Source organism: Bradyrhizobium sp. LjRoot220 (assembly GCF_964252915.1).
In the GTDB taxonomy this organism is placed as follows: domain Bacteria; phylum Pseudomonadota; class Alphaproteobacteria; order Rhizobiales; family Xanthobacteraceae; genus Bradyrhizobium.
Genome location: NZ_CAXUPS020000010.1, coordinates 110451 through 168121, shown reverse-complemented (window position 1 = coordinate 168121; position 57671 = coordinate 110451). Strand labels below are relative to the sequence as shown.

Sequence of the window (57671 nt, the reverse complement as noted above, 5' to 3'; positions counted from 1 at the left end):
CGTGACGCTCCTCGCATTGCGCGACGTAGGTCTTGGCGAATTCGAGATAATCGAGAATGCCGTCGGCGTCGGTCCACTGCTTGAACAGATAATTGTTCTTGAAGAAATGATTGTGGCCGAAGGCGGCGTGCGCGATCACCAGCGTCTGCATGGTCGCGGTGTTCTCCTCCATCAGATAGGAGATGCACGGCGAAGAGTTGATGACGATCTCATAGGCCAGGCCCATCAGGCCCTTGCGGTAGGAAGCCTGCTGATAGGCGAAGTGCTTGCCGAACGACCAATGCTTGTAGAACAAGGGCATGCCGACCGAGCAATAGGCGTCCAGCATCTGCTCTGCCGTGATCACCTCGATCTGGTTCGGATAGACATTGAGCCCGAGTTCGGTCTCCGCGATCTCCTCGCATGCGTCATGGACCCGCTGCAATGTCGGGAAATCCCAATCGGCGCCCTGAAACAGCCGTTCGCCCGTCATGGTGCCCTTTCCTGCCTAACACGGCGCTGGAAGAGATCGTGAAACACCGGGAAGATTTCGCTGCGCTCGCACACCTTGCGCATCGACAGTGGCGCACCGGCGAGGCGCAGGCGCTCATACAGCGTCCACAGCGACGAGTCGGGCATCTCGAACGTCAAGCCGGCATCCTGGCCGACCTCAAGATAGGCAAAAAACTGACTGACGGGGAGAATTTTCTCGGTCAGCAGCCGGCCCACCACTTCGCCGTCGGACGTGGAGTTGTCGCCATCGGAGGCCTGCGCGGCATAGATATTCCAGTCCGCCGGGCGGAACCGCGAACGCACGATTTCGTGCATTTCCTGCAGCGCACTCGACACCAGCGTGCCGCCGGATGCCGGGCCGTGGAAGAATGTATCCTCGTCCACCTCTTCGGCGCGGTCGGTATGGCGGATGAAGACGATCTCGACATGGCGATAACGCCGCTTCAGGAACACGTAGAGCAGCGTGTAGAAGCGCTTGGCGAGATCCTTCATATGCTCGGTCATCGAACCCGATACGTCCATCAGGCAGAACATGACGGCCTGGGCAATCGGTTTCGGTGTGGTCTCGAAGCGCCGGTACCGGATGTCGATCGGATCGATGAACGGGATCCGCTTGGCCTTGGCCTTGAGGGTCTCGATCTCGGCCCTCAGCTCGACGCGGCGCGCCTCGTCCTCGCAAATCAGCAGCTCGGCCTCGAGGGCGGCAATCTCTTCCGGCTTCGGCCGCCGCAACGCCACCCGCCGCGCCATCGCGCGGCTCACGGTGCGGGGAATGGAGATGTTCGCGGGCGAGCCGGAGGTCGCGTACCCGGCCCGGCGGATGCCTTCGCTCTCCACCTCGGCAAGCTTGCGCTTGGCGAGGTCAGGCAATTCGAGATCGTCGAGGAACAGATCGACGAATTCCTCGCGGCTCAGAACGAACCGGAAGGCATCCTCGCTGTCGCCCTCACCCGCACCGCCGGCTTTGCCGCCAGACCCGCCCGAGCGCGGCAGCATGTCGCCTTCGATGAACTTCTTGTTTCCGGGAAGCACCATGTCGCGGGTGCCGCCTTCACGGCGGAACCGCGGCTCGTCCATGCCGTCGAGGGGTATGCTGACCTCGCCGCCTTCCAGGACATCCTTGATGTCCCGGTCGTGCGAGGACTTCTTGACCGCCTGCTGAACCAGCGCCTTCGCCCGGCGCAGGAACCGCTGGCGATTCTCAAGACTCTTACTGCCCGGATTCAGCCGCCGGTCGACGATGTGAATAGCAACCACTTTCGCATCCGCCTCAGCCGGCTTGCTTCACGCGCATATACCATTCGACGAGCCGGCGGACCTGGCGTTCGGTGTAACCGCGGTCCACCATCCGCGCGACGAAATCGTCGTGCTTCTTCTCGGTATCCCCGTCCTTTTTCGAGCCGAACGAAATGACGGGCAGCAGATCTTCCACTTGCGAGAATATCCGCTTTTCGATCACCTCGCGAACCTTTTCATAGCTGGTCCATGCCGGATTTTTGCCACCGTTCTGCGCCCGCGACCGCAGCGAGAACTTGACCACCTCGTTGCGGAAATCCTTCGGGTTGGCGATCCCTGCCGGCTTCTCGATCTTGGTCAGTTCCTGATTGAGCAGTTCCCGGTCGAGCAGCTGTCCGGTGTCGGGATCCTTGAAGTCCTGATCCTCGATCCAGGCGTCGGCATAATCCACGTAACGGTCGAACAGGTTCTGACCATAATCCGAGTAGGATTCGAGATAGGCTTTCTGAATCTCGTTTCCGATGAACTCGGCGTAGCGCGGCACCAGTTCGGCCTTGATGAATTCGAGGTAACGCTTTTCGGTCTCATCAGGAAGCTGTTCGCGACGGATCGCCTGCTCCAGTGCGTACATCAGGTGAACAGCATCCGCGCCGACCTCCGACGTGTCGTGATTGTAGGTCGCGGCGAGAACCTTGAACGCGAAGCGGGTCGAGACCCCGTCCATGCCTTCGTCGACGCCGGCGGCATCCTTGTATTCCTGGACGCTGCGGGCCTTCGGGTCGGATTCCTTGAGGCTCTCGCCGTCATAAACCCGCATCTTCGCGAACACCGTCGAATTTTCGTGACGGCGCAGCCGCGACATCACCGAGAAGCGCGCCAGCGTCTCCAGCGTTGATGGTGCGCAGGGCGAGGCGGCGAGTTCAGAACCCTGGATCAGCTTCTCGTAGATCTTCTGTTCCTCGGTGACCCGCAGGCAATACGGCACCTTGATGACGCAGATGCGGTCGATGAAAGCTTCGTTGTTCTTGTTGGTCTTGAAGCTCTGCCATTCAGACTCGTTGGAGTGCGCGAGAATAACGCCGGTAAAGGGGATCGCACCGATGTTTTCGGTTCCGATATAGTTGCCTTCCTGCGTCGCCGTCAGCAGCGGATGCAGCATCTTGATCGGCGCCTTGAACATCTCGACGAATTCGAGGATGCCCTGGTTGGCGCGGTTCAGTCCGCCGGAATAGCTGTAGGCGTCGGGGTCGTTCTGGGCGAAGATTTCCAGCTTGCGGATATCGACCTTACCGACGAGCGAGGAAATGTCCTGGTTGTTTTCATCGCCCGGCTCGGTCTTGGCGACCGCAATCTGCCGCAGCCGCGACGGCTGGATTTTGGCGACGCGGAATTGCGAGATGTCGCCGCCGAACGCTTCGAGCCGCTTGTAGCACCACGGACTCATCAACCCGCTGAGGCGGCGGCGCGGAATGCCGTATTTTTCCTCGATCATCGGCCCCAGCGTTTCCGGATCGAACAGGCTGAGCGGACTTTCGAAGACGGGGCTGAGTTCGTCACCGGCTTTCAAAACATAAATGGGGTGGACTTCCATCAACGCCTTGAGGCGCTCGGCGAGCGACGACTTGCCGCCGCCGACGGGCCCGAGCAGATAGAGAATCTGCTTGCGCTCTTCGAGGCCTTGCGCGGCGTGCCGGAAGAACCCGACAATGCGCTCGATCGTTTCCTCCATGCCATAGAAGCCGGCAAAGGCCGGATAGGTGCGCATGGTGCGGTTCAAAAAAATTCGGCCAAGGCGAGGGTCCTTGGCCGTGTCGATCATCTGAGGTTCGCCGATCGCCGCCAGCAATCGCTCGGCCGCATTTGCATATTTCAGCGGATCGCTTCGACACGACTCCAGATAATCCGCCATCGAGATGTCGCTCTGACTTCGAGCTTCGAAGGAGCGAGCAAACGCGTTGAACAGAGAATCGTTGTACATAGATTCATCTCCTCATGGTTCAGCTATAACGTAGGATGCGCTGCACAAGTTCCAAGCCCCGGCAGCATCCTTCGTATCCGATCGCGAATCACCAACAGCAGATGTGCTTATCTGACACGCGAGTGACTCCATCACGCAATGCAATAGTCATGCTAAACGACTCGGCGCCTCAAAAATATCATGAAATCCACTGAATCTGTAACCGGACGGCAACATGCGACATCCGGAGAAGTACTGGTTTCTCAGGTAGATGAACGAACTTGCAGAAACCGCGCGTGCGCCGGCGCGCAACATCGACGCCTGTTGATCGATGTGACGAAAGTCGCGCTTGGCGATTGTTCAGCTCCCTTAATCGTCTATCCACGCAGACGATTGATCGGGAATTCAGATCACCCCAACCTGCGTCAGTCGGAAGATTCATTTCACTGCCCGGCGCCGTTCGGCGAGACCCAGTGCACGAATTCGATCTCTCCAGTTCACCACCTCTCATTACCACACCTGACGTTCGCGTGCTCGGTATCATGTCAACGACTTCGATCAAGGCATCGACCAGGCTTTGTACTCGGCGGACCATAACGTGCCCCGGCGCGGAGACTTCGCCGTGGTTCTTTGGTTCAATCCGGCGTGACCAATCGATCGGTACGACCCCCTTAATGACCGCGCGAACGCCAAAGCTTGCGTTGCTGCTGTCGCTCGCCGTACCAACCAACTTGGCTCAGCTCCGTTCATTCCTGAATTGGACACCCCATCTGCGTTTTTGTGCAAGGCACAATGGAGGCAGTTTGAGGGACACGAATGGGCGACTCGCCTAATTTTTAGGCAACTTTGACAAACTCAGACGGCTTTCGAGCGGGATTGGCCGGCCATCCCGTTGGCCCCAACTCCAGCGGAGAGAGGTCAGCGGGATTGAACGCGACTGCGGCCACGGGCGACCAATTCGATAGGCTTACCTCGCACGCTGTCCTGGCAGTGCGGCGGATGGTCGATAGATGGGTCAGGTATTTCCCGGGCGATCATGAAGCGTACACCTCCGCCGGTTGTCCTGGCGATCGCGGCTTCAGCCGCCATAGCCTTCCTCGCCGGCAACGGCCCCGGCCTCGCCCAGGAAGGCATCGACAAGACCAAGGCTGCCGCCTTCGACAACCAGCTGTTCGCCGGCCCGCTCGGTCAAAAGGCCTATGCCTGCTTCGTGCGCCGCTACGATGCCAACCATCTGGCGCAGCATCCCAAGCAAAAAGTCAGCGCGATGAAGCTGCTGGTCACGGCCGAAAATCCGCCGGAAGAGAAGATCACCAATTATTCCTTCCGCATCGGCGTCAAATATCGGCATCGGCCCGGCAATTTCGACTCCAGCGGCTATTGCAGCCATGTCGCCGAAGACAAAGGCAACGCGATCCGCTTCGGCTGCGGCGTCGATTGCGAGGGCGGCGGCATCGGTGTCGCCATGAAGGACGACAAATCGGCCGTCATCCGGCTGGCGCGGATCAGGATCTGGGAGCGCAACAAAGCCGACGACGATGCCAGCAAGGATTTGGTGGCAGGCGCCGACGATAGGGTTTTCCGTGTCGATCGCGCCGAATTGCGCGAATGTGCCGAACTCGTGACCGATCGCAAGGAACTCGCGGCGCTCCGGCGCAAGGGGCCGCTTCAAGGCAATTAAAGAGGACGCCATGCATCGACGCAGCATCTTGTGGGCCGCGGCTTCAGTACTCAGCGCAACCTTCGCCGCCTCCCGCGCCGGCGCGGCCACCGAGGCGCCAGCGACGAAAAAGCTGAAGGTGGTCTATCACCTCAACGACCTCGACAAGGTCAGCTTTGTCGTCGGCAACATCCAGAATCACCTCGACGGGGTCGGCGGGCCCGACAACGTCACCATCGCACTGGTCGTTCACGGCCAGGCGTTGCGCGCGTTCCACGCGTCCGCGGCCAACCCCGATCTGACACGGCATATCGGCCAATTCGCCAAGGCCGGCCTTGAACTCGCCGTCTGCGGCAACACCATGAAATCCCAGAAAGTCGGCCTCGGCGATCTGCTGCCGGGCTTCATTGCCGCCGACCAGGGCGGCGTGGTCCGCATCGCCGAGCTGCAATCGCAGGGATATCTCTATTTGCGACCCTGATCGCAATCCGCGATCGTGATCGCAATCCGCGATCGAGACCGTGGCGTCCGCTTTCCCGTCACAAAATTGTGCTGGATTTCAACAATTCCTTGGGCGTTCGCCCCGGGATCGAACCAACGTAAGCGGCGTTATCCTGCCGGGTGCACCGACCGGCAGCCATTCCTTCCAATTGCCTTCCACTTGCCCATCCAAATGTTGACATTCCCGCCTCGCACCCGAAAGCTGCCGGGGAACCCGAAAACCGACGACCAGACAGAACAGGCATCATGAATCCCGTCAAAGCACTCGAAAACCATGGTCAGGCCGTCTGGCTGGATTTCCTCGCCCGCGGCTTCGTCGCCAAGGGCGACCTCAAGAATTTGATCGACACCGACGGCGTCAAAGGCGTGACGTCGAACCCCTCGATCTTCGAAAAGGCGATCGGCAGTTCGGACGAATATGACGGCGCGATCGGCCAGGCGCTGAAAAAAGGCGATCGCCCGGTTGCCGACCTGTTCGAGCATCTCGCCGTCGAGGACATCCAGCACGCCGCCGACGTGTTGCGGCCGGTCTACGACCGGTTGAACGGCGATGACGGCTTTGTCAGCCTCGAGGTTTCGCCCTATCTGGCGATGGATACCAGGGCGACCATCGTCGAGGCCAAGCGGCTCTGGAAGGACGTTAAGCGCACGAATCTGATGGTGAAGGTGCCGGCAACCCCGGAGGGGCTGCCCGCGATCGAAAATCTGATCGGCGCAGGCATCAGCATCAACATCACGCTGTTGTTCTCGCAAAAGGTCTATCGCCAGGTGGCCGAAGCCTATCTCGACGGTTTGGAGAAATACGTCGCCAAGGGCGGCGATCCCTCGCATGTCGCAAGCGTCGCCAGCTTCTTCGTCAGCCGGATCGACAGCGCCGTCGACAAGCAACTCGACGAGAAGATCGCAAAGGCCAATGACCCCAGCGAAAAGGAACGCCTGAGCGCGCTAAAGGGCAAGATCGCGATCGCGAACGCCAAGATCGCCTATCAGGATTACAAGCGCCTGTTTTCAGGCGCACGCTGGGACAAGCTCAAGGCCAAGGGCGCCAAGCCGCAGCGGCTATTGTGGGCCTCGACCGGCACCAAGAACAAAGACTATAGCGACGTGCTCTATGTCGAGGAGCTGATCGGCCCCAACACCGTCAACACGGTGCCGCCGGCGACGCTGGACGCGTTCCGCGATCACGGCACGGCGCGCGACAGCCTCGAGGAAAATATCGACGGCGCGCGCCGGGTGCTTGAGGAACTCGAAAAATCCGGCATCTCGCTCGACGCGATCACCGCCGAACTGGTCAAGGACGGCGTCAAGCAGTTCGCCGACGCCGCCGACAAGCTCTACGGCGCGGTCGCGCACAAGCGCGCGGCCTCGCTCGGCGGCGGCATCGACCGCCAGCAACTGGCGCTCGGCGACGGCATCAAGAAGGCCGTTGAAAAGAGCACCGAGGATTGGCGCGCCTCGGCAAAAATCCGCCGCCTCTGGCACAAGGACAAATCGGTCTGGAGCAATGACGACGAGAATAAATGGCTGGGCTGGCTGAACAGCCCGGCTGCCGCAGATGTTGCCGACTATGAGGATTTTGCCAGGCGCGTGAAGGGGCAGAATTTCAGCGATGCCGTGGTGCTCGGCATGGGCGGTTCGAGCCTCGGTCCGGAAGTCCTGGGAGAAACATTCGCGAAGAAATCCGGCTTTCCAAGACTGCATGTGCTCGACTCCACCGACCCCGCCCAGGTGCGCGCGATGGAGAAGAAGGTCGATCTGGCAAAGACCCTCTTTATTGTTTCCAGCAAGTCCGGCGGCACCACCGAACCGAACGCGATGAAGGACTATTTCTTCGATCGCGTATCCAAGACCATCGGCGCTGACAAGGCGGGCCATCGTTTCATCGCGGTGACCGATCCCGGCTCGTCGCTGGAGAAGGTCGCGACCAAGCAGGGCTTTGCCCGCATCTTCTACGGCGATCCCACGATCGGCGGACGCTATTCGGTATTGTCGCCGTTCGGGCTGGTGCCGGCGGCTGCCGCCGGCATCGATGTCCGCAGCCTGATCAAGCACACGCTCGCCATGGTGCGCTCCTGCGGCGCCGACGTGCCACCGCATGAAAACCCCGGTGTGCAGCTCGGGCTCGCGCTCGGCCTCGCCGGGCTCGAAGGCCGCGACAAGGTGACGATATCAGCGTCGAAGAAAATCGCCGATTTCGGCGCCTGGGCCGCGCAATTGATCGCGGAGTCCACCGGCAAGGACGGCAAGGGTTTGATTCCGATCGACGGCGAACTGCTCGGCGAGCCTTCGCTCTACGGCAACGACCGCTTCTTCATCGACATCCGGACCGAAGGCGAGGACGACGCCGCGCATGACGACAAACTGGCGACCCTTGAGGCAGCCGGGCATCCCGTGGTCCGCATCGTGATGAAATCGATCGACCATATCGGCCAGGAGTTCTTCCGCTTCGAGATGGCGACCGCGGTCGCTGGCGCCATCCTCGGGATCAACCCGTTCAACCAGCCTGATGTGGAAGCGGCGAAGATCAAGACGGGCGAACTGACCGCTTCATTCGAGAAAACCGGCGCATTGCCGGCGGAGCAGCCGGTCGTCGCCACCGCCGAGGCCGAGATCTACACCGATGAAGCCAATGCCGCCGCGCTGCGCAAGGCCGGCGCCAATGGCAGCCTTGGCTCCTGGATCAAGGCGCATCTGTCGCGTCCCGGCAGCGGCGATTATTTTGCGCTGCTGGCCTATATTGCGCGCGACGGCGCTTCGATCGATACCCTGCAGAAGATGCGGCTGGCGGTGCGTGACAGCCGTCATGTCGCGACCTGCGCCGAATTCGGACCACGCTTCCTGCACTCGACCGGCCAGGCCTACAAGGGCGGTCCCGACAGCGGCGTGTTCCTGCAGATCACCGCCGACGACGCCAAGGACCTGGCCGTGCCCGGCCACAAAGCGAGTTTCGGCATCGTCAAGGCGGCGCAAGCGCGCGGCGATTTCGACGTGCTGACCGAACGCGGCCGGCGCGCGCTGCGGGTTCATCTCAAGGGCGATCTCAAGCCGGCGCTGGCCGCGCTCGACGCCGCGATATCGGAAGCGCTCAACTAGGGGAAGCGCCCAATTAGGGAAGTATTGGAATGCAGCTTGGCATGATCGGCCTCGGCCGAATGGGCGGCAATATCGTGCGGCGGCTGATGAGCGGCGGCCACACATCGGTAGTGTACGACAAGGATGCCAAAGCCGTCGCCGCGCTGGCGGCCGAAGGCGCTGCCGGCACCGACACGCTGGAAGCTTTCGTGGCGAAACTGGAAAAGCCGCGCACCGCCTGGGTGATGCTGCCGGCCGGCAAGATCACCGAAGCCACCATCGAAGCGCTGACAAAGCTGATGGAGCCCGGTGACGTCATCATCGACGGCGGCAATACGTTCTGGCAGGACGACGTCCGCCGCGGCAAAACGCTCAGGGAGCGCGGCCTGAATTATGTCGACGTCGGCACCAGCGGCGGCGTCTGGGGCATCGAGCGCGGCTATTGCATGATGATCGGCGGCGACAAGGCCGTGGTCGCCCGGCTCGATCCGATCTTCAGGACCCTGGCGCCTGGGATCGGCGACATCCCGCGCACCGGCGGCCGCGACGGACGCGATCCTCGCATCGAGCAGGGCTATATCCATGCCGGCCCCAGCGGCGCCGGACATTTCGTCAAGATGATCCATAACGGCATCGAGTATGGCCTGATGCAGGCCTACGCCGAGGGCTTTGATATCCTCAAGAACGCCAACATCGAGGCGTTGCCGGCCGAGCATCGTTTCGATCTCGATATCGCCGACATCGCCGAGGTGTGGCGGCGCGGCAGCGTGATCCCTTCATGGCTGCTCGATCTCACTTCTTCGGCGCTCGCTGAGAACCAGACGCTGGATAATTATTCCGGCCATGTCGAGGATTCCGGCGAAGGCCGCTGGACCGTCAATGCCGCGATCGACGAGGCCGTGCCGGCCGAAGTGCTGACTGCGGCGCTCTATGCGCGTTTCCGTTCGCGCAAGGATCATACGTTCGCGGAGAAGATCTTGTCCGCGATGCGCGCCGGCTTCGGCGGCCACAAGGAACCGCCGAAGCAGCCGGGCTCAAAGGCTTAACGCTCATGGCGGTCGGCAAACTGGCACAGACGAAACCCGATCCCTGCTCGTTCGTCATCTTCGGCGTCACCGGTGATCTCGCGCATCGGCTGGTGATTCCTGCCCTCTATAACCTCGCGGCGGCGGACCTGCTGCCGGAAAAATTCTGCGTCGTCGGCATCGCCCGCAAGGGCATGACCAGCGACCAGTTGCGCGACAGCCTGATGAAGGGCCTGCATCAATTCGCCACGCGCCAGGTGGACGAGGCGATCGCGACGCGGCTGCTTGCATGCGTCACCTGCATTGAGGCCGATCCGAAGGATCCGGCCTCGTTCGACGCCATGAGCAGGCAACTTGATCAACTCGAAGTCGCGCGCAATACCCACGGCAATCGTCTGTTCTATCTGGCGACGCCGCCGAGCGCCTTCCTGCCGATCAGCCGCGAACTCGGCCGCACCGGCATGCTGGCCGAGAACGGCACCTGGCGGCGGCTGGTGGTCGAAAAGCCGTTCGGTACCGACCTCGAATCGGCAAGGGAGCTGAACAGCGAGCTGCTCAAACTGGTCGAAGAGCATCAAATCTACCGGATCGATCATTATCTCGGCAAGGAAACCGTCCAGAACATCCTGGTGCTGCGCTTTGCCAACGGCATGTTCGAACCGATCTGGAACCGCAACCACATCGACCACATCCAGATCACGGTCGATGAAAAGCTCGGCGTCGGCCATCGCGGCAGCTTTTATGACGCGACCGGCGCCTTGCGCGACATGGTGCCGAACCATCTGTTTCAACTGATGTCGCTGGTGGCGATGGAGCCGCCATCGAAGTTCGACGCGCATTCGGTGCGTTCGGAGAAGGCCGACGTGCTGGCCGCGATTCAGACCCAGGGCGAGCAGGAGGCGCTGCACAATTCGGTGCGCGGGCAATACCGCGCCGGCACGGTCGACGACACCGAGATCGAGGACTATCGCAGGACCGCCGACGTCAAGCCCGCCAGCACCACGGAAACCTATGCCGCACTGAAGCTGACCATCGACAATTGGCGCTGGGCCGGGGTGCCGTTTTATCTGCGCACCGGCAAGGCGCTCGGTATCAAGCGCACCGAGATCGCAATCAAATTCAAGCAGGCGCCGTTCGCGATGTTCCGCGACACGCCCGTCGACCGGCTCTCGCAGAACTACCTCATCATCTCGACCGAACCGACCGAAGGCATCGCGCTGCAGTTCAACACCAAGGTGCCGGGCCCGACCATTAATATCGATGGCGTCGAGATGAAGTTCCGCTACAAGGATTACTTTCAGGCCGAACCATCGACCGGTTATGAGACCCTGATCTATGACTGCATGATCGGCGACAACATCCTGTTTCAGCGCGCGGACAGCGTTGAGGCCGGCTGGCGGGCGGTGCAGCCGTTTCTCGACGCCTGGAAGAATGCGGGCGGCAAGGGGTTGAAGGTCTATGAGCCCGGCAGTGAAGGTCCTGAAGAGGCCAACGACCTGCTGGAGCGAGACGGCCGAAGCTGGCGGAAGCTCAGTTAGCGATGATGTCGAACGATAACCGCCATGTGATGTCAGTGGCCGATCCGGCCGCGATGGCCGCGGCCGCCGCCGAGCGCCTCATCGCGCGGATCTCGGAAAACCCCGGCCGCGTCGCGATCTGCCTGACCGGCGGATCGAGTCCGAAACAGCTCTATCAGTTGCTCACCACCGAGGCCTGCCGACGCAAAATTCCGTGGGAGCGCGTGCACTGGTTCATCGGCGACGAGCGCTTCGTGCCGGCGGATGATCCCCTCAACAACATGGGCGTCGCGCGGAAGCTTTTTCTGGACCAATGCGCGCCAGCCACCAACATCCATCCGATTCCGACAAGTACCGCCGATCCGGCCGATCCCGATCGCGGCGCCGCGCTTTACGACGGCGAACTGAAAGCGTTCTATGGCGCAGATGCACTCGATCCTGACCGGCCGCTGTTCGATCTCGTGCTGATGGGTGTCGGCCCCGACGGCCATACCGCCTCGCTGTTTCCCGGCGACCCCGCCCTCGACGAGACCCAGCGTTGGGTGGTCGGCGTGCCCAAAGCCAATGTCGAACCGTTCGTCCCCCGCGTCACGCTCACGCTGCCAACCCTCGCTTCTTGCCGCGAAATGCTGTTCGAGGTCGCAGGCGCCGACAAGCGCGCGATCCTAACGCGCGTGTTCGCAGGCGAGAACCTGCCGGCGAACCGCGCGCGATCCACCGGCGAGACGGTCTGGCTGGTGGATCAGGCGGCGTTGCCGGAGAATTTTCGTGGGTGATGCGACACCGCCTTGCGCGCTGGTGGTGATGGGCGTCTCCGGCTCGGGCAAGAGCACCATCGCCGACTGGCTGGCCGTGCGGATGGGTTGGCGCTACGAGGACGGGGACAAATTTCACCCGTCCGGCAATGTCGCGAAAATGAGCGCGGGCCAGCCGCTGACCGATGAAGACCGCTGGCCCTGGCTGCAGGCGATTGCCGACGAGATCGATCGGCTCTCGGGGACCGGGCAACGCGCCGTCGTTGCCTGTTCGGCATTGAAGCGCGCCTATCGCGATATTCTCGTGCATGGGCGCGACGACGTCCGCATCATCTTCCTGAACGGAACGCAGGACCTGATCGCGAGCCGGCTCGCCGCCCGCAAGGGGCATTTCATGCCACCGGGGCTGCTCGCCAGCCAGTTCAAGACGCTGGAACCGCCGCGGCCGGACGAGCGCCCGATTACGGTATCGATCGACGCGCCGGTCGAAGCCATCGTGGACGACATCGTCAGCCAATTGAAAGTGCCCTCATGAGCCGCATTGCGTTTGTCGTTTCCGATGTCGATGGCACGCTGTTGACCAAAGACAAGACCCTCACCGATGGCGCGAAGGACGCCGTCCGCGCGCTGCACGAGGCCGGCGTCGGCTTCACCATCGTTTCCAGCCGGCCGACCATCGGCATGGGCTTTCTGATCGAGCCGCTGGCGATCACGCTGCCGGTCGGTTCATTCAACGGAAGTTCGATCATCGATGCGCAACTGAGACCGATCGAGCAGCATTTGATCGCGCCTCACGTGGCGCAGCGTAGCCTCGACGTGCTCAATGAGTTCGGCGTCGACATCTGGCTGTTCACCAACGACCGCTGGTATACCCGCAATCCGGACGGCGAGTATGTTCCGCACGAGATCCGGGCGATCAAAGCCGACCCGACCATCGTTGCCGACTTCGCGCCGCATCTGTCCGGCGCCTGCAAGATCGTCGGCGCCAGTTCGGATGCAGCGCTATTGGCGCGCTGCGAAGCGGCGATGCAGCAGGCGGTGGGCGCCGAGGCCACCGCGGTTCGATCGCAAACCTACTATCTCGACGTCACGCCCGCGGGCCACGACAAAGGCACGTTCGTCGAGAACATTGCCAAACGGCTCGGCGTCTCGACCGACACCGTCGCCACCATCGGCGACATGCAGAACGACCTGCCGATGTTTGCCAGAAGCGGCATTTCGTTCGCGATGGGCAACGCGGCCGACGACGTCAAGCACCGCGCGACGCATGTGACCGATACCAACGAGCGCGACGGCTTTGCCCGCGCCATGGAGATGATTCTGAAGCTCGTCTAGAAGGCTATTTCGACCGCTGCATCGCCGGCTTCTCGGTCGCCCGCTTCGCCGCGCTGAGGTTATGGGCGGTATTGATCAGCGCGATATGGGTCAGCGCCTGCGGAAAATTGCCGGTCTGGCGGCCTGCGCCGGTATCGAATTCTTCGGCCAACAGGCCAAGATCATTGGCAATCGCAACCACGCGCTCGAACAACTCCCACGCCCTGTCGAACTCTCCCGTCAGCACATAGGCATCCGCGAGCCAGAGGCTGCAGGCCAGGAACGCGCCCTCGGCCGGCTGCTGCTCGACTTCACGGGGATCGTGCCGCAGCACAAAACCGTCCCGCATCAGGTGCTTTTCGACCGCCTGCAGCGTTCCGCCCACGCGCGGGTCCGATGGCTCAAGAAATCCCACCGAGGGCAACAACAGGATGCTGGCATCCAGCATTTTCGAACCGTAGGATTCGACAAACGAGTTCAGCTCGCGATCAAAACCTTTTTCGCAGACGTCGCGATGGATGGTGTCGCGCAGCGTCCGCCACTTGTCCAGCGGCGCCTTGAAGCCGAATTTTTCGACGCTCTTGATGCCACGGTCGAAGGCGACCCAGGTCATTACCTTGGAGGAAACATAGTGCTTGCCGTCGCCGCGGCGCTCCCAGATGCCGTGATCCGGCCGATCCCACTGTTTGGCGAGATGCTCCAGCACCGCGCATTCCAGCGCCCAGCTCCCTTCATGGAGGTCCAGTTTGGCTACTCGCCACTGATGGAAGGCGTCGATCAACTCGCCATAGACGTCGAGCTGCAATTGGTCATGCGCGGCGTTGCCGACCCGGACCGGCAGCGCGCCCTCATATCCCGGGAGCCAGTCGGCTTCCCATTCCAACAGCCGCCGCTCCCCCATGATGCCGTACATGATCTGCATGTTGGCCGGCGATCCCGCCACCGCTCGCAACAGCCAGTTGTGCCAGGCCAGGGCTTCCTCGGTATAGCCCGAGTTCATCAACGCCAGCAGTGTGAAGGTAGCATCGCGCAGCCAGCAGAAGCGATAATCCCAGTTGCGCACCCCCCCGAGCTTCTCCGGCAGCGAGGTGGTTGGCGCCGCGACGATGCCGCCGGTCGGCGCATAGGTCAGCGCCTTCAGCGTGATCAGCGAGCGTATCATGAGGTCGCGGTGTTCGCCTTCATAGGTGCAGCGACTGCTCCATTCGCTCCAGAACGCCTCGGTTTCCTGCAACGCGAGTGCAGGATCGATCGGCCCGGGCACTGGCAGGTGCGACGGCCCGTAGGTGAGCACAAAAGGCACGGTGTCGCCCTCGCCGACCTCAAAATCCGCCACCGTGGTGAAATCCTCGCCGCGGGTCTCGACCGGCGCTCGCAACACGGTCATGTCAGGCCCGCAGATCGCAAGCAGTCCCGATCCGTCTTCGCTTTTCCTGACCCAGGGAATATCCGCACCGAGGCCAAAGCGGATCACCAGCTGCATGCGCAGCTTGACCCGTCCGCTGACCCCGCGCACCAGCCGTACCACATCGGATGCATTGCCGCGCGGCGGCATGAAATCGATCAGGTCGACCACGCCATTGGCGGTGGTAAACCGCGTCTCCAGGATCAGCGTGTTGTCGCGGTAGCGGCGCGAAGTCGCGGTGATCTCATCTGCGGGAGCGATCAGCCAGCGGCCATGCCCGGGGGTGCCGAGCAGCGCGGCAAAGCAGGCGTCGGAATCGAACGCCGGCCAGCACAGCCAGTCGATCGATCCGTCACGGCCGACCAGCGCCGCCGTCTCGCAATCGCCGATCAGTCCGTAGTCTTCTATCCTGCACGACACGGCTTATGACCACCCTGGCTCCGGACCTATGCGCGCGACCGCTCGCGTGTCGCGGCCTTCAGCGCGGCGACGTCGATCGTGGACGCGATCTTCTCGAGCGGCACCGGCAGCCGGCGGCGCCAGTTCGGATGCTCGTCGATGGTGCCGGGAATATTGGGCTGGTCGACCAGACCCAAAAAGTCCTCCAGCCCGATCGCGAGCAGCCGTGATGGGGTGCGCGCGAGAAACTTTACCACGGAATAAAGATCGTTCCTGTCGATGCCGCTGTGGCGCAGCGCCTCGTCGAGCATCGCCAGCGCATGCCATCGCGCGTCATCGCTCTCGCCGGGATCGATGCCGAGCGCACGCTTGGTCCTGAGATCGCCGAACGAGCGCCAGCCGGCATAGGTCGAGAGATCATGGGTATTGAAGGTGACGAGCGCGTTGGCGAGATAATGATCGAACGCGCGGAACGCGCCGCGATCGTCACGCTCGAACATCATCACCAGATAGGACCAGATGCCCCACCCGGCGATCTCGTCGCGAAAACCTTCCGGCACGGTGCCGAGGTCTTCGCCGATCACGACGCAGCGGTGCGCAACGCTCTCCTGCGCGGTTGCAGCCAATAACGCCTCGAACGGCATCGGCACATAGACACCGTCGGCGGCGCTGAAGCCTTGCGGCACCAGATAAAGCCGCTTCAAACCCAGCACGTGGTCGAGCCGGATCGCACCGGCGTGCCGCATCGAGGCGCGCAGCATTTCGCGATAGGGCTCGAAGGATTTCAACTCCAGGCCGGTCGCGTTGAAGCCGGCGAGGCCCCAGCTCTGGCCGGCGGTGTTGAGCGGATCGGGCGGCGCGCCGACGCCAAGATGGCGCGAGATCGCCACCTGTTCGTTCCATGCGTCGAATCCGTCCGCCTGCACACCGACGGCAACATCGAGATACAGCCCGACCCTCATGCCGAGCTGGCTCGCCCGATCTTTCGCTGCCGCCAGTTGCTGATCGGCCGTCCATTGCACGAATTCGACGAACGCGATTTCGTCGGCGTCCGCTCCCTTGTGCAATTCAGCGCATTTGGTGTCATCCGGCTGTCGCCACTCCTCCGGCCATTCCCACCACGGCTTGTTGAATTTGTGCCGGAGCACCTCGAAACAGGCGAAGCGTGACAGCAACGGCGCGCGTTCAATGCGGAATTTCTCGAAGTCCCGCCGGCGGCCTGGTGTCGCGTTTACCTTGAAAGCTTCGAATGCCGATCGCATCGCGGGCCATTTCAGGCCTGCGGCGGCAACATAGTCCACAACCTCGCCTTGCCTTGCCCGCGCCAGCGCGCCCCTGGTGGTGGCGTCCAGCCGAAATTCCGGAATCGCTTCAACATCAACATAGAGCGCATTGAGAAACAGCCGGCTGTTCGGCGAATAAGGACTGCAATCGCCAGGGCGGTCATCGAACAAGGCATGCAGCGGATTGAGGCCGACGCCATCCGCTCCCAGATGGTGGGCGAGTTCGATCAGGGCCTTGAGGTCGGTGAAATCGCCGATCCCCCAGTTGCGCGCCGAGCGAACGCCGTAAAGCTGAACCGCGAGCAGCCAGCAGCGGTCGAAATCGCCGCCAAAGGCCCTTGCCGGTGCCGACAGCAGCGGCACGTCTTCGGTGGTGGATGCGGCATCCGACAGCTGCAGCCGGTGGACACCCAGCGGCAGATCCTGCGGCCAGGCGATGCTCCGATCGGAGCTGCTGCCTTTCGCGATAACCTTATGATCTGCTAAGATTTTCCATCGAACCGGGAGCTTCGCAGCAGCCGAGAGCTCGGTCCGCGCAGGCTGCCCGGACCGGACCACGACCGGTCCACCGACGAACTGTCCGGCAGTCTGCGGCGGCAGGGCATCGAGGATAATTTTCAGGGCGGCCGCGTCCGTCACACGGCGGTGACCCTGACCATCCACGAATTCGGTCTGGATTCCCTGGCGTTTAGCTTGAGCGAAAAGGTCCATTCGGCACGCGGTTTGCACACAACACCTTGGAGGCGTCGCGAAATTGTCCAAATACAGGAAGGAGATAGACGAGCGCTAACGCTCGCTGCCGTCAACGGTTCCAGGGGAACCAAAGTCCGCTGAGCGGCTTTTTACTATGTCCGGAACGTCTCCTTTCTCGCAAGTGAAACGGGGGCGTCGTTTCCATGGCTATGGCATCACCGTGAACAAAAAAGTCCAAACCGGCGAAAGCACCAAGGCCGGCGCCTCCTTTCGATTCGATACTGCCTATCCGTTGAACAACGGCGGCAGCTTTACGATCGATGCAAGCGAGGTGCCAGCGGTCGAGGCAGCCGACGATGCGCTTTGGTACAAGGATGCCATCATCTATCAGCTCCACGTCAAGGCTTTTGCCGACAGCAACAATGACGGCATCGGCGATTTTGCAGGGCTGACCGAGAAGCTGGGCTATCTGCAGGACCTCGGCGTTACCACGCTGTGGCTGTTGCCGTTCTATCCCTCGCCCGGCCGCGATGACGGCTATGACATCGCCGACTATGGCGACATCAATCCCGATTTCGGGACGATGAAGGATTTCAGGCGGTTCATCCAGGAAGCCAAGAGGCGCGGTCTGCGCGTCATCACCGAGCTCGTCGTCAATCACACCTCCGACCAGCACGACTGGTTCAAGCGCGCCCGGCGCAGCGGCCCGGATTCGAGCGCGCGCAACTGGTATGTCTGGAGCGATACCGACCAGAAATACCCGGGCACGCGGATCATCTTCACCGATACCGAGAAGTCGAACTGGACCTGGGACCCCGAGGCCGGCCAGTTCTACTGGCACCGCTTCTTCTCGCACCAGCCGGACCTCAATTTCGACAATCCGCGCGTGGTCAGCGCGCTGGTCAAGGTGATGAAGCGCTGGCTCGATACCGGCGTCGACGGTTTCCGTCTCGACGCCATTCCCTATCTGTGCGAGCGCGACGGCACCAACAACGAGAACCTGGCCGAGACCCACGCCATCATCAAACACCTGCGCAGCGAACTTGACGCCTATGCCAAGGGCAAGGTGTTGCTGGCCGAAGCCAACCAATGGCCCGAGGACGTGCAGGAATATTTCGGCCGCGGCGACGAATGCCACATGGCCTATCATTTTCCGCTGATGCCGCGGATCTACATGGCGATCGCGCAGGAAGACCGCTTTCCGATTACCGACATCCTGCGGCAGACGCCTGATATTCCGGGCAATTGCCAATGGGCGCTGTTCCTGCGCAATCATGACGAGCTGACGCTGGAAATGGTCACCGACGTCGAACGCGATTATCTGTGGTCGACCTACGCCAACGATCCCCGCGCCCGCATCAATGTCGGCATCCGCCGGCGCCTGGCGCCGCTGATGGACAATGATCGTCGCAAGATCGAATTGATGAACTCGCTGCTGCTGTCGTTCCCGGGCACACCGATCATCTATTACGGTGACGAAATCGGAATGGGCGACAATATCTATCTCGGCGACCGCAATGGCGTGCGAACGCCGATGCAATGGACGCCGGACCGCAATGGCGGCTTTTCCCGCGCCGATCCGGCGCGGCTTTATGCGCCCACCATCATGGATCCGGTCTACGGCTATGAGTCCGTCAACGTCGAGGCGCAGTCACGCAGCTTGTCGTCGCTGCTCAGCGCCACCAAACGGCTGATCGCGGTCCGCAAGTCGACGCTGGCCTTTGGCCGCGGCACCATGACATTCATCCGCCCGGAAAACCGCTCGGTGCTGTGCTATGTGCGCCAGTACGAGGACGAGGCCATTCTCTGCGTCGCCAACCTGTCGCGATCCGCACAGGCCACCGAACTCGATCTTTCGCCGTGGAAGGACCGCATTCCCCTGGAAATGCTCGGCCGCACGCGTTTCCCGGCGATCGGCGAACTGCCCTATATGGTCACGCTGGCGCCTTACGGCTTCTACTGGTTCGAGCTGCAGGAGCGCGACAAATCCGAGCCGGTGCCGCAGCGGGCGGTGCCCGAATTCGAAACGCTGGTGGTGCCGCTGAACGCGACCTGGGTGTCGCTGGCGCGCACCCGCGGCGTGTTCGAACGCGATGTGCTGCCGGGACACCTGGCACGGACGCGCTGGTATCCGGAGCGATCGGTCAAGGCGATCCAGCCGACGCTGATTTCGGCGATCCCGTTCTGCGACATCGGCGACAACCGGCCGTGGCTCGCCTTCTTCAAGTCGACGCAGCGTGACGTCACCACCCGCTATGTGCTGCCGCTGCAGATCGAATGGGTACGCTTCGACCGCGAGCGCTATAACCCGCGCGCTTTGGCAGCCGTCCGCCAGGGCGCGCGCGAAGGAACACTGCTCGACGTCGCCAACGACCAGATTTTCATCGCGCTGTTGCTGAGAAACCTCAAGGAGTCGCTGATCGTCGACGAAAGCGAGCAGGGTTTGAAGCTGGAATTCCGGCCGACCAGCCGCTTCGCCGACAAGGTGATCAAGCAGCCCGAACACATCCGCACGATCGAGACCGAGCGGCCGGAGAGCACCGCGCAGGTGGATGAGGATTATATCGTCAAGATCTACCGCACACTGCAGGCCGGCATCAGTCCCGAGATCGAGATGGGACGCTTCCTGACCGACGTCGCCGGCTTTGCCAACACGCCGGCGCTGCTCGGCAGCGTCGAACTGATTGATGGTGACGAACGCAACGCAATCGGCGTCCTGCACGCTTTCGTCGCCAACCAGGGCGACCTTTGGGCCGTGACCGCGGCCTATCTCGACCGCTTCGTCGACGAGCAGCGCCTGCTGGCGGCAAGCGAGCGTGTCAGGGAAAGTGAGGACCAGGTCTCTTACCTGCGCTACATGTCACAGGCCGGCAGGCGTGTCGCCGAACTGCACGTCGCACTGGCGAGCAACAACGAGCTTCCCGAGTTCGTTCCGGAGCCGATCAAGCACGAGGACATCCAGCGCTGGTTCGGCGACACCCTGGCCCGCTCCGAGCGCGTTTTCGACACGCTGAAGCAGCGGCGCGATACGCTGAAGGAGGCGGATCGTCCGCTGGTCGATCAGTTGCTGGGCCACCAATCCGGCCTGCCCGATCGCCTGAAGGCCCTGCTGCCGCACGAAAACGGCGGACTCAATATCCGCCATCACGGCGACTTCCATCTCGGCCAATTGCTGATGGTCAAGGAGGATATCTTCATCGTCGATTTCGACGGCGAGCCCCGGCGCTCCATCGCGGAGCGCCGACGCAAGGCGCCGGCAGCGCGAGACGTCGCCAGCCTGATCCGTTCGATCGATTATTCGACCACCGCGGCCCTTGAGCGCGCGATGAAAGTGGCCCACGATGAGCACGGCAAGCTTGCTGCTGCGCTCGCAGAGTGGCGCGACCGGGCGACGACCACATTCCTGGCTGCCTATCGCGAAGCCATGGTTAATCAACGGCTTTGGCCGGCCGAACCTGAGGCCGCCGAGGCGATGCTGAACTTCTTTCTGCTTGAGAAGGCGTGCTACGAGATCGAATATGAACTATCAAACCGGCCGGATTGGCTGCGTATGGCCCTGACCGGAATGCTTCGTATTTTGTCGCAACAGTCCCTTGAGGCCTCATGACCAAGCTACCCGCCGAGGCCTATGCGATCATCCAGGGCAATCATGCCGACCCCTTTCACTATCTCGGCCTCCACACCGAGGGTGAGCTGAAGGTCGTGCGTGCGTTCCTGCCCGAAGCCTCCAACGTGGAGGCAATCGGTGAACATGGTGAACGGGCACCATTGGCGCGGATCCATGATGCCGGATTATTTGCCGGCGCGCTGCCGAACGGCTCGACACGCTATCAATTGCGCGCCCGCTTTGGCGACAAACTGGTCGAACTCGACGACCCCTACCGCTTTCCGCCCGTCCTGAGCGACTTCGACCTCTATCTGCTCGGCGAGGGCACCCATCAGCGCATCTACGACAAGCTCGGCGCCCATCCGATGACGCTGGAAGGCGTCGAGGGCGTCGCCTTCGTCGTGCTGGCGCCAAATGCCCGCGGCGTCAGCGTGGTCGGCGATTTCAATTACTGGAAGCCGCGACGGCATCCGATGCGGGTGCGTGGCGTCGGCTATTGGGAGCTGTTCATTCCCCACGCCCGCGTCGGCGACCATTACAAGTTCGACATCATCGAACCAAACGGGCAACATTTGCCGTTAAAGTCCGACCCGGTCGCGTTTGCCGCGGAAGTCCGCCCCAAGACCGCCTCGATCGTCTTCGATCAGGCCAACCTGCCGCGACCGCGCCCGGCGCCGGTTGGCATGAATGCGCTGAACGCGCCGATGTCGATTTACGAGGTCCATCTCGGCTCATGGCGGCGCAAGGGCGGCAATGAGTGGCTGACCTATCGCGAACTCGCCGAGCAGCTTCCAGCCTATGTCAGGGATCTCGGATTTACCCATGTCGAATTTCTTCCCGTCAACGAACATCCGTTCGACGGCTCATGGGGCTATCAGCCGACCGGCCTGTTCGCACCCACCAGCCGGTTCGGCACACCGGAGGATTTTGCCGCGCTGGTCGACGCCTTCCACCGCGACGGCATCGCCGTCTTGCTTGACTGGGTGCCCGGGCACTTCCCCGACGATCCCCATGGTCTCAGCCATTTCGATGGCACCGCATTGTACGAACATGCCAACCCCTTGCAGGGCCGCCACCTCGACTGGGGCACACTGATCTACAATTACGGCCGCACCGAAGTCGTGAATTTCCTGGTGTCGAACGCGCTGTTCTGGCTGGAGCGCTACGCCGTCGACGGGCTGCGCGTCGATGCCGTGGCCTCGATGCTCTATCTCGACTACTCCAGGCCCGCGGGAGAATGGATTCCGAACCAGTATGGCGGGCGGGAAAATCTCGAAGCCATCGCCTTCCTGCGCCGCTTTAACACCGAAGTGTTCGGACGCTTTCCGGACGCCACCACCGCGGCAGAAGAATCCACCGCGTGGCCGGAAGTCTCCCGCCCGGTCGAATATGGCGGGCTTGGCTTCGGCTACAAGTGGAATATGGGCTGGATGCACGACACGCTGCAATACATCGGCAAGGATCCGATCCACCGCAAATATCATCACGGCGATATCCTGTTCGGCCTGCAATATGCGTTCTCGGAAAATTTCATCTTGCCGCTGTCGCATGACGAAGTCGTACACGGCAAACGCTCGATCCTGGGACGGATGCCCGGCGACGACTGGCAGCGCTTTGCGAATTTGCGTGCCTACTACAGCTTCATGTTCGGCCATCCCGGCAAGAAGCTGATGTTCATGGGCTGCGAATTCGGCCAGGAGCGCGAGTGGAATCACGATCATTCACTGGATTGGCATCTGCTGCAACAACCAAGGCATGCCGGCATTCACAGCCTGATTCGCGACCTCAACCACCTCTACCGCACGGTGCCGGCGCTGCATGAGTTCGACTGTAGCCAGCCGGGCTTCGAATGGGTCATCACCCATGATTCCGGCGGCAATGTCTTCGCCTGGATCCGCAAGGGCACCGATGCGCGCGCCCGCTGCCTCGTGGTCGTGAACTTCTCGCCCAACGTCTATTACGATTACCGGGTACGCGTGCCGTTTGCCGGCAAGTGGAAAGAGGTGCTGAATTCGGACTCCGCGCATTATGGCGGCAGCAATGTCGGCAATATCGGAGAGGTTCGGACGCTGGAGGGCAACATCCCCGAACTCAACCTGACCATTCCGCCGCTGGCTGCGATCTTTCTCGTACCGGAAAACTGACGCATGCGACTGACCGCGGGAACCCCGTCGCGCCTCGGTGCCAGCTGGGACGGAAGGGGCACCAATTTTGCGCTGTTCTCGGCCAACGCAGAGAAGGTCGAGCTTTGCCTGTTCGACGGCCAGGGCCGCCGCGAACTCGAACGCGTCGAATTGCCCGAACGTACCGAAGACGTCTGGCACGGCTATCTCAACGATGTCTCGCCCGGACAACTCTACGGCTATCGGGTCCACGGACCCTACCATCCCGAGCACGGGCACCGCTTCAACGCCAACAAGCTGCTGCTCGATCCCTATGCAAGGCGGCTCGCCGGCCGGCTGGTCTGGAGCGACGCGCATTTCGGCTATCGGGCCGGCAGTTCGCGCGAGGACCTCTCGTTCGACCGGCGCGACAATGCCCGCGGCATGCCGAAGGCCGTCGTCGTCGATGAAACCTTCAACTGGGGCCGCCGCGAGATGCGTCCCAACATTGCCTGGGAAGACACCATCATCTACGAAGCCCACGTCAGGGGCCTGACGCAGAAGCGCGACGACGTGCCGCCGGGTCTGCGCGGCACCTATGGCGGGCTCGCCTCGCCCGCGATGATCGATCATCTCAAGCGCCTTGGCGTCACCACCATCGAGTTGCTGCCGATCCACGGGCTGATCGACGACCGCGCGCTGGTCGAAAGGAAGCTGGTGAACTACTGGGGCTACAATACGCTGGCGTTCTTCGCGCCGGAAGCGCGCTACGCGCTGGACAACCCGCTCGATGCGTTCCGCACCACGGTGGCGCGGCTGCACGATGCCGGCATCGAGGTGATGCTCGACGTCGTCTACAATCACACCGCCGAAGGCAATCATCTCGGCCCGACGCTGTCGTTCCGCGGCATCGACAATGCGTCCTATTACTGGCTGAAGCCGGACAATCGGCGCTTCTATGACGACTTCACCGGCTGCGGCAGTTCGGTCAATTTGGCCCATCCGCGGGTGCTGCAAATGGTGATGGATTCACTGCGCTATTGGGTCGAGGTCTGCCACGTCGACGGCTTCCGCTTCGATCTCGCCACCACGCTGGCGCGCGGACCGAACGGCTACGACCGTAACGCCGCCTTCCTCACCGCCGTGCGGCAAGATCCGGTGCTGGCGACCGTAAAACTGGTCGCCGAGCCCTGGGATCTCGGTATGGGCGGCTATCAGGTCGGCGCGTTCCCGTCGCAATGGTCGGAATGGAACGACCGCTACCGCAGCGCGATACGGCGCTACTGGAGCGGCGAAGGCAGCCTGATCGGCGAAATATCGAGCCGCATGACCGCCTCGTCCGATCTGTTTCACCATGACAATCGCGCGACACGCGCCGGCATCAATCACATCACCGTTCATGACGGCTTCACGCTGGCGGATTTGTTCAGCTATAACGAGAAGCACAACGAAGCCAACGGCGAAGACAACCGCGACGGCTCCAGCCACAACCACAGCACCAATTGCGGGCATGAAGGCCCGACCGACGACGCCGCCATCGTTGCGTTACGCCGCCAGCTCCGCAAGAACCAGCTGGCGTGCCTGATGCTCGCGCAGGGCACGCCGCTGGTGCTGGCCGGCGATGAAGTCGGCAACTCGCAGAACGGCAACAACAACGCCTATTGCCAGGACAACGAGATCGGCTGGGTCGGTTGGGACAACCTCGGCAAGGAGGGCGAGGACCTCACCGATTTTATCGGCCATTTGACCGGCCTTCGGCGGCGGTTCGGCCAGATCCGCTGCCAGCGCTGGCTTGACGGCCGTCGCGCCGACGGCTCCTACGGCGTGTTGTGGTTGACGCCGGCAGCCGAGGAGATGAAGGAATCCGACTGGAAGTTTCCGGAAGGACGATTCCTATCCTACGTGCTCGGACCGATGGAACAAGGGCAAGAGCCGATCTTTATCGTGCTGAACGCCGCCCCCGAAGAGATTGCATTCAAGTTACCCAAAATGACCAACTACAAGAGCTGGCACGAGGTGCTGAATACCACTGAAAACCCAGCAGCGACGCCTGACTTCGCTGCAGGCGCCGACATGAAGGCGCCGCCGCGCTCGGTGCTCGCCTTTGCGGGGTCAGCATGAATGAACGACAATTTGGCCCAAAACTGACGAAGGATGGCGCGCGCTTTCGCCTGTGGGCGCCGGCGGCCAAGCGCGTCGATCTGCTGCTGCAACAACCCCGCGCGATGCAGCGCGGCGACGATGGATGGTTTGCCACCGAGATCGCGGGCGCGAAAGCCGGAGCCCGCTATCAGTTCCGCATCGACGACGAGATCGATGTCCCCGACCCCGCTTCCGCGTTCCAGCCCGAAGACGTGTTCGGTCCGAGCGAGGTGATCGACCACACAGCCTATCCGTGGCGCGCCAGGGAATGGCACGGGCGGCCCTGGCAGGAAGCCGTCATCATCGAGACCCATGTCGGAACGTTCACGCCGGACAGCAGCTACCGCGCCATGATCGGGAGGCTCGATCATCTCGTGCAAACTGGTATCACCGCGCTGGAATTGCTGCCGCTAGCCGACTTCGCCGGCAGCCGCAACTGGGGCTATGACGGCGTGCTGTGGTACGCGCCCGACAGCGCCTATGGCCGGCCTGAGGATCTCAAGACGCTGATCGACGAGGCGCATCTGCGCGGCCTGATGGTGTTTCTCGACGTGGTCTATAACCACTTCGGCCCCGAGGGAAACTATCTCGGCCGTTACGCGCCGGGATTCTTCACGGAGGCCCATACGCCGTGGGGCAGCGCGATCGACTACCGGGTGCCGCAAGTACGCGCCTTCGCCATCGAGAACGCGCTGCATTGGCTGCGGGACTACCGTTTCGACGGATTAAGGCTGGATGCGGTAAACAGCATCGTCGAGCCGGGAGGGCTGTCGCTGCTGCACGATCTCAGCATGGCGGTGGGCCAACTCGCGGCGGCAACCGGGCGTCACATCCACCTGGTGCTGGAGAACGGCGACAACCGCGCCAGCATTCTTGACGCCGTACAGGATCCGCCGCGCGGCAAATACCGTGCGCAATGGAACGATGACTATCATCACGCCTGGCGGGTGCTGATGACCGGCGAGAAGCAGGGCTACTATGGCGACTATCAGCGCTCGCCGCTGGACGATATCGCCCGGTCGCTATGCCAGGGGTTTGTCTATCAGGGCGAAATGTCGGAGTTTCGCGGCGTCAAGCGCGGCGAACCGAGCGGCAAGCTCGCGCCGGCGGCGTTCATCAATTTCCTGCAAAACCACGACCAGGTCGGTAACCGCCCCTTTGGCGACCGGCTCGAGACCGTGGCGGATTCCACGGCGATCGAAGCCGCGCTCGCCGTGTTGCTGTTGGCGCCGGCGATCCCGATGCTGTTCATGGGTGAGGAATGGGGCGCGAAAACACCGTTTCCGTTTTTCTGCGATTTCAAGGGCGATCTCGCGGACGCGGTCCGCAAGGGCCGCCGCAGCGAATACGCCTGGGCCTACGCGGAGTATGGCGACGAGGTCCCCGACGCGCTGGCACCAGCCACCTTCCAATCCGCCGTCCTCGACTGGAACGAACGGGCCGCGCCGGCGGCGCAACGACGGCAGTCAACCGTGCAGCAGATGCTGGCGATCCGCAGGCGCGAGATCGTCCCTCGGCTCGCAGGCTCGGCATTCGGCGAAGCAACGGCCGCCAGTAATGGCCTGCTGACCGCCAGCTGGCGCATGGGCGATGGCGCCACGCTTCGGCTGCTCGCCAATCTGTCGGACCAGGACATCGCCAATACGTCAGGTGAATTCAAGGGAACCCTGATCTGGGGCAGCGAGTTGGGAGAGCGCGTCCCGCCATGGTCGGTGCACTGGCGCATCGGATAGGAAAATGCCCCCGGCGATCCCGATCGCGACCTACCGCCTGCAGCTTTCAGCGGATTTCGATTTCGATGCGGCCGCTTCCGTGGTCCCCTATCTGAGGGCGCTCGGGATCACGCATCTGTACGCCTCGCCCTTCATGAAGGCGCGCAAGGGCAGCACGCACGGCTACGACGTTACCGACCATACCCAACTCAATCCCGAGCTTGGTGGCGAAGCCGGCTTCGAGCGCTTGAGCGCGGCGCTGCGCAAATACGATCTCGGGCTGATCCTCGACTTCGTGCCCAATCATGTCGGCGTGCATTTTGCCGATAATCCGTGGTGGCTCGACGTGCTGGAATGGGGACAAACGTCTCCGCATGCGGCGTCTTTCGATATCGACTGGGAGCTGTTGCCGTATCGCGCCCGTGGCGGCGTGCTGCTGCCGATCATCGGCTCTTCCTACGGGCAGGCGCTGGAAAGCGGCGAGATCGAACTGCGCTACGATGCCGACGAAGGCAGCTTTTCCGCGTGGTATTTCGAGCATCGGCTGCCGATCGCGCCCGAACGCTACAGCGAAATCCTGCGAACCGTCGTCAGGGAAGCAGGCGCTGAAGCGAGCCCGGTCGGCAAGGATATCCTCGCACTCGCCGGACGCTATCACGGGCTCCACCGCCCCACCCGGAAGGAAGCCCCGGCGTTCAAAGCTGAGTTGCGCGGAATCGCAGGAAGCACCGAGGCCATCGCGCACGGGATCGACGCCTATCGCGCCGGAGCGGATCGTCCCGCGCAGACGCTGGCGCTGCATCACCTTCTTGAGCGCCAGCACTACAAGCTCGGGCATTGGCGGCTTGCCTCCAGCGACATCAACTACCGCCGCTTCTTCGACGTCAATTCCCTCGCGGGTTTGCGCGTCGAGGATGCCGGCACGTTCGAGGCGATCCATCGACGGGTCAAGGACCTGATTGCGGACGGAAAACTGCAGGGCCTGCGGCTCGACCACATCGACGGTCTGCGCGATCCCGTACAATACTTTCACCGCCTGCGCCGGCTGATCCGTGGCGCGCAGGGCCGCAAGCCATTTTACCTGGTAGTCGAGAAGATTCTCGGCGAGGGCGAAAAGCTTCCAGCCTTTACCGGTGTCCACGGCACCACCGGCTATGAGTGGATGAACACCATCACGCACGTGCTGGTCGACGGCAATGGCCTCGAACCCCTCAGCGAAATTTTCCGCCAGATCAGCAGTCAGTCACCAAAGCTCGATCCGATCCTGAAGGAGGCCAAGCGCCGGGTGCTCGAAACCCTGCTCACCAGCGAATTCACCGTGCTGACGCGCCTCTTGGCGCGCATCGCCAGCGGACACTACTCGACACGGGACTATTCCGCCGACAGCCTGCGGCAGGCGCTGGAACTCTATGTGCTGCATTTCCCGGTCTACCGAACTTATCTGACGTCGTCGGGTCCGAATGCCCATGACCGCACGCTGATCTCGCGGACGATCGAAAAAGCCCGCGCCGACTGGTTCGCGGCCGATGACGGCATTTTCGAATTTCTGCGCGACACCCTGACCATGGACCTGCTCAAGCCCGGCCGCCCGCCACACAGCGCGCCGCGCGTCCGGCGATTCGCGCTGAAGGTGCAGCAATTCACCGGGCCGATGATGGCCAAGTCGCTCGAGGACACGACGTTCTATCGCTACCACCGCCTGCTCGCGCTCAACGAGGTCGGTGGCGACCCATCCGCCAGGGCGCTCTCTGCCGATGGCTTTCATCAAAGCATGCAGACGCGCGCCCGGGAATGGCCGCACGGCATGACCGCGACCGCGACGCACGACACCAAGCGGGGCGAAGACGCCCGCGCGCGGATCATGGCGCTGTCCGAGATTCCTGGGGAGTGGACCAGCGCCGTGGCGCGCTGGAAGGTTCTCAACGCGCCTCACCTGGTCATCGACGGCGAGATGCGGGCGCCGTCGGCGACATTCGAATACATGCTCTATCAGGCCCTGCTCGGTGCCTGGCAGCCGGACGACAATTCCTTTCTGGAGCGGATGCAGGCCTATGCCCTGAAGGCGGCACGCGAGGGTAAGGAGGAAACCAGTTGGCTCAATCCGCACGAGGCGTATGAGGCGGGAATAAACACCTTCATCGCCCGGATTCTGGACCGCTCCGTTTCATCCGAGTTTCTGGACGCACTCGAAGCGCTGGCGCGGCGCGTGTCGTTGCTCGGCGCCTTGAATTCGTTGAGCCAGATCACGTTGAAGGCAACCATGCCCGGCGTGCCGGATTTCTACCAGGGCACCGAGTTCTGGGATTTTTCGCTGGTCGATCCCGATAATCGGCGACCGGTCGATTTTAGCGAACGGGCGCGCGTGCTGACGACGCCGGAGACGCCGGATTGGGATCGGCTGGTGCAGGATTGGCCGAGCGGCCATATCAAACTGGCCTGGACCCGGCATCTGCTCAAGCTGCGCACCGGGCTCGCCGATGTGTTTGCAAACGGCGACTATCAGCCCCTGGAGGTGAACGGACCTCACCGCAATCATGTGATCGCCTTTGCCCGCCGTCGCGGACGCCAGGCGGCAATCGTCGTCGTCATGCGATCGTTCGCACCGTTTTCCGACGCAGGCCGGGCATGGCCCCACCCGGAAACCTATGATGCCGCCCTGAACGTGAGCGGCTATTCCGTGGAAGGCTTTGCCGACGCCGATGCCTCGCAATTGCGGCTTTCCGACCTGCTGGGACATTTGCCCGTGGCCGCGCTGAAGGCCAGATATCACGGCGCGGCGAAGCCTGCGCCAAAACGGAAGCGCTTGATGCCAGCAAGTTAGCTCTTCTTGGTCAGCAACAGCTTGCCGCGACTTCGGATCGCGGCCTGGGCCACTTCGGCAAAGCGCTGCAGCAGCCATGGCAGCACGACCTCTACCTTCACGTGATCGTCGGCGACATCGACGTGGCCTGCAGCCGTCTGCCCGAGCGCGCGGACGCGAAAGATCATGCGGTTGTCCTCCCATCGCTCCTCGTCGACGCTCAGCACCGGCACGCTGGAGGTCGCGCGCGACAAACCGGTCTTGAGGCGGCGCATCGCTTCTTCGCGGCCGAGGCTATGCGGGATCGAAACGACGAGCGGTGCGGACATCGAAAAATTCCTTGGGTCGAATTGTGCGGATGTAATCCCGTTTCGCTCGAAAGGAAGAGGCAAGTCCCATATGTGCACTGCAAACGGTGGAACTTTCACAGGTACCATTTGTTTTTCCGGTTGAGGGCAAGGCAACCAGACGCCCATTGCCGGGCTGAGGAGAGCTAGATGTCACTCGGAACAATTATCCTGATCATTCTCATCATCGCGCTGCTCGGTGGCTTTTCCGGCATCGGCGGCGGACCGTTCTACGGCACCGGCTATTACGGCGGCGGCGGCCTTGGCCTGGTGATCGTGATTTTGCTGATATTGGTGTTGCTCGGGAAGCTTTAGACTTCGTCTTCACCCGCCAACGGGTCGGCCGAATGGCCGCCCGATGACAGGCTCCAGCGGGTGATCCAGTATTCCGAAGCGCTGGTGATTGAACCGGGAAGCCGCAGCGTACTGGATACTCCGCCTTCGCGGAGTATGACGACTGTGGTCGAGATCGGCATCACACCCCAGCCAGCTTCTTCATCGCCGCCTTGATCGACCCTGCCGCCTCCTCATAGCCCTGCCACGCCTTGGTCCTGGCCAGCAACGCCGGCACCGTGCGCACGGTGTATTTCGTCGGGTCGAGATCGCCGCGCACCTGCGCCCAGGTCAGCGGCATCGATACGGTGGCGCCGTCGCGCGCGCGCGGCGACAGCACGGCGACCGCGGTCGACATCCGGTCGTTGCGCAGATAGTCGAGGAAGATTTTGCCGTGGCGCTGCTTCTTCGACATGTTGAGCAGATAGCGCTCGGGATCGTCGTTCGCCATCCACTGGCAAACGCCTTGCGCGAACGCCTTCGCCTCCTTCCAGCTCACCTTGTCCCTGGCGCCGTGCAACAGCGGCGTCACCACATGCAATCCCTTGCCGCCGGTGGTCTTGCAGAAGCTCTCCAGCCCCACGGCGGTCAGCCGCTGTCGCATCTCCTTGGCGGCCTCGACCACATCGGAAAATTCGACCTCCGGCGCGGGATCGAGGTCGAACACCAGCCGACCGGGCACGTCGGGCGCGTCAGGCGCGCAATTCCAGGGATGCAGCTCCACCCCGCCGCTCTGCGCGACGGCAGCCAGGCCCTCGACGCGATCGATCTGCAGATAAGGCTTGCGGTCGCCGGAGACCTTCACGAGGTCGAGCAGCTCCGACTTGCCCGGCATGCCGTGACGCTGAAAGAACGTCTCGCCCTTGATGCCATCAGGCGCGCGAACCACCGAGCACGGCCGTCCCTTGAGATGGCCGATCAGCCATTCACCCACCGCCTCGAAATAACGCGCAAGATCGAGCTTGGTCACGCCTTTGCCGTCGCCGCCGTCCGGCCACAGCGCCTTGTCGGGTTTGGAGATGACGACGCCCATCACCTCAGCGGATTTGTTGGCCGACGATTTGCCGGACGTTATCAACGGCTTCGTCACCTTGGTCATGACAGGCCTCTCTGCCTGAACCTCTTCTGCGGGCTTGTCCTGCCGCAGCCCCTTGAATGCCGCCTGCCTGATGTTGCCGCCGTCGGTCCAGCCGGCAAATTCGATCTCGGCGACCAGCTCCGGCTTCAGCCAATGCACGTCGCGGGTTTTCTTCGGGGCGTCCTTGCCGCCGAACGGGCTGTTGTTTGAACTCGCCGCCTTCAGCGCCGGCATGATGCGCCGCACCGTGTCCTGCCCAAAGCCGGTGCCGACCATGCCGACAAAGGCAAGGTGACCATCGCGATAAACGCCGGCCATCAGCGAGCGGAACTTGCCGTTGGTGGTCTTCCAGCCGCCCAGCACGACCTCATGGCCGGCGCGGGTTTTCGCCTTGGTCCAGATCTCGGTACGGCCGGAGCGGTAGGGCGCTTCGAGCTTCTTGGAGATGATGCCCTCGAGCGCCAATTTGTTGGCGGCTTGCAGGATGGTATCGCCGCGTTCCTCGAAATGCTCGACATACTGGATCAGGCGGCGGCCCCGCTTGCGGGCTCCCAGCAGTTTTTTCAAACGCGCCTTACGTTCGCGGAGCGGCAGCGAACGCAGATCTTCGTCACCGCTGAACAACAGATCGAATGCAAAGAAGATGAGATTGTCGGTTTTGCCGTCGGACAACGCCGCCTGCAACGCGGAGAAATCCGGCGCGCCATGCTGGTTCATGGCGACGATCTCGCCGTCGATCAGCACATCCGGCAGCGATTTCGCCTCTTTGGCGATAGCGCCGAACTTTTCGGTCCAGTCCAGCGCCTTGCGGGTTTTCAGAACGGCCTCGCCATCCTCGACCCGCAATTGCATGCGGTAGCCGTCGAACTTGATCTCGTGGCACCAGCCGTCCGAATTGGGCGGGCTTTCGACCGAGGCGCAAAGCTGCGGCGCGACGAAATCCGGCATCGCTTCGACCTTCTTCGCCTTGGCGGAGACACGCGACTTCGCAACAGGCGCACCCTGTGCGATCGACGACTTGCCCTTTGCTCGCGCCTCCGCCGCCTCGCCGCGGTTCGATTGCCACACCGCATCGGCTTTTGTCTTGTCGCCCTTCGCCAGCATGAACGGCTTTGGTGCCCTGCCCTTGCCTTTCGCAATCTGGTCCATCGACCGGCCCGACGCGACCGATCTGTCCTCGTCGAGGATGTCGTTGGCGTCCCCCTGCTTGACGAATTCGTCGCGGTGCTTGATCAGCAGCCAGTTGGTGCGCTTGCCGCCGTAGCGGTCGCCCTTCATCCGCACCAGCACCCAGCTGCCATGCAGTTTTTCGCCGTGCAGGGTGAACTTCAGATCGCCCTTCTTGAAGCCGCGTTCGGGGTCGTCGGATTCCCAATAGCCGCGGTCCCAGAGCAGCACGGTGCCGCCGCCATACTGGTCGTCGGGAATGGCGCCTTCGAAATCGCCGTAATCCAGCGGATGGTCCTCGACCTCGACCGCGAGCCGCTTGTCGTGCGGATCGAGCGACGGACCGCGCGTCACCGCCCACGATTTGAATACGCCGTCGAACTCCAGCCGAAGATCGTAATGCAGCCGGGTCGCGTCATGCTTCTGGATCACGAACCGGCGCTGCTTCGACGGCGCCACCTTGACGTCGCCGGACGGCTCGTCGGTCTTTTCGAAATCACGCTTTTTCCGGTAGGTGCTCAGGTTTCGCAGCGACACGGCCAAGCCTCACATCCGTCGGCCGCCCGCCCGGCGGCAACAACCAGTATCCAAAACCCATGGTAACCGTTGAAGTTCCGAAACCAAACCCCCGTTATCACGAGCAACAGAGCGACTGCGTACAATGCTGTCATCCCCGCGCAGGCGGGGATCCAGTACGCCGCGGCGTATCGGTTCAATCACTGCTGTCTCTGGGATACTGGATCACCCGCCTTCGCGGGTGATGACAACTGAATATGTGTTTGCATTCTCGCGACGCTGATCGCCCGAGCTTGCCAGAAATTTCCTTAGAGTTACGGCGCAGGAGACGAAGGCGTTCCAGCGACCGCGTGCGAGATCACCAATGCGGTGGATTTGCTGCGGCTGATCCTGGCCTATTGTCTGGGCGAATGGGGTTGCGATCGACCGCCGCATGGGCGGCGTCAGTGGGGCAGTCGATATTTCAATGTAGCTCTGCCGTATCGCTTGCGTCAGTGCGGAGATTGGCTCGCGATGCTGGTGGGTCATGCGCTTGCTAACGCCGCCCCGCAAGCCAGCCGCGGCCGCTTGATCCGTATTATCGACGCCACTTCGGTGCCGAAGAAGGGACCGGGCGCCAGGAAGAAGAACGAGGTGTGGCGGATTCACAGCGCGTTCGACCTTCCGCAGGAGCGGTTTGGCCATCGAATTGACCGATCAGCAGGCTGGCGAGACGCTGGATCGATACCGGCGGTGGCGGGCGAGATCCGCCTTGCCGATCGCGCCTATTTGCAACTGGACCGCATGGCGACGCTGCTCGCAGCCGGCGCAGACTTCGTGATCCGGGCCGGTTGAAGAGCGCACGTTGGCTCGATCGCGAAGGCAATGAGTTCGATCTTGTCGCCGAGTTGCGCAAGGCATCGGCCCGCGGCCTGATCGATCGGCTGATCTGGATAAAGCGCAAGGGCGGCGCACCTCTTGCCCTGCGTTTGGTCGCGGCCAAGAAGCCGGCGCAAGCTGCAGCGGAAGCGCGACGCAAAGCGCGCCGAGATGCACAGCGAGGAGGCCACCAGATCTCGAAGCAAACGCTTGACGCTGCAGATTGGGTGATCTTGGTAACCTCACTCAAGCAGAAGGACTTCGCAACTGCGGATGTTCTTGCCCTCTATCGTCTGCGATGGCGGATCGAACCGGGTTCAAGCGGTTGAAGAGCTTGATCGGACTGAAGGGACCACCCGGAACCGACGAACGCTCCGCCAGACCTCATGTTCTGGCCCATTTGCTGACTATTCTACTGCTTGAGCCGCTCATCGACGAACTTGAGGCCTCTCCCGCTTGGCAGAAGCCGCCTGACAACGCCTGGAGCCTGATGATTGCTCCAGCATCTCGTCGCCTCGCTGCTCCAAGCCGTGATCCCACAGCCCGATATAGGCTGTCTGCGCCGATCAATCGCCGCTCTCCAACGCCATCTTCGCGAGCCGCCAAGGAGAAAACGCCGGTATCAAACTATGCTCCGACTATCTTAGCGCCTATACGCGCAGGCGGGGACCCAGTACGCCGCGGCCCATCCACGTCATTGCGAGCGCAGCGAAGCAATCCATACCTCCCCGTAGGAAGAATGGATTGCTTCGCTTCGCTCGCAATGACTGAATACAGCTTCACGATCTCGCGACGCATCGCGCCCGAGGTTTGCTGGAAACTTCCCGCCCTCTCATAAGAGGGCGCAGGGAAGACCGGGTGCGCGCTGCACCCGCGGTCCCGTGTGCGGTTTGTAGATAGAAAGCTGCACACGAGCATACAGGGCAGCGGAGAACACCCGGCCTTCCCTGCGCAATGGCTTTACGGCTTATAACGAGCTCTCCCCGGAGAACGGCTCTTTTGCCTCCGTTGCGCCCCGAAAACTATTGCCTCCAGATGCATTGACGCCAGCACCGCGACGTCAGGACCACTCGTCTTCGCCGTACGCTTCGGCGCCTTTGGTCAAGGGCACCGTCGCGTCCACCGCACCCCCGTCCAACGTCCGTGACCACGGCCGACGCCCTTCTGAGTAGGACGGGATGGCGAGTATGTGCCACTGATTTGGATTTCGGAAAAGCGAAATATTTTTTATTTCAGGGCTTGACACGATTTCCATAAAACCGAAGTGATCTGCCCGTCGGGTTGTTTTGTTGCACCTGCCTCTCCACATCGTCATTGCGAGCCAAGCGAAGCAATCCATGCCTCGGCAAGGACCGATATGGATTGCTTCGCGGAGCCTGTCATCGGGCGCGCATTCGCGCGACCCGTTGGCTCGCAATGACGGGGAGAGAACGGCGCTTAAATCAAGCTGTCATTCTCCGATGCGCAATTGCGCAGCTGAGGGCTCGCGAAGCGAGAGCTATGATGTGCAATTGCGCATCGGGGAATGACGGCGTAGCGGCCGCAACAGGAACCAAAACCCATGGTAGCCGTTGAAGTTCCGAAACCAAAAATGCCTGCCGGAGATTTGTCATGGCCCCTCGCGCCTATTGGAAAGGCTCGCTCAAGCTGTCGCTCGTGTCGTGCCCGGTCGCGCTGTACCCGGCCTCGACCTCGGCCGAGAAAACCCGCTTCCACATGATCAACAGGGAGACCGGCAACCGGCTGAAACAGCAGATGGTGGATGCCGAGACCGGCGACGTTGTCGAAAGCGACCAGAAGGGCCGCGGCTACGAGCTGAGAAAGGGCGAGTATGTCGAGGTCGAGAAAGAAGAGCTGGAGGCGGTTCAGATCGAGAGCAACCACACCATCGACATCGACAGCTTCGTGCCCCGCGACGAGATCGACAAGCGCTATCTCAACAACCCCTATTACATCGTGCCGGACGGCAAGGCCGCGATCGACGCCTTTGCCGTGATCCGCGACGCCATGAAGGACCAGGACCGCGCCGCACTGGCGCGGATCGTATTGACCAACCGCGAGCACGTCATCGCGATCGAGCCGCTCGGCAAGGGCCTGCTCGGCACCACATTGCGCTACCCCTACGAGCTGCGCGACGAGGACGCCTATTTCGATGACATCAAGAGCCCCAGGATATCGAAAGACATGATCGAACTGGCCAGCCATATTCTCGAAACCAAGGCGGCACATTTCGACCCCTCCAAGTTCAAGGACGAATACGAAAACGCATTGAAGGCGCTGGTCCGGCGCAAGGCCTCGGGCAAACCATTGAAGACCGTGGAGCGCGAGGAGAAGGCGGATAACGTCATCAACCTGATGGATGCGCTGAAGCAGAGCCTGAAAGGCAAGGCAGCCACCAGGCGCCGGGCCGGCGCGCCGGCGTCGCGCCGGGCACCACAACGGCGCGCCGCCAGGAAGGCGCACCGGTCGGCCGCGCGGACGCGCAAAGCGGGGTGAGTCCCTATCTATCCGTCATTGCGAGCGAAGCGAAGCAATCCATCGCGCTACAGCAAGAAAGAATGGATTGCTTCGTCGCTTGCTCCCTTGCGCAAACGCTACGCGTTTGTCGCAGGCAATGACGGCGTTAAGGGCCCTTACTTCTTCGCCTTCCGCTTCTTCGCCGTCTTGCGCTTCTTGGCGGATTTCTTGGCTGATTTCTTCGCCTTCTTCGGCACCTTCTTGCCCTTGGCGCGCGCCTCGGAAAGTCCGATCGCGATCGCCTGCTTCCTGCTCTTCACCTTTCGGCCGGAACGGCCGCTCTTCAAAGTGCCGGCCTTGCGCTTCTTCATGGCGCCCGCGACGTCGGCGGACGCTTTCTTCGAGTATCTTCGTGCCATGTATGACCTCCCGGTTGCCGGGAAATTAATCCATGCGATTTGGGAAAGTTCCGCGATGTGCGCTCTAATCCGGCGCGCGCAGCCGATAGCCGATCCCGGTCTCGGTCAGCACGAATTGCGGGCGCTCCGGATCGGCTTCGATCTTCTGCCGGAGCTGACGCACATAGACGCGCAAATATTGCGCGTCGGTCAGTTCGTCCCACAGTTCCTTCAACAGAAAACGATGGGTCAGCACCTTTCCGGCATGCTGCACCAGAACGCGCAGCAACTCGTATTCCTTCGGCGACAGCTTCACCTCGCGCTCGCCGACCTTGACGATGCGGCGCACCAGATCGACCGAAAGATCGCCGGCGCGAAACACCGGACGCTCGCCCTGCACCTGCAACTGATGGCGAAGCGCGGCGCGCAGACGCGCCAGCAATTCATCCATCCCGAACGGCTTGGTCAGATAGTCATCAGCGCCAAGATCGAGCGCTTGCACCTTGCCGGCCTCGTCGCCGCGGCTCGACAGCACGACGATCGGGACACTCTCGTTTCGGCCACGGATCATGCGCAGCAATTCATGGCCCTGGATATCTGGCAGGCCGAGATCGAGGATGATCAGCGCTGGTCCCTCGGCCAGCATTTCCAGCGCGATCTTGCCGTTGGAAGCTTCGAGGATATCGTAGCCCTGCGTGCTCAGGCCCAGCCGCAGCAATTTGCGGATCGGCGGCTCGTCATCGATGACCAGGACTTTGATCGGCGCAGCGTTCATGCGGCGGTATCCAGTGCATTGGATGCTTCCGGGATCGGCAGCCGGATGGTCAATACCGCGCCGCTGCGGTCGGTGCGGTTGGCTGCCGAAATCGTGCCATGCATGGCCTCGACGAAGCCGCGGGAAATCGCGAGGCCCAGGCCAGTGCCGGGGCGAACGTGATCGCCCTTGCTGACGCGGTAGAACTTGTCGAACACGCTGTCCAGCTCCGCCGGCGGAATGCCGTTGCCTTCGTCCATGACCTGCAGCGTCACCTGGCCCCGATCCCGCGTGCCCCGTATCGCGATCGTAGTGCCGGCCGGCGCATACTTCGCGGCGTTGTCCAGCAGATTGAACAGCACCTGCTCGAACAATACGGCGTCGAGTTCCAGCATCGGCAGGTCGGCGGCCAGCTCAAGCGAAACCTTGTGGTGCACGAGGATCTTGCCGGCGCGCCGCAGCGCGCTGCCGACAATCTCGCTGACATCGTGCGGCGCGGTGTTGGGCACGATGGCGCCGGATTCCAGCTTGGTCATGTCGAGCAGATTGGCGATGAAGCGATTGAGCCGCTCGGATTCGTCGATCACGGTCGCGAGCAGGTCGCGCTTTTGCGCGTCCGTCAGGCCGCTGTCGAGATCGCGCATGGTGCTGGCGGCGCCCAGCACCGAGGCCAGCGGCGTCTTCAGGTCATGCGAGATCGAGGTCAGCAACGCCCCACGCAGCCGGTCCTGCTCGACCGTGCGCTTGACGCGGTCCATGTCCTCGACCAGCAGCACCCGTTCGATCGCGAGCGCACCCTGGTCCATCAAGGCGTCAAGCAACCGGCGCTGATCCGGGGTGAGCAGCGGACCGGACCGGTCGTCGTCGATACCGGTGACGCCGATCGGGCCGCGTCCGGTTCGCATCGGCAGGAACAGCCGCTTGGCGCCCGGCAACGTGTCGGAGCCGCGCCCGGCCGCACGGTCGTTGCTCCACGCCCAGTTCGCGGCCGCCAGATCGGCCTTGTCGAGCTGGTCCTCCGGCGGATAGCCGGCCTTCACGGTCAGGACGCCGTCTTCCGGCAACAGCAGCACGACACGCACCCTCAGCATCAACGCCGTCTGATAGGCGGTCGCCCACAACACGTCGTCGAGGGTCGCGGTGCCCGCCAGCTTGCGGCTGAACGCGTAGAGCGACTCGGTGGTCCGGACCCGGCCGATCGCGGTGTCCGCCTGTGTACGGACACGCGCGGCAACGTTGGAAACCAGGAACGCGATCAGCATGAAGAAGAAGAACGCCGCGACGTTGGTCGGCTCGGTGATCGTGAACGTGTAAACCGGCGGCAGGAAGAAGAAATTGTAGCACAGCGACGCGGCGACGCTGGCCAGCAACGACGGCAACAGGCCATAACGGACGGCCACGCCGACCACGGCGGTGAGGAACACCAGATCGACGTTCTCGATCCCGAACCATGGATGGATCATGACGGCGATGCCGAGGCCGGCGGCCACCACCAGCAGCGCCATCAGATACGGCTTGGGATCGAATGGTTCGGATCGCTCTGCGGCGCGCACCGTCTTTTTCGGAACGGGCTCGGCTGCCAGTTCCTCGCCGGCGATGACGTTGACGGTGATATTGCCGGCGCGCCGCACCAGATCATGCACCACCGAGCCTCGCGTCAGTTCGAACCACAGCGAACGCGTCGACTTGCCGATGATGATCTGGGTCACGTTGTTGGCTTGCGCAAACTGGATCACGTCATCGGCAATGCGGCGCCCGACGCCGGGAATAGTGATGGCCTCGCCTCCCAGCGACTCGGCCAACCGTAGCGTGTCGGCCAACCGATCGCGCTGCTCGTCGGTCAGTTGCAGGCTGCGCCGGGTCTCGATGCTGATGGCGGTCCAGGGGGCATGCAGCCGGTCCGCCAGCCGCTTGGTGTAACGAACCAGCCCCGCCGACCGCGGATCCTCACTGATGCAAACCAGAATGCGCTCGCCTGCGGCCCACGGCCCGGCGATCGCATTGGCCTGCATGTGCGTCAGCAACTGCTCGTCGACCCGTTCGGCGGTGCGCCGCAGCGCCAGTTCGCGCAGCGCGGTCAGATTGCCCGGCGAGAAATAATGCTCGAGCGCACGCTCGGCCTGCTTCGGGACGTAGACCTTGCCTTCCTTCAGCCGCTGGATCAGGTCATCGGGCGTCAGATCGATCAGCTCGATGGCGTCGGCGAGGTCGAACACCTTGTCCGGCACGGTCTCGCGCACCCGAACATGCGTGATCTGGGCGACCACGTCGTTGAGGCTTTCGATGTGCTGGATGTTGACCGCCGTATAGACGTCGATGCCGTGGGACAGCAACTCCTCGACGTCGAGATAGCGCTTGGGGTGGCGGCTGCCGGGCGCATTGGTGTGGGCGAGCTCATCGACCAGCGCGATCGCTGGACGCCGCGCGATCAGCGCGTCGAGATCCATCTCTTCGAGGATCTGCTCCCTGTATTCCAGCTTCTTGCGCGGAATGACTTCCAGGCCGTGCAGCAGCGCCTCGGTCTCCACCCGGCCATGAGTCTCGACCACGCCGACGACGACATCGACGCCGGCCTTTCTCCTGGCCTGCGCGCTCTGCAGCATCTCATAGGTCTTGCCGACGCCGGGGGCGGCGCCGACGAAGATCTTGAGCCGGCCGGCCTTGTCATTTTCCCGCCGGGCGGCCTCCAGTAGCGCATCCGGCGAGGGCCGCTGTTCAGGGTCGCGATTTGCCATAAGCCATTATAGTTGCCGCTTTCGAATGAGCCTAGCCAAGGGGTTATTTGGAAGCCGCGTCCAGCGCCAGATTGAGCGCCAGGACGTTGACCCGCGGTTCGCCAAGGAACCCGGCAAAACGGCCCCTGGTGTTCTCGCTGACGAGCTCGCGAACACGATCCTCGGGCATCTTGCGGGCCCTAGCCACGCGCGGCACCTGGAATAGCGCCGCCTCGGGCGAAATATCGGGATCGAGGCCGCTGGCAGAGGTGGTGACGAGATCGACCGGGACGGCGGCGTCGGGATTTTCAGCTTTCAGCTTCTCGACGTCTTCCTTGACCCGGTCGTTCAGCGCCTTGCTGGTCGGCCCGAGATTGGAGCCGCCGGAGTTCGCAGCGTTATAGGGCGCCGATACCGTCTTGGTGGAATCGGCCGGATCCGGCGCCGAGGTCGCCGAGGGCCGGCCGTGGAAATATTTGTCGTCCTTGAACTGCTGCCCGATCAGGGCGGAGCCGATCACCTTGCCGTCTCTCTCGATCAGGCTGCCTTGCGCCTGCTTCGGAAAGATCACGCCGGCAATCGCGGTCATCGCGAGCGGATAGGCCAGACCGGTAATCGCCGCCAGCAACAGCAGCAGGATGATGGCGGGGCGAATTTCGCGAAGCATGATGTGTCTCCTAGTTTCTTCCGTCATTGCGAGCGAAGCGAAGCATCGAACTATGATGTGCAATTGCACATCTGAGAATCTCGAGATTCCGGGTTCACGCTGCGGGCGCCCCGGAATGACGGTTGAGGGTTAAGCCAGGTTCAAGGCAACGACGACGAGATCGATGAACTTGATGCCGATGAAGGGAATGATGATGCCGCCGAGGCCGTAGATCAGCAGGTTACGGCGCAGCAGCGCGCCTGCCCCGACGGCGCGATAGGGTACGCCCCTCAGCGCCAGGGGAATCAGCGCGATGATGATCAGTGCGTTGAAGATGATCGCCGACAGGATCGCGCTTTGCGGGCTCGCCAGATGCATGATGTTAAGCACCTGAAGTTGCGGATAGAACGCGAGGAACATCGCAGGGATGATGGCGAAATACTTCGCGACGTCGTTCGCGATCGAGAACGTGGTCAGCGCACCGCGGGTCATCAACAGCTGCTTGCCGATCTCGACCACCTCGATCAGCTTGGTCGGGTTGGAATCGAGGTCGACCATGTTGCCGGCCTCGCGGGCGGCCTGGGTGCCGGTGTTCATGGCGACGCCGACGTCGGCCTGCGCGAGCGCGGGCGCGTCGTTGGTGCCGTCGCCGCACATCGCGACCAGCTTGCCCTTGGCCTGTTCGTCGCGGATCAGCTTCAGCTTGTCCTCGGGCGTGGCTTGGGCGAGAAAATCATCGACGCCGGCTTCGGCCGCAATCGCGGCCGCGGTCATCGGATTGTCGCCGGTGATCATCACGGTGCGGATGCCCATGCGGCGCAGTTCGGCAAAGCGTTCGCGGATGCCGCCCTTGACGATGTCCTTGAGGTGAATGACGCCGAGCAGGCGGCCATCCCTGGCCACCGCGAGCGGCGTGCCGCCTTCCTTGGCGACCTCGTCGGCGATGGCCTGGAGTTCGCGGGCCGCATCCGTTCCGACCGAAGGCTGGATGGCGCGGACGGCGTTGCCGCTCGCCATGGTCTGCGCGGTGCCGCCGCCGATGTAATTGAGGATCGCGTCTACCGCGCCCTTGCGAACGGATGAGCTGCCCGCATCGATGCCGCTCATGCGGGTTTGCGCGGTGAACGGCACGAATGTCGCCGCCAGCTCCTTCATGTCGCGGCCGCGGATACCATACTTCTCCTTGGCCAATACCACGATCGAACGGCCCTCCGGGGTCTCGTCGGCGAGCGAAGCCAGCTGCGCGGCGTCCGCCAGTTCCTGCTCGGTCACGCCGCGGACCGGGCGAAACACCGTCGCCTGGCGGTTGCCGAGCGTGATGGTGCCGGTCTTGTCGAGCAGCAGCGTATCGACGTCGCCGGCGGCCTCCACCGCGCGGCCGGACATCGCCAGCACGTTGAAGCGCACCAGCCGGTCCATGCCGGCGATCCCGATCGCGGACAACAGCGCGCCGATGGTGGTCGGGATCAGCGTCACGAACAGCGCCACCAGCACCACCACGGAAATCGAGCCGCCGGCGTAGGCGGCGTAGCTCGGGATCGTCACGGTCGCGAACACGAAGATGATGGTGAGGCCGGCAAGCAGGATGTTGAGCGCGATCTCGTTCGGCGTCTTCTGCCGCTCGGCGCCCTCCACCAGCTTGATCATGCGGTCGATGAAGGTCGATCCCTGCGCCGCGGTGATGCGGACGCGGATCCAGTCCGACAGCACCTGGGTGCCGCCGGTCACCGCCGAACGGTCGCCGCCGGATTCGCGGATCACGGGCGCGGACTCACCCGTAATGGCGGCTTCATTGACCGAGGCGACGCCCTCCACCACTTCACCGTCGGACGGGATGTTGTCACCGGCCTCGACCAGAACGATATCGCCGATCTTTAGCGCGGTGCCGGGCACGAGACGAAACGTCTTGTCCGAGCCGGTCAGCAGCTTGGCTTGGCTTTCGGTGCGGGTCTTCTTCAACGATTCGGCCTGCGCCTTGCCGCGGCCTTCCGCCACCGCTTCGGCGAAATTGGCGAACAGTACTGTGAACCACAGCCACAGGATGATCTGGAAGGTGAATCCGAGGCCTGCGCCGCCGGTAGCGAGATCGCGGACGAAGATCACCGATGTCAGCGCCGCCACCACCTCGACCACGAACATCACGGGGTTCTTCATCATCAGCCGCGGGTCGAGCTTGACGAATGCCGATTTGATCGCCGGGACCAAAATCTTCGGGTCGAGCATCGCCGAGGCCGTTACCTTTTTCTGCAATTTCATGGCTTCCATTGACGTTCTCCGAAGAGGGATCGATCAGAACAGGTTGTTGGCGTTCATGGCGAGGTGCTCGACGATCGGCCCGAGCGCCAGCGCCGGGAAGAACGTCAGGCCGCCGATGATCAGGATCACGCCGACGACGAGGCCGACGAACAGGCCGCCATGGGTCGGCAACGTGCCGGCCGACGGCGGGATCGACTTCTTGGCGGCGAGCGAGCCGGCCAGCGCCATCGCCGGCACGATCATGAAGAAGCGGCCGACGAACATCGAGCTGGCCAGCGTCAGGTTGTAGAACAGGGTGTTGCCGGTCAGGCCGGCGAAAGCCGAGCCGTTGTTGCCGGTTGCCGAGGTGAAGGCGTAGAGCACTTCGGTAAAGCCGTGCGGCCCGGCATTGGCCATCGACGCTACCGCCGGCGGGAATACGACGGCGACCGCGGTCCAGCCGAGATACAACAAGGGCAGCACCAGAATGGCGAGCATCGCCATCTTGACCTCGCGCGCCTCGATCTTCTTGCCGACATATTCCGGCGTACGGCCGACCATCAGGCCGGCGACGAAGATCGCCAGCACCACGAACAGCAGCATGCCGTAGAGGCCGGCGCCGACGCCGCCGATGATGATCTCGCCAAGCTGCATGTTGATCAGCGGAATCATGCCACCAAGCGCGGTAAAACTGTCATGCATGGCGTTGACCGCGCCGCAGGACGCCGCCGTGGTGATGACCGCGAACAGGCTGGAGGCCACAATGCCGAAACGGACTTCCTTGCCTTCCATGTTGCCGCCGGACAGGCCGAGCGCACTCAGCGACGACGTACCGTGGGCTTCGGCCCAGTAGGTGACAGCGACGCCCGACAGGAACAGCACGCCCATGACACCCAGGATCGCAAAGCCCTGGCGCTGGTCGCCGACCATGCGGCCGAACACATTGGTGAGCGCGGCGCCGAGCGCGAAGATCGAGATCATCTGCACGAAGTTCGACAGCGCCGTCGGGTTCTCGAAGGGATGCGCGGCATTGGCGTTGAAGAAACCGCCGCCATTGGTGCCCAGCATCTTGATCGCGACCTGCGAGGCGACCGGCCCGACCGCAATCGTCTGCCTGGCGCCCTCCAGCGTCGTGGCGTCGACATAGGCGCCGAGCGTCTGCGGCATGCCCTGCCAGACCAGGAACAGCGTGTAGACCACGCAGATCGGCAGCAGCACGTAAAGGGTGCACCTGACCACATCGACCCAGAAATTACCGATGGTGCGCATCGACGAGCGCGAGAAGCCGCGGATCATTGCCACCGCGAGCGCGATACCGGTCGCCGACGACAGGAAGTTCTGGTGCGTCAGTCCCAGCATCTGCACCAGATAGGACAGCGTGCTTTCGCCGCCGTAGTTTTGCCAGTTGGTGTTGGTGATGAAGGAGATCGCGGTATTGAAGGACAGATCCGCCGCGACCGCGGATTGCTGCTGCGGGTTGAACGGCAACAGCGGCTGCAACCGCATCAACCCATAAATGACGAGGAAGCCGCCGACATGGAACAGCAGCATCGCGACCGTATAGGTCAGCCAGTGCTGCTCGCGCTTTTCATCGACGCCGCCGATCCAGTAAAGCCCGCGCTCGACCGGACGCAGCACGGGCGATAGAAACGTGGACTCGCCGTTGAAGACGCGGGTCATGTACCAGCCGAGTGGTTTGACCAGTGCGGCCACGATGGCGCAGTACAGCAGAATTTGAATCCAGCCAATGACGGTCATGGTCGAAAACCCTTCAGGATTTCTTTGCGGGCAGCAGCAGACGAATGAGCACGATCAGCAGTGCCGAGGTGACGACAAACGCCAGCACGACCTGGACCAGCGTGATCATGGCGGCTCAGAAGCGTTCGGGCCGCAGCAGCGCGTAGGTCAGGTAGAACAAGAGGCCCAGCGCGACGGCGCCGGCGAGCGAATAATCTGATATCATGGCCTTACCCTCACAACCGTTCGCAGGCATAGGCGTAGCCGATGCCCGCCAGGAAGAAGCCTGCGCCTAGCGCCAGCATGACGATGTCCAGCATGGGATGTTCCTGTGCGACGTGAACCGCGGCCAAACAAGCGGCCTCGCGTTGATTGGCGGTGAAGTGCCACCTTGCGCATAGGTTTTCGAGATGGGGGCAATGGCGACGTTATAGGAATCTCATAAGTGCCCGTGGTCGGGGCTACACCATCCCCGGGTCGTCCCCGCGAACGCGGGGACCCACACCGCGTTGTGCTATCGGTGAAGGGAGATCACCACCACCTTCCGCCAAATTCGGGCCACGGCATATGGGTCCCGGCGTTCGCCGGGACGACGTGGGGAGAGAGCGTGTCAGCGTCATTCCACTCACGCTTATGAAATCCCTATTTCTCCGCCCCCCGCCTCATCTCGTTTTCAAATGGCGTTTTGACCACCTTGGGCTCACGGCGGCGATGCCAGCCGCGCCACGAGTGAGATCACGCCATGTCGTTACTTTCAGAATCCCAGCCCCCCGCTGAACCCGGCGATCGGCTTCGCAATGCCTATGCCGTGACCGCCGAATTCCTGTCCGACATCATCGATCAGACCTGCCGTCGCTTTCCGTCCGCGAACCAGAGCAGCAAGACCGCCCGCATCGAGCGGCTGATCCAGTCGGGCGCATGGACCGATGCGGCCCTCGCCCTGGTCGATCTCGAACTGCCGCAATGGCAGCTCCGTCGCATCGCCTACGACGAAGGCGAGTGGCATTGCGCATTGTCGCGCGAACGCGAATTGCCGGACTGGCTCGATCGATCGGCCGAGGGCCGGCACGCCGATCTGGCGCTGGCGATCCTCAGCGCATTCGTCGAGGCCCAGCGCAGCAGCGCGCCGTTGCGCCGGCCCAGCGTCCCGGCCGTGCGCAGCGATTCCGGTGCGATCTATGAGCCGCTCCTCAGCGACAATTTCGGCTAACACCCGAGCTGTCACCCGACTTTGACGATCGCGATGCAGGTGGCCGATCACACATTTGACCACAAAATTCCCCGGTGCCGGCCTTGCCGGGAACACGGCATCGGCGCACGCTTCGGCTGCGATCATCGAGGGATGGAAACCATGAACATAGCTCCGCCAGCGGACATGACGAACGATCCCGTCACTTCGGAAGGTGTCGTCGCGGCCGGGGCCTATGTCGACGGCCGGCGTGTCGCCAACATCGCCATCGAGGAGGCCTCGAGCTGGCGCAGCAAGCCCGGCCATGTGGTCTGGATCGGATTGCACGAACCGGACATGACGATCCTGACCAGCGTGCAGCAGCAGTTCCAGCTGCACGACCTCGCCATCGAGGATGCCGACCACGCCCACCAGCGGCCGAAGATCGAACAATATGGCGAGGGCCTGTTCATCGTAGCGCGCACCGCGCAACTGGTCGGCGACAGCATCGCATTCGGCGAAACCCACCTGTTCGTGGGCGAAGGCTATCTTGTCTCCGTTCGCCACGGCGCCTCGACGTCCTATGCACCGGTGCGTGCGCGCTGCGAGAGCTGCCCGCGGGCGCTGGCCCGCGGCGAAGATTATATCCTCTATGCCATCCTCGACTTCATCGTCGATAATTACTCGCCGGTGCTCGAGACCATCCAGGAAGAGGTCGAAGCGATGGAGGAGCAGGTGCTGGCGAGCGCGATGACGCGGGCGCAGATCGAGCGGCTCTATTTGTTGCGGCGCGATCTGTTGCGGTTGCGGAACGCGGTGGGACCCCTGGTGGAGGTCTGCCGCCGGCTGGAACATGACAATCTGCCGATGATCCGGCCCACCATGCAGCCGCTGTTCCGCGACGTCACCGACCACGTCCGCACGGTTCAGGAACAGATCGACTCGCTCCGCGAGGTGCTCGCTTTTGCCTTCGAGGCCAGCCTTCTGGTCGGCCAGGCCCAGGAGACCGCGGTCTCCAAGAAACTGGCGTCATGGCTTGCCATCATCGCGGTCCCGACCGCGATCGCCGGCATCTACGGCATGAACTTCAAGCACATGCCGGAACTGGAGTGGGAGTATGGCTATTTCGCCGTCGTCGGCACCATCCTGATCGTGTGCGCGGGCCTGTTCTGGCGCTTCCGGCGTGCCGGATGGCTGTAGGCTGACCAGCCGATGACCGCGATTTTCCAGCCGTAAAGCAGTACCCAGCTTGCTCAAGACGCGATAGAGTGCCGACGAGCCGGCGATCCGGCGGGATGGACGCGCATCATGATTGCCACATCGATGAGTCGAATGGTCGTGCCGTTCATGGTTGCGGCCGGTAGCGTGGCGCTTGTCTACGCCAACTATTACGTCCACCGCGCGCCGCCGATCGACACCAGGACCGCAATCGCCGCGGCGGCGGTCTCAAAGCCGGCATCGGGCGCACCAGCTCAGGGCGTGGCGGCGCTCGCAGCGGCCCAGGCGGAAGCAACCGCCGTGACGGCGACGCTGGGCGAATCGGCCCCACCGCCGGACAGCGTGCCGGCGTTCGACGTTGCCCGCATCGAGCCGACGGGCGAAGCAGTGATCGCGGGCCGGGCTGCGCCGGGCGCCGCGGTGGAACTGCTGCGCAACGGCGAGATGCACGACCGCGTGGTAGCGGATCAGTCCGGACAATTCGTCATGGTTCCGCCCCGCCTCCCCTCAGGAACGTATGACCTGACGCTGCGCGCCGGGGGGCCGGACGGCAAGCAGACCTCCTCCAAACAGAGCGTGACGGTGGCGCTCGAACCGAGATCGACCGACCGGCCGGTCGTGGCGCTGATGGCGCCGGACAAACCCACTGTCGTACTGTCGCAGCCAGCCCCGCCAAAGCCGATGGCCGGCGCCGTGGTTGCGGAGACGGTCGAGATCGAGCCGGGCGGCAAGCTCCATGTCAGCGGGCGCGCCCGCCCCGGCGCTGCGGTGAAGCTTTATCTCAACGACAGCTTCGTTGCGTCGGTAACGGCCGGCGCGGAAGGACGTTTTGCGATCACGATCAATGAAGGGGTCGCATCCGGCAACTACCGCGTCAGGCTGGACGAGGTGGAGCCGAATTCCGGCGCGGTGCGCGCCCGCGCCGAGGTGCCGTTCAACGTTCCCGACACTGTTGTCACCGCCTCCGTGCCGGCCACCGCGACCAAGCGGCCGGACGTGGCCGCACCACAGCAGCCGCAGCTGGCGGCTGCCGGAGCCGTTGTCCTTCCGGACAAGGGCTCGCTGCCGGAGAGCGGCTCGCGCTCCACCGTGGTCGTGCCCAAGATCGCCACCACCACCGTCTCGCGCGGCGACAGCCTCTGGCGCATCAGCCGCCTCTCCTACGGAGCGGGCACGCGCTACGCCGTTATTTACAAGGCGAACCGGGAACAGATCCGCAATCCCAACCTGATCTATCCCGGCCAGGTTTTTGTCGTTCCGGTGCCTGAAGCGAAGCCATAGCGCCTGCGCGGCATTTTAGCTCGCGCTCGATTGTGTGCGGCCCTCCTGGACGCGCACGAGAACCGTCATGTCGCGGTTGAACGATTGTCTCTCTTCACTCCGTCGCGGTACGCAGTTCGACCTTTTCGGCCCGCACCGCGCGTCGGAGACTTTCGTGCTTTTTAATCATTTGCGACAAAGCGCCTGCGCCTGGCACGCTTCCCTGCGGGGCTTTGAGGCGGTACAACCCGCCTGTATTCTTGTGTGTAGCGGCTAGAATGAAGTGTAGCGGTGCAGACCAGTGACAATATTTGATCGAATTCTCGACGCGGCCGCGGATAATCTCAGGATAGCGAAAATCCTGGTCCAGCTGGGCCTCGACCCCAACAACATCACCTACGACGCGCTGTTCAATCGCCTCCTGGAAATTTTTCTCCACAATATCACGCTGGCCAACATGTTTGCCCTGGTCGGCGCCATCTTCTTTGTCGCCACCTTGCTGACGCAGACCATGGTGCCGCTGCGCGTCGCGAACATGATCGGTTGCGCCTTCTTCGCCCTGTTCGGCGCGCTCACGGCATCCGTCACGACCTTCCTGCTGTATCTCCTGATGGTCCCCATCAATGCGTATCGCCTCCGTCAAATGCTCGTTCTGGTGAAGAAGGCCCGCAGCGCAACGAAAGGCGATACCTCGCTGGAATGGCTCAAACCGTTCATGACCGAACGCAAATATCGCAAGGGCGATATTCTGTTCAAAAAAGACGATGCCGCCCATGAGATGCTGCTGACCGTCACCGGAAAATTCCTGGTCAAGGAAATCAGCGTCGAACTTCCGCCGGGACGCCTGATGGGCGAGTTTGGCTTCCTCACGCCCGATAACCGGCGCACGGCGACGATCGAATGCATCGAGGATGGTCATGTACTGACCATCAGTTATGACAAGCTGCTCGAGATCTACTTTCAGAACCCGCAGTTCGGCTATTACTTCCTGGTCCTGACCAGCCAGCGCCTGCTGGAGAATATTGCGCGACTGGAAGGGATCGTCGCGCAACACAAGTCCTTGCAGCAGGCCGCGGCTGCGAACGGCCCCAACTGAGCAGCCGCAAACGCCGTTCGAACCTATTCCGCTGCTGTCCGAAGCTCGACCTTTTCCGCGCGCACCGCGCAGAACTTGAATTCCGGAATCTTGCCGAACGGATCCAGCGCCGGGTTGGTCAACAGGTTCGCCGCCGCCTCGGCGTAGCAGAACGGCATGAACACCATATTTTCAGGCACGTCGCGATCGGAGCGCACCTTGACCTCGACCGCGCCGCGGCGGGTTTCCAGCTTGATGAAATCGCCGGGCCACACACTCAGGCGCCGCATGTCCTTCGGCGACATGAACGCGACAGCTTCCGGCTCGATCTGGTCGAGCACCTGGGAACGCCGGGTCATCGAACCGGTGTGCCAATGTTCGAGCACGCGGCCGGTCGACAACACCATTGGATATTCATGGTCCGGCAGTTCGTCCGGCGGAATGACCTTGGCCGGCACGATCTTGCCGCGACCGCTTTCGGTCGGGAAGCCCGTGGTGAAGATGATCTCGTTGCCGGGCTTGTTCGGATCATCCGCCGGATAGGTGACGGCGCCTTCACGGACCAGACGCTCCCAACTGATGTTCTTGAGCGACGGCATCAGCTGCGCCATCTCGGTGTAGACGTCGCCGGGCCCCGAATAATTCCACGGCAGCCCCATGCGCTTGCCGATCTCCTGGATGATCCAGAGATCCTGGCGCGCGTCGCCCGGTGGCTTGATCACCTGGCGCGCAAGCTGCACGCGGCGGTCGGTGTTGGTGAAGGAGCCGTCCTTTTCGGCAAAGGCCGAGGCCGGCAGGATGACGTCGGCATGGAACGCCGTCTCCGTGACGAAGAGGTCCTGCACCACGAGATGATCGAGCATGGCGAGCGCTCCGCGCGCATGCTGAAGATCGGGATCGGACATCGCGGGGTTCTCTCCCTCGATGTACATGCCCTTGATCTCGCCGGCGTGGACCGCGTTTATGATCTCGACCACGGTCAGACCGCGTACAGGATCGAGCTCCTGGCTCCACAGCTTCTCGAAATTGCCGCGCAGGTCGTCGCGGCTAACGGGCTGGTAGTCCGGCAGGAACATCGGGATCAGGCCCGCGTCGGACGCGCCCTGCACGTTGTTCTGGCCGCGCAGCGGATGCAGGCCGGTGCCGGGACGGCCGACCTGTCCGGTGATCAGCGCGAGCGCGATCAGGCAGCGCGCATTGTCGGTGCCGTGAACATGCTGGCTGATGCCCATGCCCCAGAAGATGATCGACGATTTGGCGCGCGCATAGGTCCGCGCCACCTCGCGCAAGGTTTGTGCCGGGATGCCGCAGATCGGCTCCATCTTCTCCGGCGTGAACTCCTTGATTTTCTCCTCCAGATCCTGAAAGCCCTCGGTGTAGCCCGCGATGTACTGATCGTCGGTCAGGCCTTCGGTGATGATCGTGTTGATCATCGCATTTAGCATGGCGACGTCGGAGCCGGGCTTGAACTGCAGGTGCTTGGTAGCGTGGCGTGACAGCGCCTGCTGACGCGGATCCAGGACGAAGAGCTTTGCGCCCTTCTTCGCCGCGTTCTTGATGTAGGTTGCAGCGACCGGGTGGTTCACGGTCGGATTTGCTCCGATCACGATGATGACCTCGGCGTCCATCGCCGCCGCGAACGGGGCCGACACCGCGCCAGAACTCAGGCCTTCGAATAGCGCGGCCACCGACGAGGCGTGGCACAGCCGTGTGCAGTGATCGACATTGTTGGAGCCGAAGCCGGTGCGCACCAGCTTCTGGAACAGATAGGCCTCTTCGTTCGAGCCCTTGGCAGAGCCGAAACCGGCTAGCGCCTTGACGCCGTTCTCGTCGCGGATCTTCACGAGACCCTTGGCGGCGATATCGAGCGCCTCTTCCCATGATGCTTCACGGAAATGCGTGAACGGATTGGCCGGATCGACCTGGTCGTTGGCATCCTTCTTCGCGTTCGGCAGCCGCACCAGCGGCTTGGTCAGACGATGCGGGTGATGGATGTAGTCAAATCCAAAACGTCCCTTGACGCAGAGCCGGTTGTGGTTGGCCGGGCCGTCGCGGCCCTCGGCGTAGATGACCTTGTCGTCCTTGACCTGGTAGGTGACCTGGCAGCCGACGCCGCAGAACGGGCACAGCGAATCCACCTTCTTGTCGGCGTAGGTCACGCGGGTCTGGTTCTCGTCCAGCATCACCGACGGCATCAGCGCGCCGGTCGGGCAAGCCTGCACGCATTCGCCGCAGGCCACACAGCTCGATTCACCCATCGGGTCGTCGAAGTCGAACACGATTTTCGACCCGTGGCTGCGATAAGCCATGCCGATGACGTCGTTGACCTGCACTTCGCGGCAGGCGCGCACGCACAGGCCGCACTGGATGCAGGCGTCGAGATTGACGCTCATCGCGGGATGGCTGGCATCGCCGGCCCAGCGCTCGGCGGCCGGGAAACGGCTTTCGGTGACCTCGACCTTCTCGGCCCAGTGCCAGAACTTGGAATCGGGATCGTGCGACGTCTCGCGCGCCGGCTGGTCGGCGACCAGCAGCTCCATCACCATCTTCTGCGCTGCGACCGCGCGCGCGCTTTCGGATTTCACCTTCATGCCGACGGTGGGCGTACGCTTGCAGGACGCCGCCAGCACGCGCTCACCCTCGATCTCCACCATGCAGGCGCGGCAATTGCCGTCGGGCCGGTAGTCCGGCTCGGGCGAATAGCACAGATGCGGAATTTCCTGGCCCTGGCGTTTCGCCACCTGCCAGATGGTCTCGCCCGCGTTGGCCTCGACCTGCTTGCCGTCGAGTTCGAACTTGATCTTGGTCATTCCGCGGCCTCTTTCGGCACGAATTCTTCTGGAAAATATTTAATGACTGACGTCAGCGGATTCGAGGCCGCCTGCCCGAGCCCGCAGATCGACGCATCGCGCATCGCCTGGCTCAACTGATCGAGCAATTCGCGGTTCCACACCGGACGTTCCATCAGGATCGCCGCCTTCTGGGTGCCGACCCGGCACGGCGTGCACTGGCCGCAGCTCTCATCCTCGAAGAAGCGCATCAGGTTCAGCGCCGCGCCGCGCACGCTGTCGTGCTCGGACAGGATGACGACCGCGGCCGAGCCGATAAAGCAGCCGTATTTTTCCAGCGTGCCGAAATCGAGCGGGATGTTGTCCATCGACGCCGGCAGGATCCCGCCGGACGCGCCGCCCGGCAGATAGGCATGCAAGGTATGGCCATCGGCCATGCCGCCGCAGAACTCGTCGATCAGTTCGCGCACCGTGACACCCGCGGGCGCCAGCTTCATGCCAGGATTTTTGACGCGGCCCGACACCGAATAGCTGCGCAGACCGTGGCGATCGTTGCGGCCGTGACCCTTCCACCAGTCGGCGCCCTTCTCGACGATGTCGCGCACCCACCACAGCGTCTCGATGTTGTTGATCAGGGTCGGCAGGCCGAACAGGCCAACCTGGAATGGATAAGGCGGCTTGTGCCGCGGCAGGCCGCGCTTGCCCTCGATGCTTTCGAGCAGCGAGGATTCCTCGCCGCAGATATAGGCGCCGGCGCCGCGGCGCATGTGCAGCACCGGACCACCCGGCGGCAGTTTTGCGATCTCGCGCTCGAGAATTTCGCGCGAGGCCGGATATTCGTCGCGCAGATAAATGTAGACGTCGGTCGCCTCGACCACATGGGCGCCGATCAGCATGCCCTCAAGGAAGCGATGCGGATCGGTCTCGAGGTAAAAGCGATCCTTAAAGGTGCCAGGCTCGCCCTCGTCGCCATTGATCGCCATCAGCCGCGGACCGGGCTCGCCGAGCACCGCGCGCCATTTTCGCCCGGTCGGAAAACCTGCGCCGCCGAGGCCGCGCAGGGACGCGTCGTCGAGCGACTTCAGCAGGTCTTCTTTGGCCAACGCGCCCGAACGTAGCCGATTGAGCAGCGCGTAACCGCCGCCGGCGACATAGGCATCGTAGCCGACATAGTCAGGCAGATGCGCATGGGTCTCGCCGGCCTTTGCCGCCGCGAGCACGTTCGAGACGGTGGCGTGATCGACAAAGTGATGACCGACTTCGGCGGCCGGTGCCGTGTCGCAGCGGCCGACACATGGCGCGCGCACCACGCGAATGCCGGGGCCGGCCTTGTCCTGCAACTCACGCAGCAGTTTTTCCGCGCCCAGCATCGCGCAGGTCAGCGAATCGCAGACGCGGATGGTCAGCGGCGCGATATCCGGCTCGCCTTCCTTTACGATATCGAAATGCGCATAGAAGGTTGCGGTCTCGAACACTTCGGCAAACGACAGCTTCATCTCGTCGGCGAGGGCCGCGAGATGCGCCGCAGATATCTGATGGTATGTGTCCTGGATCAGATGCAGGTGCTCGATCAGGAGATCGCGCTGCCGCGAGCGATCGCCGAGCAGGAGTTCGATCTCGTGCGCGGCGGTCGGATCGACCTGGCGGCCCTTCGGCGTCGCCTTGGCCCGCTTCCGCCCGGCGCCGGGATGCTCGAAGGAGCGGACTTTCTGCACGTCATGCACCATGGAAATCGTCTCGTTCCTGCCTGTAGGTTTTCGCGATCATAATTCGTGGCATGCCAGATGCCAAGAGAATTGTCGCGTTTTGATAAGCATTTAAGCTGACACACCCGGCGCGGTCATGCCGCTCGCCGCCCGGGCGAGCCTTCGCGTCGGAGCAATCTTTTCGATCCGCGAATGAGAACTGGAATTGATCCAAAGATCAATAAAGCCGTCTCATGTTGCGATTGCGAATGCATATCGATCTGTCTTTGCGATCGGTCGATGCGGATTCAAAATGAACCCCGTCTCAGTTTCCGCCGTTCGCTTTTTCGATCAGGAACACAATGCGGGTCTCCGCGCGCTCCGTGATCTCGACCTTGTCACCGGTTTCGCGGATCAGATTCGGGATATCGATCACCGACAGCGGATCGGTACAGTGAACCTCAAGCCGTCCGCCGGGCTTGACCGACTTCAAGGCCTTGCGCGTCTTCAACGCCGGCAATGGGCATTTCAGGCCGGTGAGATCGAGCTTTGTCGTGGTCATCCCGGGAACATGGCGAAGCGGATGCGCATCGTCAATGAGCCATCAGATCAAGCTTGCATAGGACAGGAAGCCGACCGTCTGGCCGGGCTCGACACGCGTGATCTCTTCGCCGAGTTCAACCAGCCCGTCGGTATCGACCAGTGATGACAACAGCCCCGCACCCTCGCGCGGAAACTTGAACGCCTCGAGCGCGCCATCCGCGGCCTTGCGCAGGGTGACGCGGACATATTCGCGGCGGGCGATTTTCTTCTTGTAGGCGAAGGCGGCGCGAACCGGCATCGGTACAAGCGGTTGTTGCGTGGCGCCCGACAACGCGAGAATCGTCGGCCGGACCACGTGGACGAAGGTGACAAAACTCGCCACTGGATTGCCCGGCAGGCCGATGAACGCCGTGCCGCCGATGATTCCTATCGCGACGGGGCGCCCCGGCTTGATCGCCATCCGCCACAGCACGAGCGAGCCGACGCTTTCGACGCTGGCCTTGACGTGGTCTTCTTCGCCGGTCGACACGCCGCCGGTGGTGAGGATCAGATCATGGGCGCCGGCCGCTTTCTGTATTGCGATCGCGAGCGAGGCGCGTTCGTCCCTGAGAATACCGAGATCGCTGACCTCGCAGCCGAGCCTGACCAGCATCGCCATCAGCATGAAACGGTTGCTATCGAACAATTGCGCCGCTCCGCGCGGCTCTCCCGGCGAGACCAGTTCATTACCGGTTGAGAACACGGCAACGCGGATGCGCCTGACGACGCTGATTTTCGTCAGGCCGAACGCGGCCGCCAGCGCGACATCCTGCGGCCGCAGTCGCTGGCCGGCCTTTAGCGCCGCATAACCCAAAGGGATATCCTCCCCCGCGGGGCGCACATTGGCGCCGGGCTTTAGCCCCGCCGGAAGCACCACCTTGCCGCCGTCGAGGCGGACATCTTCCTGCATGAACACGGTATCGGCGCCGTCGGGCATCGGCGCACCCGTGAAGATGCGAACCGCCTCGCCCGGCCCGATCGGCGCGTTCGCGGAAGCGCCAGCCTGAACGCGGCCTGCGACGGCAAATGCCCGCTCCTTGTCTTTGGGCAGATCGCGGCTCGACACCGCATAGCCGTCGACCGCGGAGTTGGTGAACGGCGGCAGCGGCAGCGGCGCCGAAACATCTGCGGCAAGAACGCGGCCATCGGCATTGGCGAGGGCGACGGTCTCGACCTCGCGCACGGCGGTGACGCGCGCGGCGATGATGCCGACGGCCTCATCGACCGACATCATCGGACCGCCGAAGGCAAAGCAATCGTCGGACAATTGCGCCATCGCTGCTCAGCTCTCCGCTTCGCTGTTTGCCAGCACCTCTTCGACCGATGTCGCCGAGCGAAGCATCATGGCGGCAATCGCCTCGATGTCATCGAGATGGGCCGTGGGCAGTCTGGTTTCAACCGCGGTGTCGGTGGCGATACCGGCCACGCCGGGATCATCGGGGAACAAAAAAGGCTTGCCATTGGCGGCGCGATAAACCTCGATCTTGCGGTGCGGCTCGCGCTTAAAACCCTCGATGACGACGAGATCGACCTGCGACATCCTGGCCAGCAGTTCCGGCAGATGCGGCTCTTCGGCGCCGCGCAATTCATGCATCAGGGCCCATCGCCGCGCGGAAGATACCAGCACCTCGGTGGCGCCGGCCTCGCGATGCCGCCAGGAATCCTTGCCGGGAATATCGACGTCGAAGGCGTGATGGGCGTGCTTGATCACGGAAACCCGCAAGCCCTCTTTCAGCAAATGCGGGATGACCCGCGTCAGCAAGGTGGTCTTGCCGGCGCCGCTCCATCCCGCGAGGCCAATCACTTTCATCATGCTCTCCGCAGCCTGAGCCCGAACCGGGCTAGGCATTCTCCTGAGGTGCTTTATATCGGGTAGCGGATAAAGTCATGCTAACCTGCGGAAATGATGAAGATCGACAAAGCCCCCGTCCCCCTGATCGTGCCCAACCCTGACGATCCCAGGCTGACCGAGCGCGTCAGCGGGACCGACCAGACCGGCGCCACGGTGGAAATCAGGGTGCCGGTGGAACGGCCGCTGACGCTGTATCTGAACGCGCAGGAGATCGTCACCATGATGACGATCGGCGACTATCCGGAATATCTCGCGCTCGGCTATCTCCTGAACCAGAACATGCTGAAATACGACGACGTCGTCACCGAGGTCGAATATGACGACGACCTGCAGGTGGTGGTGGTGCGCACCGAGCACCACACCAATTTCGAGGCGAAACTAAAGAAGCGCACGCAGACCTCGGGCTGCGCGCAGGGCACCGCGTTCGGCGACCTCTTGGAGGCGGTCGAAAGCGTCGCACTGCCGAAGGCGGAGTTGCGCACCTCGTGGCTCTACGAGATGACGCACGCGATCAACACCATGCCATCGCTCTATCTCGAGGCCGGCGCCATCCATGGCTGCGTGCTGTGCCAGCAAGGCACGCCGGTCTGCTACACCGAGGACGTCGGCCGCCACAACGCGGTGGACAAGATCGCCGGCTGGATCTATCGCCACGGCGTCGATCCCGCCGACAAGATTCTCTACACCACGGGGCGGCTGACGTCCGAGATGGTGATCAAGACGGTGCGGATGGGGATTCCCATTCTGGTGTCGCGCTCGGGTTTTACGGCGTGGGGCGTCGAGCTGGCGCGGCAGGTCGGGCTGACGCTGGTCGGGCGCACGCGGGGCAAGCGGTTCATCGCGCTGTCAGGCCAGGAGCGCATCGTGTTCGACCAGAATCTCGCCTTTGTCGAAGAGGAATCGGCGCGGCACAAGCGCAAGGGCGAAGACCGTGACGAGTGAGGCGACGGCAAGAGCCGCGCTGGCTATACCCGGCGTGCTGCTCGCCGGCGGTCTGGCGCGGCGGATGGGCGGCGGCGACAAGCCGATGCGCACCATCGCTGGCCGCACCATCCTTGACCGTGTGATCGCCCGGTTGCAGCCGCAATGCGACGGGCTCATTCTCAATGCCAACGGCGATCCCGCGCGGT

At 62.8% G+C, this 57671-nt stretch carries 42 protein-coding genes (2 of these 42 cut by a window edge); 23 read left to right on the top strand and 19 right to left on the bottom strand.

Going from position 1 to position 57671, the window contains the following annotated elements; all coding sequences use genetic code 11:
- The 3 genes in view from ACSQ84_RS31100 to ACSQ84_RS31090 are tightly spaced (at most 22 nt apart) and all read right to left on the bottom strand, a layout consistent with a single transcriptional unit that may run on beyond the window.
- Positions 1-472, bottom strand: the start of a protein-coding gene (locus ACSQ84_RS31100; RefSeq protein WP_436215550.1) for a SpoVR family protein. It extends 1067 nt beyond the left edge of the window; 472 of the gene's 1539 nt are visible here — the first part of the coding sequence; its start codon is at positions 470-472; the stop codon falls past the left edge of the window.
- Complete coding sequence (locus ACSQ84_RS31095; protein WP_436215624.1) at positions 469-1740, bottom strand: YeaH/YhbH family protein; 1272 nt, start codon at positions 1738-1740, stop codon at positions 469-471. Before ACSQ84_RS31095 ends, ACSQ84_RS31100 begins: the two co-directional genes overlap by 4 nt.
- A gap of 22 nt (positions 1741-1762) precedes the next feature.
- Positions 1763-3706 (bottom strand): PrkA family serine protein kinase, encoded by a 1944-nt coding sequence (locus ACSQ84_RS31090; RefSeq protein ID WP_436215549.1) that lies wholly within the window; start codon positions 3704-3706, stop codon positions 1763-1765.
- 1015 nt (positions 3707-4721) lie between these two features.
- Between ACSQ84_RS31090 and ACSQ84_RS31085 the strand changes: the two genes are divergently transcribed.
- The 8 genes from ACSQ84_RS31085 (at position 4722) to ACSQ84_RS31050 (ending at position 13550) form a co-directional block, all read left to right on the top strand.
- Positions 4722-5366, top strand: coding sequence for a hypothetical protein (locus tag ACSQ84_RS31085; RefSeq protein ID WP_436215548.1), 645 nt, complete (start codon positions 4722-4724; stop codon positions 5364-5366).
- Between the two features lie 10 nt (positions 5367-5376).
- Entirely contained in the window at positions 5377-5826 is a 450-nt protein-coding gene (locus ACSQ84_RS31080) for a DsrE family protein (protein WP_436215547.1), read from the top strand.
- Between the two features lie 266 nt (positions 5827-6092).
- Entirely contained in the window at positions 6093-8939 is a 2847-nt protein-coding gene (locus ACSQ84_RS31075) for a bifunctional transaldolase/phosoglucose isomerase (RefSeq protein ID WP_436215546.1), read from the top strand.
- Positions 8940-8968: 29 nt separating this feature from the next.
- Positions 8969-9964 (top strand): phosphogluconate dehydrogenase (NAD(+)-dependent, decarboxylating), encoded by a 996-nt coding sequence (gene gnd, locus ACSQ84_RS31070; RefSeq protein WP_436215545.1) that lies wholly within the window; start codon positions 8969-8971, stop codon positions 9962-9964.
- Positions 9965-9969: 5 nt separating this feature from the next.
- Positions 9970-11481, top strand: coding sequence for a glucose-6-phosphate dehydrogenase (gene zwf, locus ACSQ84_RS31065; protein ID WP_436215544.1), 1512 nt, complete (start codon positions 9970-9972; stop codon positions 11479-11481).
- Positions 11482-11483: 2 nt separating this feature from the next.
- Entirely contained in the window at positions 11484-12236 is a 753-nt protein-coding gene (gene pgl / locus ACSQ84_RS31060) for a 6-phosphogluconolactonase (RefSeq protein ID WP_436215543.1), read from the top strand.
- Between the two features lie 28 nt (positions 12237-12264).
- A complete protein-coding gene (locus ACSQ84_RS31055) occupies positions 12265-12750 on the top strand; it encodes a gluconokinase (RefSeq protein WP_436215623.1) in 486 nt (161 codons plus the stop codon).
- Positions 12747-13550 carry an HAD family hydrolase gene (locus tag ACSQ84_RS31050; protein WP_436215542.1) on the top strand — a complete coding sequence of 268 codons (804 nt, stop codon included), beginning with the start codon at positions 12747-12749 and terminating at the stop codon, positions 13548-13550. Before ACSQ84_RS31055 ends, ACSQ84_RS31050 begins: the two co-directional genes overlap by 4 nt.
- Positions 13551-13554: 4 nt before the next feature.
- On the opposite strand, the gene ACSQ84_RS31045 is transcribed toward ACSQ84_RS31050, so the two are convergent.
- Both ACSQ84_RS31045 and malQ read right to left on the bottom strand, forming a co-directional pair.
- Complete coding sequence (locus tag ACSQ84_RS31045; RefSeq protein ID WP_436215541.1) at positions 13555-15354, bottom strand: glycoside hydrolase family 15 protein; 1800 nt, start codon at positions 15352-15354, stop codon at positions 13555-13557.
- Between the two features lie 26 nt (positions 15355-15380).
- Positions 15381-17327 carry a 4-alpha-glucanotransferase gene (malQ, locus tag ACSQ84_RS31040; protein WP_436215540.1) on the bottom strand — a complete coding sequence of 649 codons (1947 nt, stop codon included), beginning with the start codon at positions 17325-17327 and terminating at the stop codon, positions 15381-15383.
- 298 nt (positions 17328-17625) lie between these two features.
- Here malQ and treS point away from each other — a divergent pair, with 298 nt between their 5' ends.
- Genes treS through treY form a run of 5 tightly spaced genes read left to right on the top strand, consistent with a single transcriptional unit; the run spans position 17626 to position 29693 of the window.
- Positions 17626-20916 carry a maltose alpha-D-glucosyltransferase gene (gene treS, locus ACSQ84_RS31035; RefSeq protein WP_436215622.1) on the top strand — a complete coding sequence of 1097 codons (3291 nt, stop codon included), beginning with the start codon at positions 17626-17628 and terminating at the stop codon, positions 20914-20916.
- Entirely contained in the window at positions 20913-23060 is a 2148-nt protein-coding gene (gene glgB, locus ACSQ84_RS31030) for a 1,4-alpha-glucan branching protein GlgB (protein WP_436215539.1), read from the top strand. The genes treS and glgB overlap by 4 nt, the downstream gene beginning before the upstream one ends.
- 3 nt (positions 23061-23063) lie before the next feature.
- On the top strand, positions 23064-25139 hold the full coding sequence (glgX, locus tag ACSQ84_RS31025; RefSeq protein ID WP_436215538.1) for a glycogen debranching protein GlgX: 2076 nt from the start codon (positions 23064-23066) through the stop codon (positions 25137-25139).
- A complete protein-coding gene (gene treZ, locus ACSQ84_RS31020) occupies positions 25136-26893 on the top strand; it encodes a malto-oligosyltrehalose trehalohydrolase (protein WP_436215537.1) in 1758 nt (585 codons plus the stop codon). Before glgX ends, treZ begins: the two co-directional genes overlap by 4 nt.
- A gap of 4 nt (positions 26894-26897) precedes the next feature.
- Positions 26898-29693 (top strand): malto-oligosyltrehalose synthase, encoded by a 2796-nt coding sequence (treY, locus tag ACSQ84_RS31015; protein ID WP_436215536.1) that lies wholly within the window; start codon positions 26898-26900, stop codon positions 29691-29693.
- On the opposite strand, the gene ACSQ84_RS31010 is transcribed toward treY, so the two are convergent.
- Positions 29690-30001, bottom strand: coding sequence for a polyhydroxyalkanoic acid system family protein (locus ACSQ84_RS31010; protein WP_436215535.1), 312 nt, complete (start codon positions 29999-30001; stop codon positions 29690-29692). The genes treY and ACSQ84_RS31010 overlap by 4 nt on opposite strands.
- A 168-nt stretch (positions 30002-30169) precedes the next feature.
- On the opposite strand from ACSQ84_RS31010, the gene ACSQ84_RS31005 reads away from it, so the two are divergent.
- Entirely contained in the window at positions 30170-30334 is a 165-nt protein-coding gene (locus ACSQ84_RS31005) for a DUF3309 family protein (RefSeq protein ID WP_436215534.1), read from the top strand.
- Between the two features lie 160 nt (positions 30335-30494).
- Here ACSQ84_RS31005 and ligD read toward each other — a convergent pair whose 3' ends face one another.
- A complete protein-coding gene (gene ligD, locus ACSQ84_RS31000; protein WP_436215533.1) occupies positions 30495-33134 on the bottom strand; it encodes a DNA ligase D in 2640 nt (879 codons plus the stop codon).
- Between the two features lie 492 nt (positions 33135-33626).
- Here ligD and ACSQ84_RS30995 point away from each other — a divergent pair, with 492 nt between their 5' ends.
- From ACSQ84_RS30995 to ACSQ84_RS30985, 3 genes are all read left to right on the top strand, one after another.
- The gene (locus ACSQ84_RS30995) at positions 33627-33947 is read left to right on the top strand and encodes a hypothetical protein (protein ID WP_436215532.1); all 321 of its coding nucleotides are present in this window, start codon (positions 33627-33629) and stop codon (positions 33945-33947) included.
- Positions 33944-34300 carry a hypothetical protein gene (locus ACSQ84_RS30990; RefSeq protein WP_436215531.1) on the top strand — a complete coding sequence of 119 codons (357 nt, stop codon included), beginning with the start codon at positions 33944-33946 and terminating at the stop codon, positions 34298-34300. The genes ACSQ84_RS30995 and ACSQ84_RS30990 overlap by 4 nt, the downstream gene beginning before the upstream one ends.
- A 1282-nt stretch (positions 34301-35582) precedes the next feature.
- Positions 35583-36467, top strand: coding sequence for a Ku protein (locus ACSQ84_RS30985; protein WP_436215530.1), 885 nt, complete (start codon positions 35583-35585; stop codon positions 36465-36467).
- Between the two features lie 137 nt (positions 36468-36604).
- Here ACSQ84_RS30985 and ACSQ84_RS30980 read toward each other — a convergent pair whose 3' ends face one another.
- From ACSQ84_RS30980 to ACSQ84_RS30950, 7 genes are all read right to left on the bottom strand, one after another.
- Complete coding sequence (locus ACSQ84_RS30980) at positions 36605-36847, bottom strand: DUF6496 domain-containing protein (RefSeq protein ID WP_436215529.1); 243 nt, start codon at positions 36845-36847, stop codon at positions 36605-36607.
- 64 nt (positions 36848-36911) lie between these two features.
- Positions 36912-37601, bottom strand: coding sequence for a response regulator (locus ACSQ84_RS30975; RefSeq protein WP_436215528.1), 690 nt, complete (start codon positions 37599-37601; stop codon positions 36912-36914).
- Complete coding sequence (locus ACSQ84_RS30970; RefSeq protein ID WP_436215527.1) at positions 37598-40315, bottom strand: DUF4118 domain-containing protein; 2718 nt, start codon at positions 40313-40315, stop codon at positions 37598-37600. The genes ACSQ84_RS30975 and ACSQ84_RS30970 overlap by 4 nt, the downstream gene beginning before the upstream one ends.
- Positions 40316-40358: 43 nt before the next feature.
- Complete coding sequence (locus tag ACSQ84_RS30965) at positions 40359-40961, bottom strand: K(+)-transporting ATPase subunit C (protein WP_436215526.1); 603 nt, start codon at positions 40959-40961, stop codon at positions 40359-40361.
- Between the two features lie 129 nt (positions 40962-41090).
- Positions 41091-43205 (bottom strand): potassium-transporting ATPase subunit KdpB, encoded by a 2115-nt coding sequence (gene kdpB / locus ACSQ84_RS30960; protein WP_436215525.1) that lies wholly within the window; start codon positions 43203-43205, stop codon positions 41091-41093.
- A 24-nt stretch (positions 43206-43229) separates the two neighbouring features.
- Positions 43230-44933, bottom strand: coding sequence for a potassium-transporting ATPase subunit KdpA (gene kdpA, locus ACSQ84_RS30955; RefSeq protein WP_436215524.1), 1704 nt, complete (start codon positions 44931-44933; stop codon positions 43230-43232).
- Between the two features lie 115 nt (positions 44934-45048).
- Positions 45049-45138 (bottom strand): K(+)-transporting ATPase subunit F, encoded by a 90-nt coding sequence (locus tag ACSQ84_RS30950; protein ID WP_436215523.1) that lies wholly within the window; start codon positions 45136-45138, stop codon positions 45049-45051.
- 516 nt (positions 45139-45654) lie between these two features.
- On the opposite strand from ACSQ84_RS30950, the gene ACSQ84_RS30945 reads away from it, so the two are divergent.
- The 4 genes from ACSQ84_RS30945 (at position 45655) to ACSQ84_RS30930 (ending at position 49654) form a co-directional block, all read left to right on the top strand.
- Positions 45655-46122, top strand: coding sequence for a hypothetical protein (locus ACSQ84_RS30945; protein WP_436215522.1), 468 nt, complete (start codon positions 45655-45657; stop codon positions 46120-46122).
- Between the two features lie 132 nt (positions 46123-46254).
- The gene (locus tag ACSQ84_RS30940; protein ID WP_436215521.1) at positions 46255-47280 is read left to right on the top strand and encodes a magnesium and cobalt transport protein CorA; all 1026 of its coding nucleotides are present in this window, start codon (positions 46255-46257) and stop codon (positions 47278-47280) included.
- Positions 47281-47403: 123 nt separating this feature from the next.
- Positions 47404-48579 (top strand): LysM peptidoglycan-binding domain-containing protein, encoded by a 1176-nt coding sequence (locus tag ACSQ84_RS30935; protein ID WP_436215520.1) that lies wholly within the window; start codon positions 47404-47406, stop codon positions 48577-48579.
- A 280-nt stretch (positions 48580-48859) separates the two neighbouring features.
- Complete coding sequence (locus tag ACSQ84_RS30930) at positions 48860-49654, top strand: Crp/Fnr family transcriptional regulator (RefSeq protein ID WP_436215519.1); 795 nt, start codon at positions 48860-48862, stop codon at positions 49652-49654.
- A 23-nt stretch (positions 49655-49677) separates the two neighbouring features.
- On the opposite strand, the gene fdhF is transcribed toward ACSQ84_RS30930, so the two are convergent.
- From fdhF to mobB, 5 genes are all read right to left on the bottom strand, one after another.
- Entirely contained in the window at positions 49678-52443 is a 2766-nt protein-coding gene (fdhF, locus tag ACSQ84_RS30925) for a formate dehydrogenase subunit alpha (RefSeq protein ID WP_436215518.1), read from the bottom strand.
- Complete coding sequence (locus ACSQ84_RS30920; protein WP_436215517.1) at positions 52440-54149, bottom strand: NADH-ubiquinone oxidoreductase-F iron-sulfur binding region domain-containing protein; 1710 nt, start codon at positions 54147-54149, stop codon at positions 52440-52442. The genes fdhF and ACSQ84_RS30920 overlap by 4 nt, the downstream gene beginning before the upstream one ends.
- 283 nt (positions 54150-54432) lie before the next feature.
- Positions 54433-54669 carry a sulfurtransferase TusA family protein gene (locus ACSQ84_RS30915; protein WP_436215516.1) on the bottom strand — a complete coding sequence of 79 codons (237 nt, stop codon included), beginning with the start codon at positions 54667-54669 and terminating at the stop codon, positions 54433-54435.
- Positions 54670-54711: 42 nt separating this feature from the next.
- Positions 54712-55965: a molybdopterin molybdotransferase MoeA gene (locus ACSQ84_RS30910; RefSeq protein WP_436215515.1), complete on the bottom strand. Its 1254-nt coding sequence runs from the start codon at positions 55963-55965 to the stop codon at positions 54712-54714.
- A gap of 6 nt (positions 55966-55971) precedes the next feature.
- Entirely contained in the window at positions 55972-56499 is a 528-nt protein-coding gene (gene mobB, locus ACSQ84_RS30905; RefSeq protein WP_436215514.1) for a molybdopterin-guanine dinucleotide biosynthesis protein B, read from the bottom strand.
- Between the two features lie 93 nt (positions 56500-56592).
- Here mobB and fdhD point away from each other — a divergent pair, with 93 nt between their 5' ends.
- Positions 56593-57483, top strand: a complete 891-nt coding sequence (gene fdhD, locus ACSQ84_RS30900; RefSeq protein ID WP_436215513.1) for a formate dehydrogenase accessory sulfurtransferase FdhD — start codon at positions 56593-56595, stop codon at positions 57481-57483.
- Positions 57473-57671: the start of a molybdenum cofactor guanylyltransferase MobA gene (mobA, locus tag ACSQ84_RS30895; RefSeq protein WP_436215512.1), read on the top strand. The gene runs 446 nt beyond the window's last position; 199 of the gene's 645 nt are visible here — the first part of the coding sequence; its start codon is at positions 57473-57475; its stop codon lies beyond the right edge, outside the window. Before fdhD ends, mobA begins: the two co-directional genes overlap by 11 nt.

Bases quoted from the DNA above. Each gene is read 5' to 3' on its own strand.
- ACSQ84_RS31090 (WP_436215549.1), bottom strand. From the start codon at position 3,706: ATGTACAACGATTCTCTGTTCAACGCGTTTGCTCGCTCCTTCGAAGCT.
- ACSQ84_RS31085 (WP_436215548.1), top strand. From the start codon at position 4,722: ATGAAGCGTACACCTCCGCCGGTTGTCCTGGCGATCGCGGCTTCAGCC.
- ACSQ84_RS31080 (WP_436215547.1), top strand. From the start codon at position 5,377: ATGCATCGACGCAGCATCTTGTGGGCCGCGGCTTCAGTACTCAGCGCA.
- ACSQ84_RS31075 (WP_436215546.1), top strand. From the start codon at position 6,093: ATGAATCCCGTCAAAGCACTCGAAAACCATGGTCAGGCCGTCTGGCTG.
- gnd (WP_436215545.1), top strand. From the start codon at position 8,969: ATGCAGCTTGGCATGATCGGCCTCGGCCGAATGGGCGGCAATATCGTG.
- zwf (WP_436215544.1), top strand. From the start codon at position 9,970: ATGGCGGTCGGCAAACTGGCACAGACGAAACCCGATCCCTGCTCGTTC.
- pgl (WP_436215543.1), top strand. From the start codon at position 11,484: ATGATGTCGAACGATAACCGCCATGTGATGTCAGTGGCCGATCCGGCC.
- ACSQ84_RS31055 (WP_436215623.1), top strand. From the start codon at position 12,265: ATGGGCGTCTCCGGCTCGGGCAAGAGCACCATCGCCGACTGGCTGGCC.
- ACSQ84_RS31050 (WP_436215542.1), top strand. From the start codon at position 12,747: ATGAGCCGCATTGCGTTTGTCGTTTCCGATGTCGATGGCACGCTGTTG.
- malQ (WP_436215540.1), bottom strand. From the start codon at position 17,327: ATGGACCTTTTCGCTCAAGCTAAACGCCAGGGAATCCAGACCGAATTC.
- glgB (WP_436215539.1), top strand. From the start codon at position 20,913: ATGACCAAGCTACCCGCCGAGGCCTATGCGATCATCCAGGGCAATCAT.
- glgX (WP_436215538.1), top strand. From the start codon at position 23,064: ATGCGACTGACCGCGGGAACCCCGTCGCGCCTCGGTGCCAGCTGGGAC.
- treZ (WP_436215537.1), top strand. From the start codon at position 25,136: ATGAATGAACGACAATTTGGCCCAAAACTGACGAAGGATGGCGCGCGC.
- treY (WP_436215536.1), top strand. From the start codon at position 26,898: ATGCCCCCGGCGATCCCGATCGCGACCTACCGCCTGCAGCTTTCAGCG.
- ACSQ84_RS31010 (WP_436215535.1), bottom strand. From the start codon at position 30,001: ATGTCCGCACCGCTCGTCGTTTCGATCCCGCATAGCCTCGGCCGCGAA.
- ACSQ84_RS31005 (WP_436215534.1), top strand. From the start codon at position 30,170: ATGTCACTCGGAACAATTATCCTGATCATTCTCATCATCGCGCTGCTC.
- ACSQ84_RS30995 (WP_436215532.1), top strand. From the start codon at position 33,627: ATGCTGGTGGGTCATGCGCTTGCTAACGCCGCCCCGCAAGCCAGCCGC.
- ACSQ84_RS30985 (WP_436215530.1), top strand. From the start codon at position 35,583: ATGGCCCCTCGCGCCTATTGGAAAGGCTCGCTCAAGCTGTCGCTCGTG.
- ACSQ84_RS30980 (WP_436215529.1), bottom strand. From the start codon at position 36,847: ATGGCACGAAGATACTCGAAGAAAGCGTCCGCCGACGTCGCGGGCGCC.
- ACSQ84_RS30975 (WP_436215528.1), bottom strand. From the start codon at position 37,601: ATGAACGCTGCGCCGATCAAAGTCCTGGTCATCGATGACGAGCCGCCG.
- ACSQ84_RS30970 (WP_436215527.1), bottom strand. From the start codon at position 40,315: ATGGCAAATCGCGACCCTGAACAGCGGCCCTCGCCGGATGCGCTACTG.
- ACSQ84_RS30965 (WP_436215526.1), bottom strand. From the start codon at position 40,961: ATGCTTCGCGAAATTCGCCCCGCCATCATCCTGCTGCTGTTGCTGGCG.
- kdpB (WP_436215525.1), bottom strand. From the start codon at position 43,205: ATGGAAGCCATGAAATTGCAGAAAAAGGTAACGGCCTCGGCGATGCTC.
- kdpA (WP_436215524.1), bottom strand. From the start codon at position 44,933: ATGACCGTCATTGGCTGGATTCAAATTCTGCTGTACTGCGCCATCGTG.
- ACSQ84_RS30950 (WP_436215523.1), bottom strand. From the start codon at position 45,138: ATGATATCAGATTATTCGCTCGCCGGCGCCGTCGCGCTGGGCCTCTTG.
- ACSQ84_RS30945 (WP_436215522.1), top strand. From the start codon at position 45,655: ATGTCGTTACTTTCAGAATCCCAGCCCCCCGCTGAACCCGGCGATCGG.
- ACSQ84_RS30940 (WP_436215521.1), top strand. From the start codon at position 46,255: ATGGAAACCATGAACATAGCTCCGCCAGCGGACATGACGAACGATCCC.
- ACSQ84_RS30935 (WP_436215520.1), top strand. From the start codon at position 47,404: ATGAGTCGAATGGTCGTGCCGTTCATGGTTGCGGCCGGTAGCGTGGCG.
- fdhF (WP_436215518.1), bottom strand. From the start codon at position 52,443: ATGACCAAGATCAAGTTCGAACTCGACGGCAAGCAGGTCGAGGCCAAC.
- ACSQ84_RS30920 (WP_436215517.1), bottom strand. From the start codon at position 54,149: ATGGTGCATGACGTGCAGAAAGTCCGCTCCTTCGAGCATCCCGGCGCC.
- ACSQ84_RS30915 (WP_436215516.1), bottom strand. From the start codon at position 54,669: ATGACCACGACAAAGCTCGATCTCACCGGCCTGAAATGCCCATTGCCG.
- ACSQ84_RS30910 (WP_436215515.1), bottom strand. From the start codon at position 55,965: ATGGCGCAATTGTCCGACGATTGCTTTGCCTTCGGCGGTCCGATGATG.
- mobB (WP_436215514.1), bottom strand. From the start codon at position 56,499: ATGAAAGTGATTGGCCTCGCGGGATGGAGCGGCGCCGGCAAGACCACC.
- fdhD (WP_436215513.1), top strand. From the start codon at position 56,593: ATGATGAAGATCGACAAAGCCCCCGTCCCCCTGATCGTGCCCAACCCT.